This is a genomic window from Knoellia sinensis KCTC 19936 (assembly GCF_000768705.1).
Taxonomy (GTDB): Bacteria; Actinomycetota; Actinomycetes; order Actinomycetales; family Dermatophilaceae; genus Knoellia; species Knoellia sinensis.
Window position 1 is genome coordinate 56,916 of the sequence record NZ_AVPJ01000006.1, and the last position, 57,671, is coordinate 114,586.

Below are 57,671 nucleotides of genomic sequence, written 5' to 3' on the forward strand. Positions count from 1 at the left end.
CGAAGTAGGCCTCGGCCTCCTCACGTCGCACGGACGCCTCGCGGGCCGCGTCGTCGAGCAAGGCGTCAGCCTCGAGCTTGGCCTGTCCCACAACCTCGGACGCCTCCACGGCAGCCCGCGAGCGGAGGTCGGCTGCATAGCGGTCCGCCTCGGCGCGCACCGTGGCAGCGGACTCCTCCGCGAGCCGACGGTGGTCCTCCACATCGGCGGTTGCTGTGGCCCGAATCTCGGCGGCCTCCTCGTCGGCAAGGCTGAGGATGCTTCCGATGCGTGCACCCAGGTGGGCGAAGGTGGGGGTCGCGTCCTCACCCTTGGCCTCGAGCGACGCGACGAGTGCCCGCTGTTGCTTGAGTTCGGCCGCAAGGTCCGAGTTGTGCTGCTGGACCCGGGTCAGCTGTGTCGTGGCGTCGGCCACCTCCTCCCGCGCAGTCTCGACTTCGCTGGCAATGGACGAGAGGTGCTTGTCGACCAAGTCCGGGTCGTAGCCGCGGAAGATCGTGGGGAACTGCGGGGTACTCATCTGTGCTCCTGGGCAGGGTCGAGTGAGGTCAGGGGGTCTGCGGGATGACGGGACATTGTGCACCGCGAGGTTCCGGCAGACCGTCCAGAGCCAGGTCTCGATTCGGTCATGTCCCATGTGACGGGCGACACCCCCATCCTTGGTGCGAGACCGGATAGATTTGGTGGCTGCGCGTCTCCACATTCGCGCGTCCTGATTCCGTCTGAAGGAGAGCCCCGGGTGGCTGCACGCCTGTTCACGTCCGAGTCCGTCACCGAGGGGCACCCTGACAAGATCTGTGACCAGATCTCCGACTCGATCCTCGACGCAATGCTCGAGCAGGACCCCCGCGCCCGCGTCGCCGTCGAGACGATGGTGACCACTGGTCTCGTCCACGTCGCTGGCGAGGTGACGACCGAGGCCTACGTCGAGATCCCCAAGATCGTGCGCGACACGGTGCTCGGCATCGGCTACGACTCGTCCACCAAGGGTTTCGACGGAGCGTCCTGCGGGGTTTCGGTCTCGATCGGCCAGCAGAGCCCGGACATCGCGCAGGGTGTCGACACGGCATACGAGAACCGCACCGGTGGCGTCGACCCGCTCGACAAGCAGGGCGCCGGCGACCAGGGCCTCATGTTCGGCTACGCCTGCGACGACACCGCGGAGCTCATGCCGCTGCCGATCTACCTCGCGCACCGGCTCTCGGAGCGCCTGACGGCCGTGCGCAAGTCCGAGGAGCTCGCCTACCTCCGCCCCGACGGCAAGACCCAGGTGACGATCAGCTACGAGGGCGACAAGGCGGTCAAGCTGGACACTGTCGTCCTGTCGACCCAGCACGCCGACGGGATCTCGCTCGACGGCCTGCTCAGCCCCGACATCGAGAAGCACGTCATCGCACCGGTCCTCGCGGAGCTCGCCGACGCCGGGACCGACCTCGACACCTCGGACTACCGGTCCCTGATCAACCCCACCGGCACGTTCGTCATCGGCGGTCCGATGGGCGACGCCGGCCTCACCGGACGCAAGATCATCGTCGACACCTACGGCGGCATGGCCCGCCACGGTGGTGGCGCCTTCTCCGGCAAGGACCCGTCGAAGGTCGACCGTTCCGCCGCCTACGCCACCCGCTGGGTCGCCAAGAACGTCGTCGCTGCCGGCCTCGCGCGTCGCTGCGAAGTTCAGGTGGCGTACGCCATCGGCAAGGCGCAGCCGGTCGGCATCTACGTCGAGACCTTCGGCACCGAGACCGTCCCCGCGGACAAGATCCAGAACGCGATCCTCTCCGTCTTCGACCTGCGTCCCGCGGCGATCCTCGACGCCCTTGACCTGCTCCGCCCGATCTACAAGCCGACGGCTGCCTACGGCCACTTCGGCCGCACGAAGGCCGACGGGGTCGAGAACCCCTTCACGTGGGAGCGCACCGACCGCGTCGAGGACCTCCAGCGCGCGGTCAAGGGCTGATCAGCCTGACCGCCCACGCCGCAGGCCCGCTGATCCTCGCCCACGACGACGAGGGCAGCGGGCCCGCTGTTGTCCTCCTCCACGCCGGCGTCGCCGATCGGGGGATGTGGTCGCCGGTCGTCCCTGCGTTGGCCGCAGCCCACCGGGTCGTGACACCGGATCTCCGTGGCTTCGGTGAGTCCGCCCTGCCAGGGGAGGCCTACGCCGACGCCGATGACATCGCGAACCTGCTCGGCGCCCTGGGTATCGACCGAGCCGCTGTCGTGGGTGCGTCGTTCGGCGGCCGCGTGGCGATGGAGTTCGCCGTTCGTCACCCGCACCGGGTGGAGTCCCTCGTGCTGGTCTGCCCGGCCTACCGCGGTCTGGAGGTGACTGACCCGGTCGTCCTCGCGTTCGGTGACCGGGAGGACGAACTCCTCGAAGCGGGTGACGTCGAGGGTGCCACGGCCCTGAACGTCGACCTCTGGGTGGGGCCCGAGGCCACGGACGCCGCCCGGGCCGAGGTCGCCCGCATGCAGCGCCGTGCCTTCGAAGTGCAGTTGGCGGCCGATGCCCTCGAACCGGGACCACAGCCGGAGCGGGTGGAGGTTGACCCACGGACGATCGAGACACGCACCCTCGTGGTGTCCGGAGCCCACGACGTCGCACACCATCGGGACATCGCCGCGTTGCTCGGTCGTGAGATCCCGGGGGCCGAGTTCATCGAACTGGACTGGGCCGGACATCTTCCGGCGGTTGAGCGACCCGACGAGACCGCAGACATCCTGTTGCAGGCGTGGGCATCGGGGGCGACCCCGTAGCGCAGGAACTGGCGAGGTCTCTTCCTGATGGGCGCCGCCACGGCGGTGTAGGTTGACCCGGCCTCCAACCCGTGGAGGGCGCCCAGGGGAGGAACTCACATGGTCGAACTGCACACTGACGTCGTGTCCGGAGTCCGGACCTTCTGGGTCGACTCGGGGCGTCCGACGCTGGCTGCGTCGCTGCTGTTTCGGCGGGGAATCGTGGACGAGACCTTGGCGACCACAGGCCTGACGCACCTTCTGGAGCACCTCGCCTTGCATGATCGGGCCAAGGGCGCACTTCAGGTCAACGGCTCTGTGTCCCTCCTGCAGACGCAATTCGACGCCCACGGCCCGCATGAGGCTGTCGTTGCACATCTGCGCGAACTCACGTCGTGGCTCTCCGCACCCCAGGTGGCGGACGTGGCACGTGAGGCGTCGGTTCTTCGCGCAGAGGCTGCGCGGCAGGGCGCGAGCGACGTACGTGCTGCGATGCTCAACCGGTACGGCGCGCGAGGTCCTGGGCTGGCGGGCTACGGCGAACCGGGTCTGGCTCGCGTCACTGCGGAGGCTGTGACAGATCTGGCTGCGGAGTGGTTCACGGCCGGCAACGCGGTGCTCTTCCTCGACGGGCCGCCGCCCGCGGACCTTGCCTTCCATCTCAATGACGGCCCCTTGCACGAGGTGCCGACAGCTCAGGCATTCGAGGAGCCGGACGAGCTGCCCAAGGTCTATGTGACGCGCCAAGGTGTCACGAGCTCGGGGGTGGTCCGGCGATCCACCCCTGCGACCTTCCTCGGGGCCTCGCTGCAGAAGCTCTTCCACGACGACTTCCGCGTCCGGGATGGTGCGGCGTACGCGCCGTGGTCCGTCTACGAGGCCGTGGACGCGGACTCGGCCGTGGTCCTCGCAGGGTCCGACGTCAGCCCCCAGTTACTTCCCCATGTTGTCGACCGCACCCTGCAGATCCTCACGAGGGCCACGACATCCGAAGTGCTCGACGAGATCGTTCCGGACCTGGTCGCTCAAGCCCGTCAGTCACAGGCCGACCCCTACAACGCTCCGATGCTCGCGTATCGAGCTGCCGTCGACCACCTCCGAGGGAGAGCGGCCCAGTCGCGAGGGGACGTGGCCGCCGAATTGGACGAGGTCACGGCCGAGACGGTTCGCGCTGTGGCCGAGGAGATGCGCTCGACCCTGTTGCTCGGGGTGGACAGTGAAGCCGCTTGGGCCGACCAGATGCCGCGCCTGGAGATGGCGACGCGGTCGCAGGGTCTGCGCGGCTCGACGTACCGTTCGCAGAACTATCCAGCCGACCGTGACCGGCTCGTGGTCGCGCCAGAGGGCATCGTCGTGGGGCGCGGCGATGAGTGGTGTGGTGTCGATCGCGATGAGATCGAGGCGGTTTTCCAGTACCCAGACGGTGCGCGGGAAGTCATCGGCGCGGATGGATGGAGTGTGCGGGTGGAGCCGACCTTGTGGCGGGGCGGCGAGGCGGCCGCCCGCGAGGCAGAGGCCTTGGTGGAACCGGATCGCCGTCTGGTGGTTCCATCGCGTGAACCAGAACGAGTCCCGCGCCCGTTGGGAGCCTGGGAGACGACCAAGACTGTGTGGCGGCAGCTCCGCGAGAACGTCCGCTTCATGGTGGCACTCAACGTCGTCTTCGCCGTTCTTGCCATCTGGTTGCTTGTCGCAGGTGTCGTCGTGGGTGCTGCGATCATGGCCTTCTTCGCGGCCCGGAACCTCAAGGAGATCTGGCAGGTCACTCAGGCGTCCAAAGCGGCGTCCGTGACCGCCTGACTGGGCAGCCAACAGGGAGTGTCTCCACCGTGGTCTAGGTTCGGTGAGTGATCGGTCCCGAGGATGTCGTGCAGCTGGAGTTGATCCAGCCGAGCGCGCGTTCGCGACCCAAACCGAAGTCCAACGGCGTGCCCGTTGCCGAGGTCGATCCCGTGGCGTCGGTGCTCGTGGACACGGGCCTCGCCCACCTCGACCGCCCCTTCGAGTACCTCGTGCCCGCCGAGCTCTCGGACGACGTCGTCCCGGGGGTCCGCGTCAAGGTGCGGTTCGCCGGCCAGGATCTTGACGGGTTCGTGGTGTCCCGCGCTGCCGAGGCGGAACACGAGGGCCGCCTCGCCACCCTGCGCCGACTCGTCTCGCCCGAGCCCGTCCTCACGCCGGCCGTTCTGTCTGCGGCGAGTGAGGTGGCACGCAACTACGGCGGTGTGGTCGGCGACGTGCTGCGTCTTGCCGTGCCCCCGCGTCATGCGGCCGCCGAGAAGGCGCTGTCCGCTGACGGTCCGGAACTCGACCCACCTCCTGTTCTCGAGTCGGAGGCCTGGAGCAGGTATGCCGGCGGGCTGGCCTTCCTGTCTCGCCTCACCGCTGGTGACGCACCGGCCGCGTCACTTCTCGCCGTGCCGACGGTGGACCCGAACGAGGACTGGCCCCGGCTGCTTGCGGACGCCGCCGCGGCGGCACTCGCCGGCGACCGGGGGTGCATCATCGTCGTCCCCGACGCACGCGATGTCACGCGCGTCGAGGCGATGTTGACGGAGCGGCTCGGCAAGGGTCACCACGTCCGGCTCACGGCGGACCAAGGGCCGCAGGCGCGCTACACGGCATACCTCAAAGTGCTTCGTGGGCACGTGCGTGTGGTCGTCGGGACCCGCGCCGCGGCCTTCGCCCCCGTTCAGAACTTGGGACTCATTGCCTGGTGGGACGACGGCGACGACCTTCTCGACGAACCCCGGGCGCCGTATCCCCAGGTGCGCGAGGTGGCCCGCATCCGAGCACGCGCGGAGGGGACCGCCCTGCTCAGCGCGGGGTTCACCCGCACCGTGGCCCTCGCGCACTGGTGCGGCGACGGTTCGTTCGTGCCGCTCGAGGCCCCTCGGGCGCTCCTCCGGCGCATGGTCGCGCGCGTTCGGGTCGCCGGTGAGGGCACCGACCTTGCGCGTGACCCCGCCGCGGCCCGGGCGCACCTTCCCTCCGTGGCCTGGGAGGTCGCCAAGGACGGCCTGACGCGCGGACCCGTGCTCGTGCAAGTGCCCAGACGGGGATACCTGCCGTCGCTGTCCTGTCAGGACTGCCGTCGGCCGGCCCGCTGCCGCGTCTGCGCGGGACCACTCGGACTCCGCGGACCGGGGCAGCCGCCCACCTGCCGTTGGTGTGGCGCGGTCGAGACCCGCTTCGAATGCCCCCACTGCGGGTCGCCGCGACTGCGTTCGTCAGTCGTCGGCGCACGGCGGACCGCTGAGGAGCTGGGACGAGCGTTCCCCGGGATCCCGGTCGCGACCTCCGGGGCAGGCGCAGTGGTGGACCATGTGGATGCCAAACCTCGCCTCGTCATTTCGACTCCCGGGGCCGAGCCGGTCGCCGACGACGGCTATGCCGCATGCCTTCTCCTGGACGCATGGGCTCTTCTCGACCGCTCCTCGATGGACGCCTCGGAAGAAGCCCTCCGGCGCTGGACTGCAGCCGTCGCCCTCACTCGGGGCGCCGCGGCTGGCGGGGTGGCGGTGCTTGCCGGGGCCCCCACCCACACCACCGTTCCCGCGGTGGAGGCACTCGTGCGTTGGGACCCCGCCTGGTTCGCCGAGCGCGAACTCGCCGAGCGGCTCGAGCTGGGGCTGCCGCCCAGTGCGCGAGTCGCCACGCTGACGGGGGCTCGGCCAGCACTCCACTCCGCCGTGCAGGAGATGCGACTCGGCGAGTCGGTTCGCGTGCTCGGCCCGCTCCCCGTCACCGGTGACACTGAGCGGCTGGTCCTGACCTCCCCACTCGACGGCGGGCCGACCCTCGCGGCCGAGGTTGCGGCGATGCGAGCCAGACGATCGGCGCGCAAGGACTCGGCACCTGTCACCGCCCGTCTCGACCCGCGTGACCCCACGACCTGACCGAATCCACGCCGAGTGTGGCGTCTGGGGTCGTCACCGGCCTGCACAGGAAGTGCCGGGGGAGATGGTGCGGCGACACATGGTTCTCCGGCTGGCGGACGGCCTACGGTCGCAGCATGGGTGACTACATCGACGCCGGTGGGATTCGTCAGCACGTTCGCACGTGGGGGCCGGAGGGCGGGAAGCCCGTCCTGCTCGTCCACGGCAACTGCTCGTCGGGTGGGTACTGGGAGCCGTTCGTCCGCGACCACCTGGCCGGGGACGCCACCCCACTCCGCATCGTCGCCCCGGACCTGCGCGGATACGGCGACAGCGAGTCCGCCCCGGTCGACGCGACCCGTGGCCTGCGGGACTTCGCCGACGACCTCCACGCGCTCCTCGGAGCCGGACTCTTCGGGTCCGATGACCCCGTGGTCGTCGTCGGACACTCGATGGGGTGCGGTGTCGCGATGCAGTTCACCATCGATCACCCCGAGCGGGTCGCGGGTCTGCTGTTGACCGCGCCGGTGTCGCCCTATGGGTTCGGAGGGACGAGGGATCTCGAGGGAACGCCGACCACGCCGGACTTCGCCGGCACCGGAGGCGGCACGGCGAACCCGGACTTCATCGCTCGACTCCAGACCGGGGACCGCACGGGCGAGGAGCCGACCAGCCCACGGGCCGTGATGCTGTCGGCCTACGTGGCGGACTCGAGCGCCTTCGGGGCTGACGAGGAGGCGATGCTCGACACGGTCCTGTCGACCGCGACGGGTGAGGACAACTACCCGGGCGACTCGGTCCCGAGCGAGAGCTGGCCAATGGTCGCACCCGGCGAGCGAGGGGTTCTCAACACGATGTCGCCGCGTTGGTTCTCGGTGGCCGAGGATCTCGTGGCGCTCGACCCCAAGCCGCCGGTCGAGTGGCTGTGGGGCACGGCGGACGCCATCGTCAGCGACACCTCCCTGTTCGACCTGGCCTACCTCGGTCAACTCGGCGCGGTGCCCGGCTGGCCGGGCGCTGAGGCCTGCCCACCACAACCCATGGTGGGCCAGACGCGAGCGGTGCTCGAGCGCTACGCCGCGGCTGGTGGGGCGTTCAGAGAGACGAGCCTAGAGGGCTGTGGCCACTCGCCCCATGTCGAACGGCCCGGGGAAGTCCTCGCGGCTCTCGAGCGACTCACGGCCGCCAACGAGTGAGGGCCACCTGCTTCGTAGACTGGCCCGCGTGACGAGCCAGAACTGCTGCATCCGATGAGGCTGGTCTTTGCCGGCACTCCCGAGACTGCTGTGCCCTCGTTGGAAGCACTGCTGGCCTCCCCGCACGACGTCGTGGCAGTCATCACGCGGCCGGACGCCCGAGCTGGCCGCGGCCGCACACTCCACCCATCGCCGGTCAAGGCTGCGGCTGTCGAGCGCGGACTCGAGGTGCTTACGCCGTCGACCCCCCGTGATCCGGACTTCCAGGCGCGATTGCGTGAGATCGCGCCGGATGCGTGTCCCGTCGTCGCCTACGGCGCCCTCCTGCCGTCGGACGTCCTCGACATCCCGACCCACGGCTGGATCAACCTCCACTTCTCCGTGCTCCCGGCCTGGCGAGGCGCCGCGCCGGTGCAGCGCGCCATCATGGCCGGCGACGAAGCAACGGGTGCCACGACCTTCGTCATCGAGGAGGGCCTCGACACCGGGCCGGTGCTCGGGGTGATGACCGAGACGATCCGCCCCGACGACACATCTGGAGTGCTCCTCGACCGCTTGGCACACGCCGGTGCTGGGCTGCTCGTCGCGACCATGGACGGTCTCGAGAGCGGCGACCTCCACCCGGTCGCGCAACCCGCCGAAGGTGTCTCGCACGCAGCGAAGCTCACGACTGCGGACGCCGTGATCTCGTGGAACACCCCTGCGTATGCCGTGCACCGTCACGTCCGCGGGTGCACTCCGGCACCCGGCGCCTGGACGGCCTTCCGTGGCGAGCGCGTCGGAGTGGGGCCAGTCGTGGCCGCCGCCGAGGATGCGCTGGTGGCGCGCGAGACGGCCGAGCCGTTGGCGCCGGGCGAGATCCACGCCACCAAGAAGGCGGTCCACGTCGGCACGGCATCGGGAGTCGTCACGTTGGGCGAGGTGCGGCCGCAGGGCAAGAAACCCATGGCGGCGGCCGACTGGGCCCGCGGGGTCCGGATCGACGTGGGCGAGACGTTCGGTCGCGCCACTACGCTGACCTGATGCCCGCCCCTGACTCCTCACGCCAGCCCGGTCGCCCACGCGGTCGTTCGGGTCCACGCGGCAGCCAGCGCTCCGCACAGAAGCCGAGTGAACGGGCGAAGCACGCGGAACCCGCGCGCTTCGCGGCATACACACTTCTGCGCGCGGTCGACGACGGTGCCTACGCCAACCTTGAGTTCCCCGCGATCATCCGGCGGCATCGACTGGACTCGCGCGACGCTGCCTTCGCCACCGAACTGGCCTTCGGGACCCTGCGGATGCAGGGCTTCTATGACGCCGTCATCGAACGTGCGGCCGGTCGCCCGACGAGCAAGATCGACGCGGGAGTCCTCGACGTCCTGCGGCTTGGTGCCCACCAGTTGCTCGGGATGCGCGTGCCGGCCCACGCCGCTGCGGACCAGACGGTCGGCCTCGCGCGCACCGTGAGTGGTGCGGGTGCGAGTGGGTTCGTCAACGCCGTCATGCGGCGCGTGAGTGAACGCACACGGGACGAGTGGGTGTCCGAGGTTGTCCCCGAAGGAGGAGCGACGGCTGCGCTCGCCGTCGAGTATTCCCACCCGGAATGGGTCGTCAGTGCTCTGCGCGGTGCGCTTCTGGGGCACGGCCGCGCCACCGCCGAAACCGTCGACAGCGAGCTGCGCGCGCTCCTCGAGAGCGACAACACGCCAGCCAAGGTCAGTCTCGTCGCGCGTCCGGGCCTCGCGACAGTGGACGAGCTCGTCGACGCGGGTGCCACGGCCAGCGAGACGTCGCCCTTCGGCGCCGTGCTGGACGGCGGCGACCCGGGCGCGATTCCCGCGATCCGAGATCGTCGGGCGGCGGTCCAGGACGAGGGGTCGCAGCTTCTGGCCGTGGCCTTGGCGACGGCCCCGGTCGCCGATGGCGTCCCCCGTCGCTGGCTCGACCTGTGCGCCGGGCCTGGCGGCAAGAGTGGTGTCCTCGGTGCGCTTGCACTGGAGGCCGGAGCCGATCTGGTCGCCGTCGAGGTGAGCGAGCACCGAGCAGATCTCGTGCGCAGCACCCTCGAGCCAGTCGCAGCCCGATCTGCGGAGGCGGACCTCGACCTCGAAGTGCGCACCGCGGACGGACGGGAAATCGGAGAGGCGGAGCCTGCGGCATACGGACGGGTTCTCGTTGACGCACCGTGCACCGGCCTCGGGGCACTGCGTCGCCGTCCCGAGGCGCGCTGGCGTCGCCAGCCGGGCGACCTCGCGCAGCTGGGGCCACTGCAGCGTGATCTGCTCCGCAGCGCGCTTGACGCTGTGGCGCCGGGTGGCCTCGTCGGATACGCGACCTGCAGCCCGCACCCTGCCGAGACGACGTTCGTCGTGCGCGATGCGCTGAAGAAACGCGACGACATCGAGGTTGTCGACGCTCGCGAATACTTCCGGGACGCGGCAGGAGAGGTGCTCCACGATCTCGGCGACGGGCCTGAGGTGCAGCTGTGGCCACACGTCCACGGCACAGACGCCATGTTCTTCACGCTCCTGCGCAAGAAGGCCTGACCTCGCCGCGGGGGCGCACCCGTAGGCTGCTCGCGTGCAGATCTCACCGTCGATCCTCTCCGCCGACTTCGCCAACCTCCAGTCCGAGCTCGACGCGATCTCGAATGCCGATTGGGCCCACGTCGACGTGATGGACAACCACTTCGTCCCCAACCTGACGCTCGGCCTGCCGATCGTGGAGTCGCTTCTCAAGGTCTCGCCGATCCCGCTCGACTGCCACCTCATGATCGAGGACCCGGACCGGTGGGCGCCGGCCTATGCCGAGGCGGGTGCGCAGTCGGTGACCTTCCACGTCGAGGCCGCGCGCGACCCGCGGACGCTGGCGCGCGAGCTGCGTGCCGCCGGTGCCCGGGCGGGGATGGCGATCAAGCCGGGGACTCCTTGGGCGCCCTACGAGGAGTTGCTCCCCGAACTCGACATGGTCCTCGTCATGACGGTCGAGCCGGGGTTCGGTGGGCAGTCGTTCATGGCGGACCAGATGCCCAAGGTCCAGCAGGTTCGAGAGGCCGTGCGACGGCACGGGGGCGAGGTGTGGATCCAGGTCGACGGGGGAGTGTCAGCCAAGACGATCGAGCAGTGCGCCGAGGCCGGAGCGGACGTGTTCGTCGCTGGGTCCGCGGTCTACGGGGCAGACTCCGCCGCTGTTGCCGTCGACGAACTCCGTTCTCTCGCAGCGTCGCACAAGCACTGATCGTGTCCGCACAGGCATGGCAGTCACTCGCCGCGGGAGAGGTGCTTCGCGGACGGGAACTCGTGGGCCAAGAGCTCACCGGGCTGACGTGGGAGAGCGCAGGGCTCGTGGACTGCCTCTGCGAGGAGTGCACCTTCACGAGCTGCAACTTCTCGATGACCGCCCTGACGGACACACGCTTCATCGACTGCACCTTCGTCGGCTGCAAGATGCTGGCGGTGAACTGGACAGCCACAGGCGCCGGCTCCCTCCTGGCGCAGCCACTCCGATTCGAAAGGTGCCGACTCGACGGGGCGACGTTCACCGGGCTCGACCTCGCCGGCTTCACCTTCCGTGACTGTCAGCTCGTCGACGTCGACTTCACCGAGGCGTCCGTGCGCCGCGTCGATTTCGGCGGGTCGAACCTGTCCGGCGCGCGGTTCTCCAACACGGACCTGCGCGACGCCGACCTGCGGGGCACGCGTGGCCTGGCCATGGATCCGCGCGACAACCGTCTCAAGGGTGCCCGCATCGACATGGACGCTGCCCCCGGCCTCCTCGAGGTCTTCGGCCTGACCATCACCTGACGACCGCGACTTTGTGCCCCATTGGGACACCGAGCGCCAGGGGGTGTCCCAATGGGGCACAAAGTCGCAGGTTCGTGGGGGAGGTCACGGCTGCTGGGGCTTCAGTCCGAGTGGCGGACTGCGGCATACTGGCCTCGACGTGCTCCGGGGTCGGTGTAATTCCGAACCGGCGGTGACAGTCCGCGACCCGACCGCAGCCAGCGGCCGGTTGACTGGGTGGAACTCCCAGACCGACGGTGAAAGTCCGGATGGTAGGCAGCACGTGAGAGCGGGACCCCGTTTGGGGGTCGTGCCCACCGACGTCACCCTCCGTGGCGACCGGAGGCACCCGATCCGCCTGCACGCATCCCCCGGAGCTCGACCGACAGGTCTCGAGCACGAGGGCAGGAAGCATGCAGGATCAACGCACGACGGACGAGCAGTGGATGCTGCGCGCCCTCGTCGTCGCCAAGCACGGACCCGAACTCGACGCGAACCCGCGCGTCGGTTGTGTTCTCGTCGGCCCCGACGGCGTGCTCGTCGCCGAGGGTTGGCACCTGGGCGCTGGGACCCTTCACGCCGAAGCCGCCGCGCTGGAAGCCGCGGGCGAACGCGCGGCTGGCTGCACGGCATACGTGACTCTCGAGCCCTGCCACCACACTGGACGCACCGACCCGTGCTCGCGTGCCCTCGCCGCCGCGGGAGTCACGCGCGTCGTCCATGCCGTGAGCGACCCCAACGCCGCGGCCGGCGGGGGAGCAGCGTGGTTGGAGACGCAGGGCGTGGTTGTGGAGGCCGGTCTCCTCGAAGCCGAGGGCGAGGGGCTCAACCGCAGCTGGCTGCACCGCCAACGCACCGGGCGGCCGTGGGTCACGTGGAAGCTCGCGACCACCCTCGACGGACGCAGTGCCGCCGCCGATGGCACGAGCCAATGGATCACCGGCCCGGAATCGCGAGCCGATGTCCATGAGCAGCGGGCCCGTTGTGGGGCCATCGTGGTCGGGACAGGCACTGCCCTGACCGACGACCCGCAGCTCACCGCCCGCTACCCCGACGGGTCCCTCTTCGCGCGGCAACCCCTGCGGGTCGTCATGGGACAGCGAGAACTCCCGGCCGAGGCCCGAGTCTTCGACGCCGCGGCCGAGACAGTGCACCTGCGCACGCGCTCGCCGCGGGAGGTCCTCGCGGTCTTGGCGGAGCGCGAGATCCACCATGTCTGGCTCGAGGGTGGACCCACCGTGGCAGCCGCATTCATGGGGGAGGGCTTGGTCGACGAGATCGTCGCGTATGTCGCCCCGGTGCTCCTCGGCCGTGGTCGCCAGTCGGTGAGCGACCTGGGCATCACGACCATTGCCGACGCGCTGCGGTTGGAGCCGACCGACACCCGGATCATCGGCCACGACGTTCGCATCACCACCATCCTCGAGGAGTCCCGCTGATGTTCACCGGAATTGTCGAAGAGCTCGGTCAGGTCGACCGCATCGATCTGGGCGAGGCGTCCGCGAGACTCACCCTCCGGGGTCCGCTCGTGACGAGTGACGCCGTCCACGGCGCCTCGATCGCGGTCAACGGCGTGTGTCTGACCGTCGTCGAACACGACGCCGACGCGGGATGGTTCACGGTCGACGTCATGGCAGAGACGTTGTCGCGCACCGCACTCGGTGGGCTCGAGGCTGGGGCGCCCGTCAATCTCGAGCGAGCCATGGCCGCCTCGGCCCGATTCGGTGGGCACATCGTCCAGGGCCACGTCGACGGCACCGCGACCGTCCTCGACCGCGTTCCCGGTGACCGCTGGGAGGTCGTCACCTTCACCCTGCCAGCGGACCTGGCGCACTACGTCGTCGAGAAGGGCTCCATCACCGTGGACGGCGTGAGCCTCACCGTCTCCGCGGTCACTGATGACACGTTCTCCGTCTCCCTGATCCCGACCACTCTCGAACTCACGACGCTCGGGGTCCGCAGCGTCGGCGACACCGTCAACCTCGAGGTCGACGTCCTCGCGAAGTACGTCGAACGACTCCTCGGCGCCCGCACCACCACCGTCCCCACCATGACCACGGAGGTCACCGCATGAACTGGCTCGAGCGCCTCTTCGAGGCCCAGCTGACGATCGGCAGCTCGCACATCCTCTGGCGCGAGATCGTCGGCAACGTCTTCGGGTTCGCCTCCGCCATCGGCGGCATGCGTCGCCGAGTCTGGGCCTGGCCCATCGGGATCATCGGCAACGTCCTGCTGTTCACCGTGTTCTTCGGGGTCGCGTTCGCGAACCCGCAGCACCAGACGCTCTACGGCCAGGCGGGCCGCCAGGTCTTCTTCGTCATCACCAGCCTGTACGGCTGGTGGCGCTGGCAGGAGCATCGCAAGGCCCGCGGCGCGGATGCCCATGCGATCACGCCGCGCTGGGCCACTGCTCGCGAGCGGATGGCCTACGTCGGTGTCTGGCTCGGCGGTGTCGTCATTGCGCAGTGGGTCTTCGCGACGATCGGGGCCGAGTGGCCCGCCCCGCGCTGGTACTTCTGGTGCGACGCCTGGATCTTCGTCGGATCGATGCTCGCGACCTATGCGATGGCGCGCGGTTGGAACGACTTCTGGCTCATGTGGATCGCCGTCGACCTCGTCGGGGTGCCGCTGTTGGTTCACGCGAAGTTCTACCCGAGTGCAGTTCTGTATGCCGTCTACGGCGCCCTGGTGCTCTACGGCTTCACCGTCTGGCTCAAGGCGTCCCGCCTCGAGCGCGACCCCCAGCCCGAACTGACGGAGGCCATGTCATGACCGCTCTGTCCACGATCGAAGAGGCCCTCGCGGCCCTGCGCGCAGGGCGACCTGTCCTCGTCACGGACGACGAGGACCGCGAGAACGAGGGCGACGTCATCATGTCGGCCCAGACGCTCACGGACGAGTGGATGGCCTGGACCATCCGCCACTCCAGCGGCTATGTCTGCGCGCCCATGCCCGACGAGATCGCGGATCGGCTCGACCTGCCGCTCATGGTGAGGGAGAACGCGGATCGGTTGCGGACGGCATACACGATCACCGTCGACGCGGCCGAAGGCGTGACCACCGGGATCAGCGCGGCCGATCGTGCCCACACCGTGCGGCTGCTCGCTGACACGAGTGCGGCCGCCACCGACTTCGTGAGACCCGGACACGTGGTTCCCCTCCGGGCCCGCGACGGCGGAGTTCTGGTGCGTGGCGGCCATACGGAGGCGGCGGTCGACCTCTGCCACCTCGCCGGACTCGCCCCAGTCGGTGCCATCGCCGAACTGACCCACGACGACGGCACCATGATGCGGTTGCCGGCGGTCCTCGAGCTCGGGGCGGAGCATGGCCTCCCCGTCATCACCATCGAGCAGCTGGTCGCCCACCGACAGCGGCACGACCGCGTCGTCCGGCACGCGACGACCACCCTGCCCACTCCCGATGGCACGTTCACCGTGCACGCCTACCGCGACACCCTGACGGGGGACGAGCACCTGGCCCTCGTGAGCCCACTCGGTCTCGGGGAGGGTTCTGCCCTCACCCGACTGCACAGCGAGTGCCTCACCGGAGACGTCTTCGGTTCGGCCCGCTGCGACTGCGGTCCTCAGCTTCGCCGCGCGCAGGCCCGCGTCGCCCGTGAGGGCGGAGTCGTCGTCTACGTGCGTGGGCACGAGGGGCGCGGCATCGGGCTCGCGGACAAGATGGCCGCGTATGCCGTGCAGGACAGGGGCGCTGACACCGTCGCCGCGCAGGAAGAGCTCGGCCTGCCGGTGGACGCGCGCGACTACGCGCCTGCGACCGCGATCCTTCACGATCTGGGGATCGGCGCCGTCCGGCTGCTCACGAACAATCCCGACAAGGTCACGGCCGTGCGGTCAGCCGGGATCGAGGTCGCGACCGTCGAGCGGCTCCAGGTGGCCCCAGTGGCGACGAACGCCGCCTACCTGCGGACCAAGCGGGACCGCCTCGGTCACGACCTGGTTCTCGACTCGCACGACAGCACGGAGGCAAGCGCATGAAGGACGGAGCACCCGAGGTCACCGTCGACGGGACCGGCCTGAAGGTCGCTGTCATCGCGGCCTCCTGGCACGACGTGGTCATGAACGGGCTCATCGAGGGCGCTGTCAAGGCGCTCGCCGAGGCGGGGATTCCCGACGCTCCCGTGATCCGCGTTCCCGGCACGGTCGAGCTGTCGGTTGCGGCGGCTCGACTCGCGCCCACGCACGATGCCCTGGTCGCGCTCGGTGTCGTCATCCGCGGTGGGACTCCGCACTTCGAGTACGTCTGCAGCGGAGTGACGCACGGGCTCACCGACGTGAGCACGCGCACGGGGGTGCCGGTCGGCTTCGGCGTCCTCACGTGCGACACCGAGGCGCAGGCGTTGGATCGCGCGGGCCTCGAGGGTTCGAGAGAGGACAAGGGCGCCGAGGCCGCGCTGGCGGCCGTCGCCACCGCGGTCACCCTGAGCGGTCTCGCCCCTCGCCCGGTGGTCGGGGCGTGAGCGCTGCCCTCGTACGATTGATGCCGTGAAGACCTTCGACGCCCTGTTCGCCGAGCTCACCGAAAAGGCCGCGACCCGCCCGGGGGGTTCCGGCACGGTGGCCCAGCTCGACGCCGGCGTGCATGCCATCGGCAAGAAGATCGTCGAGGAGGCCGCCGAGGTCTGGATGGCCGCCGAGCACGAGAGCGACGAGCGGGCGGCCGAGGAGATCTCCCAGCTGCTCTACCACCTCCAGGTCCTCATGGTTGCCAAGGGCCTGACCCTTGACGACGTCTACACCCACCTCTGAGACACGGGCTCCCATGCTGCGCATTGCTGTTCCCAACAAGGGTTCCCTCGCCGACCCCGCCGCCGAGATGTTGCGGGAGGCGGGCTACCGCACCCGTCGCGACACCAAGGAACTTGTCGTCAACGACGAGGCCAACGGCGTCGAGCTGTTCTATCTCCGGCCTCGCGACATCGCTGTCTACGTCGGATCCGGCACCGTCGACTGCGGGATCACCGGTCGCGACCTGCTCCTCGACTCGGGAAGCGCCGCCACCGAGGTCATGACGCTCGGCTTCGGTGGTTCGACCTTCCGGTATGCCGGCCGACCCGGCACCGTTTCGAGCGTTGCGGACATTGCCGGTCGCAAGGTGGCCACGAGCTATCAGGGTCTGGTCGAGAAGCACCTCGCCGAGCAGGGCGTCCAGGCCGAGGTCGTGCGTCTGGACGGCGCCGTCGAGACGGCCATCACGCTTGGTGTCGCCGATGTCATCGCTGACGTCGTGGAGACCGGCGCGACGCTGCGCAGCCAGGGCCTCGAGGTCTTCGGTGACCCCATTCTGCGGAGCGAGGCCGTGCTCATCCGGCGCGATGGCAGCCACGAGGATTCTGCGATCGAGGTGCTCCGCCGGCGGATGCTCGGCGTCGTCACGGCCCGCCACTACGTGATGCTCGACTACGACGTCCCGGCCGCACTCGTCGACGAGGCGTGCGCGATCACGCCCGGGCTCGAGTCGCCGACGGTCTCGAACCTCCAGAACCCCGAGTGGAAGGCCGTCCGGGCGATGGTCCCTCGATCAGGCACCAACCAGGTCATGGACCGCCTCTACGAGATGGGCGCGCGCGCCATCCTCGTGACGGACATCGCCGCGTGCCGCCTGTGACGGAGCAGGTCTCGCCGGAGCCCTTCAGGTCACGTCGCGGTCGCCTGATGGCGATCGTCATGGCGGTCGTGTCCGTCGGCCTGTTCGCCGCCCTGTCGGTGCTCGTCGCCGGCGTCGACGAGGGCGGCTGGGTCGTCGCCGACCGCGTCATGATGGCGGTCATCGGCGTCGGTCTGGCGCTCACCCTGTGGCGCTGGGCGGCCATCAAGGCCGTGCCCGATGACACCGGGATCACGGTCCAGAACCTCATCGGTCGCCGGCACATCTCCTGGGGCGAGATCGCGGACGTGACCTTCGATGAGGGTGACCCGTGGGCCAGCCTGCACCTGCATGACACCGAGACCGTCGCCGTGATGGCGATCCAGCGCGCCGACGGGGCGTCGTCCCGCGCGGAGGCCCAGCGCCTCGCCGACCTCGTCGCAGACTCGCGCCGCTCCTGAAGCGCTCCTCGCAACGTCAGCGTGAGGGGGTGCTAGAACAGCCGTTGACGCTGACGTTGTGGGCGAGTCACTGAACTGGTGCGCGGCCCGGTCGCAGCAGCAGGGTCAGCGTCAGCTGGACCAGCATGAGCAGCGCGAGCACGAGGAAGATCGCCGAGTAGCCACCGGTGAGGTCGCGCACTGCTCCCATCGTCGTCGGCCCCATCGAGGCGACGGTGTAGCACACGAGGAAGGCCATCGCGGTGAAGCGGGCAGCAGCAGCCGGCGACACGGCATACCGAACGAGGAGCACGAGTCCGATGGCGAAGCTCGCGCCCTGCGCGATGCCAAGCAGGACCACCCACAACCACGGAGCCGCGTCCGGGGCCGCCCAGACGCCCAACTGACCGGCGAGCCCGCAGAGTCCGACGGCCACGAGGACGATGCGCCAATCGCCCACCCGGTCGGTCAAGGCTGGCCCGACCATCCCCGAGACGAACTGCACTCCCGTGAAGACCGCGAGCAGAATCCCGGCTTCCTGCGGCGCCCACCCCTGTCCGACATAGGTGGGTGAGAGCCACGCCAACGTCGAGTAGAACTGCCACGACTGGACCGCGAGGTAGGCCGCGACGCACCACGCCGTGGCGCTGCGCCACGGCAGTCGGTGACTCAGGTCCGGCGGGTGCTGGTCATGGTCGCCGCCCCGGTGCACGGCGCGGTCGACGGGCAGCCACAGGAGCAGGCCGATGGCGGCCACGACGCCCCAGAAGCCGAGCGAGAGGTCCCAGTCACCCAACGCGTCAGCAAGCGGGACTGAGACGGCAGCAGCCACGGCCGCACCACCCATCATCGCGAACATCTGCAAGCCTGTGGCGAGCCCGGCACGGTTCGCAGGGAACGCAGCCTTGACCATGCCCGGAAGGAGGGTCCCGGCGAGGGCGATACCGGCCCCGGCGCACAGGGTCCCGATATAGAGCGAGCCCACGGCGTGGGCGCCCAGAACCCGAGCCAGATTGCCGATCGCGACCGCCACCATCGCGATCGAGATGCAGCGCACCACCCCGAGCCGGAGGCCCAGTCGCGCTGCTGCCGGAGCGAGCAGGCCCATGCAGAGGACGGGCAGCGTCGTCAGCACCCCGAGCCACACGGAGCTCAGACCGAGGTCGTCGCGAATGCGTGGCAGGAGGGGAGGCAGCGAGGTCATCAGGGTCCGCATGCTCAGCGACACGGCGATGACGCCGAGAACCACCAGCCACATCGACGGGCCCGCGTCGAAGCCGTCGTCCGGAGGGGCCGCGCCAGTGTCGAGGACGATGTCGGCATCCGGAAGCCCGGGGGCCGCTGTGTACAGACGCCGTTCCTGGTCGGCCCACACGTCCCAGTGCGACGCGAAGACCTCTCCGTCTCGGGCGATCGCCCGAGACTGCCGATCCTCATCGGGCGCCTGGACCCACACCTTGGCCGATGCCTCGTGCCCGGCGATCGCGAACGCACCGACACCTTCGAGGACGATGAGGTCTGCTCGCGGGACTGCCACGTCGGCCCCTCTGACCGAGTCGTCCCAGTCCCAGGTCGGGTGGCTCGCGGGCTCGTCTCGCAACCAGGCATCGACGAGCGAGGAGCGTGCGATGGACACCGTCTCCAGGAGTCCGGTCCAGCCTTGGTGCATGTCGTCGACGTGAAGGACGAGCGCGTCCAGCTCCTCGCCGAGTTGTCCCGCGAGGGTGGTCTTGCCGGAGCCGCTCGGACCGTCGACGGCGACGAGCGTGACTGTGCCGCACCGCGATCCACGCTCCGCGAGGAGGCTGCGGACCCGACGCGTCAGCGCATCCACGTCCGTCACGGTCTCAATCGTCACGTCGTCAACCCTAGGACCGCCGCTCGCCGACCCTGCCGTCACGGTCCGCACACCGGGCAGCTCGGCTCGGTGGACGGCGTACTCAGCATGGGCCCGCGACGGATAACCTGCCCGGGTGAGCGTCGCCATCCGTGTCATCCCCTGTCTCGACGTCGACGCCGGACGCGTCGTCAAAGGGGTGAACTTCGAGAACCTCCGGGACGCGGGTGACCCGGTCGAGCTCGCGCGGAGCTACGGCGAGCAGGGTGCCGACGAGCTGACCTTCCTCGATGTCACGGCGAGCAGCGGTGACCGCGCCACGACCTACGACGTCGTGCGGCGCACGGCCGAGCAGGTGTTCATCCCGCTCACCGTCGGAGGGGGAGTGCGCACCGTCGACGACGTGGACCGACTCCTCCGCAGCGGCGCCGACAAGGTGGGCGTCAACACGGCTGCCATCGCCCGGCCCGAACTCATCGCCGAGACCGCCGACCGCTTCGGGGCCCAGGTGCTCGTGCTCTCGGCGGACGTGCGGCGTCGGCGCAACGACGAAGGGGTGCCGACAGGCGACTTCGAGGTGACCACGCACGGCGGACGGCAGGGGACCGGCCTGGACGGCATCGCGTGGTGTGTCCGGGCGGCCGAACTCGGCGCCGGTGAGATTCTCCTCAACTCCATGGACGCCGACGGAACCAAGGCAGGATTCGACCTCGACCTCATCGAGCGGGTGCGCCGCGAGGTCAGCATTCCGGTGGTCGCGAGCGGGGGAGCGGGCGCAGTCGAGCATTTCGCCCCGGCCGTCCGTGCCGGGGCCGATGCCGTCCTCGCCGCGAGCGTCTTCCACTTCGGCGACCTCACGATCGGCGAGGTCAAGGCAGCGCTGCGCGCCGACGGTCATCCCGTCCGCTGAACGTCAGAGACCGAAACTCGCCGTCTCGAACTGCGTGGCCGCCTCGGGAGACCCACTCACCTCGATCTCGGCGACATTCCTTCTCCCGTATGCCGTGAGCAACAGTTCCAGCGGTGCTCCCGTGACGTGAACGGTCTCGTCCCCACCGCGCACCGTGAGTGAGTTGCGACCGGGCGCGTGAAGCTCGACCCCGACGGGGACGCGACGGAAGAGGAGTCGGCCCATGCGCGAGAGCAGAGCCCACACGGCCGCCTCGAGGTGGGCGTCGGCCTCCCGACGGGGGCCGGGTTCACCGTCCCCTCGCAGGACGTCCTCGTGGTGGACGACCATCTCGGCGAAGTTCACGGCGTTGTCGACGGCAGGGAGTTGCGCGGGGTGCCATCCCGGAGGTCCAGACCGCACCGCCTCGATGAGATCCGGCCACGGCTGCGCGGCGAGCCTCGCCTGCTCGCGCTCCGTGCGCTCCTTGAGGAAGGGCACCCAGATGCCGGATGCGAGGTCGGGGCGACCCTCACGAACGACGAGGTGAGCCGCGAGGTCCCGGGTCGTCCACGGCATACAGAGGGTGGGTGCGTCGGGACCCACGCGTACGAGCGTCTCGCACAGGTCGAAGCGTTCCCTGCGCGCGATGTGTCCCGGGGCTGCCGACATGGACCCATCCTCCCCTGTTCTGGGGCGGACGGCACAATGGCGTGCGTGCCAGATCTCGACCCCTCAGTCTCCGACCGTCTCCGCTTCGACGCCGCAGGCCTCGTCGCCGCGATTGTCCAGCAGCATGACAGCGGCGAGGTCCTCATGCTGGGCTGGATGGATTCGGAGGCCCTCCGCCGCACGCTGAGCGAGGGGCGCGTGACGTTCTGGTCCCGCAGCCGCCAGGAGTACTGGCGCAAGGGGGACACCTCTGGTCACGTTCAGTTCGTGAAGTCCGTGGCGCTGGACTGCGACGGTGACGCACTCCTCGTGCGGGTCGATCAGGTCGGCGCTGCCTGCCACACGGGCGATCGCACCTGCTTCGACGCCGGGGCGCTCGACGCCGTCGTGGGGGAGGCCCAGCAGTGAACGCAGAGGGACAGCCGGCACCCGACCTGTCGTTCGGTGCCACATGGCCCTCGCTCGACGTCTTCTCGGTCCTCGCCGAGAGCCGCCGCGTCATCCCGGTCGTGCGGCGCCTCATGGCCGATGCGGAGACACCGGTCGGGCTCTATCGCAAACTGGCCCAGAGCCGACCGGGGACCTTCCTGCTCGAGTCGGCCGAGCACGGTGGGGTGTGGTCGCGCTATTCGATCGTCGGCGTTGCCAGCCGCGCGACGCTCACGGAGAAGGACGGTGAGGCGCACTGGATCGGCGAGCCACCGGTGGGGGTTCCCACGACAGGTCTGGCCACCGACGCCCTGCGTGACACCGTCGCAGCCCTCGCGACCGATCCCATCCCGGGCCTTCCTCCGCTGACCGGCGGGATGGTCGGGATGATTTCCTACGACGCCGTGCGCCGGTGGGAGAAGGTTCCATCGACGACTCCTGACGTGCTGCGCATCCCCGAGATCGCGATGATGCTCGCGACCGACCTCGCCGTGCTCGACCACGCCGACGGCTCGGTCCTGCTCATCGCCAACGCCATCAACTACGACGCCACCGACGAGCGCGTCGAACTGGCCTGGGCCGACGCCGTGGCACGGCTCGACGCCATGACACTCGACCTCGCGGCGAGTGCCGACAGCACGGTGTCCGTCGTCGACCCCGAGGTGGTCGAGGCCGCCCTGGAGACCGTCACCGGCAACCTCTCACGCGACGACTACGAGGACATGGTCGAGAGCGCGAAGGAGGACATCCGGGCGGGCGAGGTGTTCCAGGTCGTGCTCTCGCAGCGCTTCTCCATGCCCTGTCCGGCAGAGGCACTCGACGTCTATCGCGCCCTGCGGGCGGGTAATCCCAGCCCCTACATGTACCTCTTCCGGTTCACGCGACCGGACGGAACGCCATACGACGTCGTCGGCAGCTCGCCGGAGGCCCTCGTCAAGGTGACGGGGACGCAGGCGATCACCCACCCGATCGCCGGCTCGCGTCCACGTGGCAAGTCACCCGAGGACGACGTCAGGCTGGCCGAGGACCTCCTGGGCGATCCCAAGGAGCGCTCCGAGCACGTGATGCTCGTCGACCTCGGGCGGAATGACCTGGGCCGCGTCTGTCAGCCCGGCACCGTCGACGTCGTGGAGTTCATGGATGTCCGCCGCTACAGCCACGTCATGCACCTCGAGTCGACCGTGGTGGGGGAACTGCGCAAGGGGGTGCGTGCCTACGACGTGCTCGTCTCGACGTTCCCGGCAGGGACCCTGTCGGGCGCGCCCAAGCCGCGGGCTCTCGCGCTGATCGAGGGCTACGAGCCCTCGCGTCGGGGTGTCTACGGTGGCGTCGTGGGCTACCTCGACTTCCACGGCGACCTCGACATGGCGATCGCCATCCGTACCGCGCTCATCGACGGCGGCACCGCGCATGTCCAGGCAGGCGCCGGAATCGTCGCGGATTCGGTGCCGCGGAACGAGAACGACGAGTGCATTGCCAAGGCCACGGCGGTACTCCGTGCCGTCGCCACGGCGTCAGCCCTCAGGTCCGTCTCATGAGTCTGCTGCGGCGACGTGGGGTGCTCGTGTTGCTGGTGATCCTGGGAGCGCTGGTGGTGGTCGTCACTGCCTCGCGCACCTGGCTCACCGGCTCGGTGGACGATGTCGTGCTGGGGGCGCGCTCGGTCGACGCGACCGGAGCCGAGTCCGCCAGCGGCATGGTTGCCCTGGCTCTCGTCGTCGTGGCGGGAGCCGTGGCCTCGGCAACCGCCGGTCCGCGGGTCCGTCTGGTGGCGCTCGTCCTCACGGGCTGCGCGATCCTCGCCGGACTCGTCACCGTCGCCAGGGTCGTGCTTGACCCCGAAGCCGTTCTGGGGCCGATCGCCGCCGCCGCGGCGGGTCGGACCGGGTCTCTCGAGACCCATGCATCCGTGGCGATCTGGCCGTGGATCGCGATGCTCGGGTTCGCCCTCGCGGGGAGTGCCGTGGCCGGTCTCGCGGGAGCCAAGAAGGCAGCGACCGGACTGTCGCCGCGCTACGAGGCTCCGGGGCGCACGCCCGAGAGTGACTGGGATCAGCTCAGTGCGGGCGAAGACCCCACCGATGTGGGCCCGCCGCCGCGCACCTGACACAATGACGCGCGAACACACATCTCTTCGGGAGGCATCTCATGGCTGAGCACGACGACGACAACCACGGCAACAGCCTCGCGGCCTGGGTCATGGTCGGCATCGTTCTCGTCGCCACGGCAGTCATGTCCCTCGCGGTTGCGTTCCCCAACGTGCCGCTGTTCATCGGCGGCGTGGTGCTGGCCATCGTCGGCCTCGTCGCGGGCAAGGTGCTCGCGCTCGCCGGTTATGGGGTCAACGGCGCGGTGGCGCGCCGTGACGCCAACCTCTCCTGAGTCGACGCCCTGATGACCACCGTGCTCGACGCCATCGTCGCCGGTGTCCGGGAGGACCTGGCCGTCCGCGCCGAGCAGGTGAGTCTGGCCGACCTCGAGCGTCGGGTCGCTGACGCTGCCGCGCCCATCGATGCCGAGGCCCTCCTGCGTGCCGACGGGCTCTCCCTCATCGCCGAGGTCAAGAGGGCCAGTCCGAGCAAGGGTGCCCTCGCCGAGATCCCCGATCCTGCGTCGCTCGCCGTGGCCTACGCCGACGCCGGGGCCACGGCCATCAGCGTTCTCACCGAGGGTCGTCGCTTCAACGGCAGCCTCGATGACCTGGACGCGGTGCGTGAGGCGGTGACCATCCCGGTCCTGCGCAAGGACTTCATGGTCACCGACTACCAACTCTGGGAGGCGCGCGCGCACGGCGCCGACATCATCCTCCTCATCGTGGCGTCGCTCACCGACGACGAATTGGTGCGCATGCACACACTGGCCCATGACCTCGGTATGACAGCGCTGGTCGAGGTGCACGACGAAGGCGAGACCCAGCGAGCGGTGGACGCGGGCGCCCGCGTCATCGGCGTGAACGCCCGCAACCTCAAGACGCTCGAGGTGCACGCGGACACGTTCTCCCGCCTCGTGCCGCTGATCCCACCGGGGATCGTCACCGTGGCAGAGTCGGGCATCTCCGGCGCCGATGACGCACGGATGTATGCCGCGCAGGGTGCCGACGCCGTGCTCGTCGGTGAGGCTCTCGTGCGGGGCGCGGACACGAGCGCCATGGTGCGTAGCATCGTGGCTGCAGGCGCGCGCACAGAGCCGGAGCACGCGTGACAACCGGTCGTTTCGGGGAGTTCGGAGGCCGCTACGTCCCCGAGGCGCTCATTCCCGCGCTCGAAGAGCTCGATGCGGCGCGTCTGGCGGCCATGCAGGACCCGGTGTTCCTCGCCGAGCTCGAGCAGCTGCACCGGACCTATACGGGTCGGCCGAGCATCATCACGGAGGTGCCCCGCTTCGCTGCCCATGCCGGTGGGGCACGCATCATCCTCAAGCGCGAGGACCTCAACCACACCGGTTCGCACAAGATCAACAACGTCATCGCTCAGGCGCTGCTGACCAAGCGCATGGGCAAGACGCGCGTCATCGCCGAGACAGGGGCGGGCCAGCACGGCGTCGCCACGGCGACAGCGGCAGCACTCATGGGCCTCGAATGCCGGGTCTACATGGGCAAGGTCGACACCGAGCGCCAGGCCCTCAACGTCGCGCGCATGCGGATGCTCGGCGCCGAAGTCGTTGCCGTCGAGCAGGGGAGCGCCACGCTCAAGGACGCCATCAACGAGGCGCTACGCGACTGGGTCACCAATGTCGAGCACACCCACTACCTCATCGGCACGGTGACCGGGCCGCACCCGTTCCCCGAGATGGTGCGTGACTTCCACCGGATCATCGGAGTCGAGGCCCGCGCGCAGGTCCTGGAGCTGACCGGTCGACTGCCCGACGCGGTCGTCGCGTGCGTCGGTGGCGGCTCGAACGCCATGGGCATCTTCCATCGCTTCATCGAGGATGACGGTGTGCGCCTGGTGGGCGTGGAGGCCGGGGGAGAAGGCCTCGACGGTCGGCACGCGGCGCGATTCGCCACTGCCGTGCCCGGGGTGCTCCACGGCGCAATGAGCTACCTCATGCAGGACGAGGACGGCCAGACCGTCGAGTCCCACTCCGTCTCGGCCGGACTCGACTACCCGAGCGTCGGCCCTGAGCATTCCTTCCTGCGCGACACCGGACGTGCGGACTACATCTTCGCGACCGACGAGCAGGCCATGGAGGCGTTCTCGATCCTGTGCCGAACCGAGGGCATCATCCCGGCGCTCGAGTCAGCGCACGCGCTCGCCGGAGCACTCGTCCTCGGGCGCGAGCTGGGGCCGGACGCGATCATTCTCGTGAACCTCTCCGGCCGCGGCGACAAGGACATGCACACCGCAGCTGAGTGGTTTGGCCTCGTCGACGAAGGCCCGGAGGCAACGGGCGAGGAACGAGGGAGGCCCGAAGGGTCGAGGAGCAAGGCCCAACAGAGTGGCCTCGTCGACGAAGGCCCGGAGGCAACGGGCGAGGAACGAGGGAGGCCCGAAGGGTCGAGGAGCAAGGCCCAACAGAGTGGCCTCGTCGACGAAAGCCCTGAGGACTCGAGCGAGTCCGGTGGTTCGCATGGCTGAGCGCAACCTCGGGGTCGCCGACGTCCTCGCGCGGTGCAAGGCCGAGGGCCGTGCGGCTCTGATCGGCTACCTGCCGGTGGGCTTCCCCGACGTCGAGGGTTCCATTCGCGCCATGGTCGCCATGGTCGAGTCAGGGGTCGACATCGTCGAGGTGGGGCTCCCGTACTCCGACCCGCTCATGGACGGGCCCGTGATCCAGCATGCGGTCGAGGCCGCTCTGAGCGGGGGCACGCACGTCGTCGATGGATTCCGGGCAACCCAGGCGGTCCGCGACGCCGGGGCGCCGGCTCTGGTCATGAGCTACTGGAACCTCATCCTCCGCAGGGGCGTCGATCGCTACGCCGCGGAGCTGGCGGCCGCGGGGGGCGCCGGACTGATCACGCCAGACCTCATCCCCGACGAGGCCGACGACTGGATCGCCGCGAGCGAACGCGAGGGCCTCGACCGGGTCTTCCTCGTCGCACCGAGTTCCACGCAGGAGCGTCTGGAGCGGGTGACCAGCGCGACCCGCGGATTCGTCTACGCCGCGTCCACGATGGGCGTGACCGGGGAGCGATCGACCGTGGGCTCGGCGGCACGTGATCTCGTCGCCAGGACCAAGGCGGTGACCGACCTCCCGGTGTGCGTCGGGTTGGGCGTGTCCAACGGGGACCAGGCTGCTGAGCTCGCTCAGTACGCCGATGGAGTGATCGTGGGGACCGCCCTTGTTCGTGCCCTCGGCGGTGACGGGGAACTCGGACACCGCATCGACACGTTGCGCGAGTTGACGACTGATCTGGCCAGGGGAGTGAGGGAAGCAGCGCGGTGAGCACGACTGAGGCTGCTTCGGCGGCGGCGCAGTGAACTCTCACGAGGCATCGCCCCAGCCTCGAACCCCGGAGGCACCTGTGCCGGCGCAGACCCGAGGTGGTGGGAGCGTCACGCCCATCGTCGTCGGCGCGGCCGTGGCGATCCTTGCCATCGTTGCCGTGGTGGCAGGCGTCGTCATCAACGGCAGGACCGCGCAGGAGGGTGCCGGCTCGAGCACGGCGGTCCCCGCGGCTGCCGGCGGGATGGGTGAAGGCTTCGTCGCCAACGCGGATGTGAAGCTGCTCGCCGGGGCGCCCACCCTCGACATCTACGAGGACTTCCAATGTCCCGCGTGCGCCGAGTTCGAGCAGGTCATGGGGGCCACGATTCGGGACCTCGCCGCCCAGGGCAGGATCAAACTCGTCTATCACCTGAAGACCATCATCGACGCGAACGTCGGGGTCGAACACTCGCTCATGATGGGCAATGCCGCCATCTGCGCGGCCGACGCCGGGAAGTTCCAGGCCTTCCATGACGAGGTCTTCGCCCATGTTCCCGCCCAGACGGGCCAGGGCTGGTCAGCCGCCCAGACGAAGGCCTTCGCCGTGAACGCAGGCGTGTCCGGCGAGGCGCTGGAGGCCTGGACCGCGTGCGTCGACGAGCGGACCTACGCCACCTACGTCGAGTCCACGGAGGAGGCCTCCGCGAAGGCGGGCATCAACGGCACCCCTACGGTGCTCCTTGCGGGCGAGAAGGTCGACTTCACCCAAGTGAGCACCGCCGCGGCGCTCGTCCAGGCCATCGAAGGAGCCACGAAGTGATCCCTGCAGTCATCCCCAGCCCGACGGCCGGCGTCCTCCACCTGGGGCCACTCCCCATCAGGGGCTATGCGCTGTGCATCCTGCTGGGCATCGTCGTCGCCGTCTGGCTCACGGACCGCAGGCTGCGCCAACGCGGAGGTGAGCCGGGTCAGGCACTGGACGTCGCGGCATACGCCGTCGTGGCAGGCATCATCGGTGGCCGGATCTATCACGTCATCACGACCCCGGATCCCTACTGGGGTCCCGAAGGAAACCCGGTCGACGCCCTCAAGATCTGGGAGGGAGGTCTTGGCATCTGGGGAGCGATCGCCCTGGGAGCGCTGGGCGCATGGATCGGCTGCCGTCGCACCGGAGTGAACTTCCTCGACTTCGCCGATGCAGCCGCCCCCGGGGTCGCCATCGCGCAGGGGATCGGGCGGTGGGGGAACTGGTTCAACAACGAGTTGTACGGCGAGCCCACCGACGTTCCCTGGGCGCTCGAGATTCACCAGTGGGACAACGCCGCCGGCCGCGCGGTGGTCGAGAACGGGGAGCCGGTCGTGCTCGGCACGTTCCACCCCACCTTCCTCTACGAATCCCTGTTCGTCCTGTTGCTCGCAGCCCTCCTGCTCCTGGTCGACCGGCGATGGAACCTCGCCCGCGGTCAGCTCTTCGGGCTCTACGTCGCCGGCTACCCGATCGGGCGGATCATCATCGAGAAGATGCGGACTGACGAGGCCGAACTGATCCTTGGCCAGCGACTCAACGTGTGGACCAGCATCATCGTCTTCCTCATCGGTGTGGGCATCGTCCTCCACACCCGGCGGAGGGCTCAGCGGACGGCTTCGCAACCATCCACGATGTGAGATATGTCCGCTCGCATTGCAAGACGCGCGTGGGATAGCATCCCTCGCAACGTGGCCAGTGCTGTCCGCGTCCGAAGACCTTCCCGTGCCCGGAATCCCTGAGTTCCCGGCCCCCGACTCCTGAGGACGGTGACCCGACGTGTCCCTGACGCGCTTCTCCGCCCATCCGGCCGACACCGGCTTGTACCGGCGCGACCACGAGCACGACGCCTGCGGCGTTGCGATGGTCGCCACGATGCGCGGGACCGCCGGTCACGACATCGTCGAGCACGCGCTCACGGCCCTGCGGAACCTGGACCACCGCGGCGCCACCGGTGCCGACCCCTTGGTCGGTGACGGAGCCGGAATCCTCACTCAGGTGCCCGACGCGTTCTTCCGGGCGGTGCTCGACATCGACCTGCCGGTGGCGGGGGCGTATGCCGCGGGCATGGCCTACCTGCCGCAGGACGACGCGGAGCGCGCCGCCGCCGAGGAACGGATCGCGCGCATCGCCACCGAGGAAGGCCTCGAGGTCCTCGGCTGGCGCGATGTCCCGGCAACGCCCGAACTCGTCGGCGACATGGCCAGGGCCTGTATGCCGTTCTTCCGCCAGATCTTCGTCGCAGCCCCCGGCGCCGCCGTGCGCGGCCTGGAGCTGGACCGGCTCGCCTTCTGCCTGCGCAAGCGTGCCGAGCGTGAGGTCGAGGTCTACTTCCCGTCGCTCTCGGCACGCACGATCGTCTACAAGGGCATGCTCACCACGGGACAGCTCGAGCCGTTCTTCCCTGACCTGTCGGACGAGCGATTCGCGACCGAGCTCGCCCTGGTGCACTCGCGCTTCTCGACCAACACCTTCCCGAGCTGGCCGCTGGCCCACCCCTACCGGCTCATGGCCCACAACGGTGAGATCAACACCGTCAAGGGCAACCGCAACTGGATGCGAGCGCGCGAGAGCCAGCTCGTGTCCGATGTGTTCCCCGGCGACCTCGACCGGCTCTTCCCCGTGTGCACCCCGGACGCGTCGGACTCGGCCAGCTTCGACGAGGTCCTGGAGCTCATCCACCTCGGTGGCCGCTCTCTGCCCCATGCCGTCCTCATGATGATCCCCGAGGCGTGGGAGAACCACGCCGACATGGACCCGGCGCGTCGAGCGTTCTACGAGTTCCACTCCACCTTCATGGAGCCGTGGGATGGCCCCGCGTGTGTGGCCTTCACCGACGGCACGCTCATCGGGGCCGTGCTCGACCGCAACGGCCTGCGCCCCGGACGCTACTGGGTCACCGAGGACGGCCTCGTGGTCCTGGCGTCGGAGGCGGGCGTGCTCGACCTTCCGACCGAAACCGTCGTCAAGCGAGGCCGCCTGCAACCCGGCCGGATGTTCCTCATCGACACGGCCGCAGGTCGCATCGTCAGCGATGACGAGGTCAAGTCCGAGTTGGCTGCCGAGCACCCCTATGAGGAGTGGCTGCACGCCGGTCTGCTGAGCCTCGAGGACCTTCCCGAGCGCGAGCACATCGTGCACACGGCAGCCTCCGTCGCCCGTCGCCAGCGGACCTTTGGCTACACCGAGGAAGAACTCAAGATCATCCTCGCGCCGATGGCACGGACCGGTGGTGAGGCACTGGGCTCGATGGGGACCGACTCGCCCGTGGCCGTGCTTTCCGACAAGCCGCGCCTGCTCTTCGACTACTTCACCCAGCTGTTCGCCCAGGTGACCAATCCGCCGCTCGATGCCATTCGCGAGGAGCTCGTCACCTCGCTCGGGACCGTCATCGGCCCCGAGGGCAACATGCTGGAGGCCACGCCGGCCCACGCCCGCCAGGTCGTCCTGCCCTTCCCGGTCATCGACAACGACCAACTGGCCAAGATCGTCCACATCAACGCGGATGGAGACCTCCCCGGCTACGCGACCCACGTCGTGCGGGGCACCTACCTGGTCGACGAGGGGGAGCCGGCCCTCCGGTCCCGCCTCGATGAGATCTGCGCCGAGGTGAGCCAGGCGATTGCCTCTGGTGCCCGGTTCGTCGTGCTCTCCGACCGTGACTCGGATCGCGACCACGCACCGATCCCGTCCCTGCTGCTGACCTCGGCCGTCCACCATCACCTGATTCGCGAGAAGACCCGCAACATGGTGGGTCTGCTCGTCGAGGCCGGTGACGTCCGCGAGGTGCACCACGTCGCGCTCCTCGTCGGCTTCGGCGCGGCAGCGATCAACCCCTACCTCGCCATGGAGACTGTCGAGGACATGGTCGCGACGGGTGCGATCACCGGTGTGACCGCCGAGCAGGCCGTCAAGAACCTCATCAAGGCGCTCGGCAAGGGCATCCTCAAGGTGATGTCCAAGATGGGCATCTCGACGGTGGCGTCCTACCGAGGCGCCCAGGTCTTCGAGGCCCTGGGCCTCGCGCAGGAACTCGTGGACGAGTACTTCACCGGAACGGTGTCCCAGCTCGGCGGCATCGGTCTCGACGTCATCGCCCAGGAGACGGCTGCTCGTCACGACTCGGCGTACCCGACGGACGGCGTCATCCTGGCCCACCGCAAGCTCAAGGTGGGTGGCGAGTACCAGTGGCGTCGTGAGGGCGAACCGCACCTGTTCGATCCGGACACGGTCTTCCGCCTGCAGCACGCGACGCGTGAGCGCCGCTACGACATCTTCAAGCAGTACACCGAGCGGATCGACAACCAGGCTGAGCGACTCATGACGCTCCGTGGCCTCTTCGAACTCGGCGGCCGCGCGCAACGCGAGCCGATCTCGATCGACGAGGTCGAGCCCGTGAGCGAGATCGTCAAGCGGTTCAACACCGGTGCCATGAGCTACGGCTCGATCAGCAAGGAGGCGCACGAGACGCTCGCTGTCGCCATGAACCGCCTTGGCGGTCGCTCCAACACGGGCGAGGGCGGCGAGGACGTCGAGCGATTGCTCGACCCCGAACGCCGCTCGGCGATCAAGCAGGTGGCGTCCGGACGCTTCGGCGTCACGTCCGTCTACCTGACCCACGCCGATGACATCCAGATCAAGATGGCGCAGGGCGCCAAGCCGGGGGAGGGCGGACAACTGCCCGGTCCCAAGGTCTACCCGTGGGTGGCGCGGACGCGCCACAGCACCCCGGGCGTGGGTCTCATCAGCCCGCCGCCCCACCACGACATCTACTCGATCGAGGATCTCGCCCAGCTCATCCACGACCTCAAGAACGCCAACCCGCAGGCTCGGATCCACGTCAAGCTCGTGTCCGAGATCGGTGTGGGCACGGTCGCGGCCGGCGTGTCGAAGGCCCACGCGGACGTCGTGCTGATCTCGGGCCACGACGGTGGCACCGGAGCGTCGCCCCTGACCTCCCTCAAGCACGCGGGCGGACCCTGGGAGTTGGGTCTCGCCGAGACCCAGCAGACGCTGGTCCTCAACGGACTGCGCGACCGGATCGTCGTCCAGGTCGACGGTCAGATCAAGACCGGTCGGGATGTCGTCATCGCCGCCCTGCTGGGTGCTGAGGAGTTCGGCTTCGCCACAGCGCCACTCGTCGTCAGCGGCTGCATCCTCATGCGCGTCTGCCACCTCGACACGTGCCCTGTGGGCATCGCCACCCAGAACCCCGAGCTGCGTTCGCGCTACACCGGGAAGCCGGAGTTCGTCGAGACCTTCTTCGAGTACATCGCCGAGGAGGTCCGCGAGCACCTGGCGTCACTCGGTTTCCGCAGCATCGAGGAGGCCATTGGCCAGATCACCGCGCTCGACACCACCAAGGCGGTCGCGCACTGGAAGGCCTCGGGCCTCGACCTCGCGCCGATCCTCACCGAGGTGGAGAGCCCCGACGGCTCGGGCAAGCGACACACGATCGGTCAGGACCACGGCCTTGAGAAGGCCCTGGACCACGAGCTCATCGCCGTGGCCCGGGACGCCATCGACAACGGCACCCGGGTGACGGGCGAGTTCTCCGTGCGCAACGTCAATCGCACAGTCGGCACGATGCTCGGACACGAGGTCACTCGCGTCCACGCGGCCGGACTGCCGGATGGCACGATCGACCTCACCCTGCGCGGGTCGGCGGGCCAGAGCTTCGGTGCCTTCGTGCCTGCTGGGATCACCCTGCGGCTCGTGGGCGACGCCAACGACTACGTCGGCAAGGGCCTTTCGGGTGGTCGAGTCGTGGTGGCGCCGGACCCGGTAGCGCCGCTCACGGCCGAGGACAATGTCATCGCCGGCAACGTCATCGGCTACGGCGCGACGTCCGGTGAGATCTTCCTGCGAGGCCGCGTGGGCGAGCGTTTCTGCGTCCGCAACTCCGGAATCTCCGCGGTGGTCGAAGGGGTCGGTGACCACGGCCTCGAGTACATGACCGGTGGCACCGCCGTCATCCTTGGCTCGACCGGGCGCAACGTGGCGGCCGGCATGTCCGGAGGCGTCGCCTACGTGCTCGACCTCGACCAGACGAAGGTCAACCGCGAACTTGTCGACGTCACTCCGCTGCGTGAGTCCGACACCGAGGTCCTCCGTGACCTTGTCCAGCGTCATCACGAGCACACGGGGTCGGCCGTCGCCTCCGGACTGCTCGCGGACTGGGAAGCCGCCCGCGAGCGGTTCTCCCTGATCCTTCCCCGCGACTACCAGCGTGTCCTCGACGTGCGTGCCGCAGCCGAGGCCGAGGGCCTCGACCTTGAGGGCACCGAGGTCTGGGACCGAATCATGGAGGCTTCCCGTGGCTGATCCCCAAGGCTTTCTCAAGAACCGCGAGCGCGAGCTCCCGGCCCGTCGTCCCGTCCCGGTCCGCATCAAGGACTGGCGCGAGGTCTACGAGGAGCAGGAGCTCGGCCAGCTCCAGCAGCAGGCTGGTCGCTGCATGGACTGCGGCATTCCCTTCTGTCACAGCGGTTGCCCGCTCGGGAACCTCATCCCCGAGTGGAACGACCTCGCGTGGCGCGGTGACTGGCGCACGGCCATCGAGCGACTGCACGCCACGAACAACTTCCCGGAGTTCACTGGTCGGCTGTGTCCGGCTCCGTGTGAGACGGCCTGCGTCCTGGGCATCAACCAGCCAGCCGTGACGATCAAGCAGGTCGAGGTCACGACGATCGAAAAGGCCTTCGCCGACGGCGGTGTCGCACCTCGCCCACCGGAGCGACTGTCGGGCAAGACCGTGGCGGTCGTGGGCTCGGGTCCGGCCGGTCTGGCTGCTGCCCAGCAGCTCACGCGTGCCGGCCACACCGTGGCCGTCTACGAGAAGGCAGACCGGCCCGGCGGCCTCCTGCGCTATGGCATCCCCGAGTTCAAGATGGAGAAGGCGGTGCTCGACCGCCGTCTGCAGCAGATGCAGGCCGAGGGCACCCGGTTCCGCAGCTCCGTCGACGTCGGCACGGACGTCACGTGGGAGCAGTTGCGTGCCCGCTACGACGCGGTCGTCATCGCGATGGGTGCCACCGTGCCGCGCGACCTCGACGTCCCCGGTCGCGAGGCTGACGGTGTCGTGCAGGCGATGGACTTCCTCCCTCCGGCCAACCGGGTGGCCATCGGTGAGACCGTTGACGGTCAGGTCACGGCCACCGGCAAGGACGTCATCGTCATTGGAGGCGGCGACACTGGCGCCGACTGCATCGGCACGTCACACCGTCAGGGTGCCCGGTCCGTGACGAGCCTCGAGATCATGCCGCAGCCCGGCGAGATCCGGGCCCACGGCCAACCCTGGCCGACGTACCCGATGCTCTTCCGGGTCGCCTCGGCGCACGAGGAGGGCGGCGACCGGATGTATGCCGTGAGCACCCAGGAGGTCCTCAGCGACGACGAGGGCCGGGTGAGCGGACTCCGCGTCCATGAGGTCACGCGTGGTGAGACCGGCTTCGACGCCGTCGAAGGTTCCGAGCGGGTGCTGCCGGCGCAGCTCGTCCTGCTCGCCATGGGCTTCCTCGGCCCGCAGACCGAGGCGCTCGTCTCCCAGCTCGGTGTCGAGCTGGACGAGCGGTCCAACGTGCAGCGCGGCTCGGACTACATGTCGTCGGTCCCCGGTGTTTTCGTGGCGGGCGACGCGGGTCGTGGCCAGTCGCTCATCGTCTGGGCCATCGCAGAGGGTCGCGCAGCGGCCCACCACGTCGACGCCTGGCTCTCCGGCAAGCCGTCGCGTCTCCCGCGTCCCGTCAACCCCTCGGACCGCCCTCTCACCGTGTGAGCACCGTCACGGTGCAAGCGTTCTCGCAGCTACGCTGAGCGCATGCGTCGCGCGAAGATCGTCTGCACCCTTGGACCGGCCACGTCCAGCCCCGACCAGCTCCGCGAGCTGGTCCGTTCGGGGATGGACGTGGCCCGGTTCAACCTCTCGCACGGTGAGTTGGCGGACCACGCCCGGGTCTACATGGACGTCCGTCGGGCCAGTGACGAGACGGGTCACGCCGTGGGGATTCTCGCCGACCTCCAGGGTCCCAAGATCCGGACGGGCCGCTTCAAGGACGGCTCGGTGACGCTTGAGGAAGGCGCCCGGTTCACCATCACGAACCGCGATGTCGAGGGCACCAAGGACGAAGTGGGCACGACCTACGCAGGGTTGCCCGCGGATGTGTCGGCGGGTGACACGATCCTGATCGACGACGGCAAGCTCAACCTCACCGTGGTGTCGGCGAACGACACCGACATCGTGTGCGAGGTGGTCGAGGGTGGGGTCCTGAGCAACAACAAGGGCATCAACGTCCCGGGTGCCGCGATGAGCGTGCCGGCCCTGTCCGAGAAGGACGAGGCGGACCTGCGGTGGGCCCTCGACACCAAGGTCGACATGATCGCGCTCTCGTTCGTCCGCAGTGCGGCCGACCTCGAGCCGGTGCACCGGATCATGGACGAGAAGGGCGTCCGCATCCCGGTGATCGCCAAGATCGAGAAGCCTCAGGCGGTCGAGAACCTCGACGAGATCGTCCGAGCGTTCGACGGCCTCATGGTGGCGCGTGGTGACCTCGGCGTCGAGATGCCCCTCGAGGCGGTCCCGCTCGTCCAGAAGCGTGCCTGTGAGCTCGGTCGTCGGAACGCCAAGCCGGTCATCGTCGCGACACAGGTCCTCGAGTCGATGATCAGCAACAGCCGCCCGACACGAGCCGAGGCCTCCGATGCCGCCAACGCCGTCCTCGACGGAGCTGACGCCCTCATGCTCTCGGGAGAGACGAGCATCGGGGAACATCCGATGGAGGCCGTCACGACGATGGCTCGCATCATCGAGAACATCGAGGAGCACGGCCTGGGCCGGATCCTGCCGCTCGACACCAAACCCCGCACCAAGGGCGGCGCCGTGACCGCGGCGGCTGCCGAGATCGGTGAACTCGTGGGGTGCAAGTACCTCATCACCTTCACCGTGAGTGGTGACTCGGCGCGACGCCTCGCCCGCGTGCGCCCACGGATCCCGATGTTGGCCTTCACCCCGAACCAGTGGACGCGGTCGCAGCTCGCCCTGACGTGGGGCGTCGAGACGTTCATCACTCCGGCTGCTCGCCACACGGACCAGTTCGCAATGCAGGTAGACGAAGAGCTGCTGCGTGGCGGACGAGCCGAGGAGGGCGACCTGGTCGTCATCGTCGCCGGATCGCCGCCGGGGATACCGGGTTCCACCAACGCATTGCGTGTGCACCGGATCGGGGACGCCAAGAACCGCGTCGCCCCGGCCTACGAGGACGTCGCGGCCACCCCCTGAGTCCTGGGCGGGAGCCGGCTCGGACCACTGCCGGGCCACCGTTAGACTGTCCACACCCTCGCCGGGGTGGTGGAATGGCAGACACGGAGCACTCAAAATGCTTTGCCCGCAAGGGCGTGCGGGTTCAAGTCCCGCCCTCGGCACGCTGCGATGTCGTGAGACTCAGCACCGCCCTCGGCGCCCTGGTGGCCTTGGCGATGACGTCTCAGGACGTCCCCTAGGCTGAACCCGTGAGCACAGAGACCCCCGCGCCTGCGGCCCCAGAGAGCACGCCCGTCGCCAAGCGCATCCTCGTGGCCGAGGACGAGGCCATTATCCGTCTCGACCTGGCCGAGATGCTGGGCGAGGCGGGCTACGACGTCGTTGGACAGGCCAGCAACGGTGAACAGGCCGTCGAGTTGGCCACGGCCCTCAAGCCGGACCTCGTGATCATGGACGTCAAGATGCCCGTGCTCGACGGGATCTCCGCGGCCGAGCAGATCGGCAAGGATCGGATCTGCCCGGTCGTCATGTTGACCGCGTTCAGCCAGACCGAGCTCGTCGAGCGGGCCCGTGATGCCGGCGTCATGGCCTACATCGTCAAGCCGTTCACGGCGACCGACGTCGTGCCGGCCATCGACATCGCCATGTCGCGCTGGGGCGAGCTCAAGACGCTCGAGTCGGAGGTGGCTGACCTCGGCGAGCGCCTCGAGACCCGCAAGTCCGTGGACCGCGCCAAGGGCGTGCTCATGACGAAGCTCAAGATCACCGAGTCCGAGGCGTTCCGCTGGATCCAGAAGACCGCCATGGACCGCCGGATGGGGATGAAGGAAGTCGCCGACGCAGTCGTCGCGGGCATGGAGAAGGCCTGACGGTCACCACGCGCTCTCTGGACTGATCCCGTATGCCGGCCGGCCGGCATACGGGATTACCTCACCTCAGTGAGATGACGAGTTGCGTGAGCAGAGGGGCGACGACGAGAGCGGGCAACATGTCGGCGACCGGAACGTCCTTGATCCGTAGGAGCCGCAAGCCGATGCCGGCGAGCATGAGGCCGCCGGTCGCCGTCAGGGCGAGGATGTGTGGTTCGGGAAGGATCGAGCCGAGCAATACGCCGACCACGGTGAGGGCGCCCTGGACGACGGCCACGGAGCCGGCGGACAACAGGACCCCCACGCCGAAGGTCGAGGCGAACGCCAGCGCAGCAAAGCCATCGAGCACGGACTTGAGCAGCAGCTGGTCGATGCCCCGTCCCAGGCCGTCGGACAGCGAACCGAGGATGGTCAGCGGGCCGACGCAGAAGAGCAGCGAGGCGCTGAGCCAGCCCTCGATGAACTTCTCGCGGGCTGACGTCGGATGTGCCGCGTCCGCTGTGTCGTCGACGTCGGCCAGGGCGGGGGAGCGGCGCGAGAACCAGAGTTCGATGCGGCCCGCCAGGGACTCGAGCCGATCGCCGATGCGCAGGAGCGACCCGGCGATCGAGCCGATGAGCAGGGACCCGAGGACGATGAGGACGGGGGCGCCGGCGCCCGTGGCGTCGGACAGGACGACATCGGTCACACTCACCGCCGACAGGCCAGCCATGAGCAAGGTGGTGAGTCCGAGGCAGTCGGTCACCACAGATCGGGTGCGGTCGGGGAATCGGTGACCGATGGCCATGCCCAGCAGGGCGCCGATGACGACAGTGGCGACGTTGATGGCCGTGCCCAGCCCGGGGAACGAGGGATCCACGCGGCGACTTTACGGCGACGGAAACCGAACTCGCCGAAGGGCTACCCACGAAGGCCCCCGGACCCGTAGTGTCAGCACGTCAACCACGCAGGGGCTGTGAGATCGAGGAGGGCGCCGGTGGCGCGCAGCATGGTCGAGGTAGCCGCCGTACCCAAGGACGACCTCCATGAGCTCATCGGTTTGTGGCTGACATCGAAGATCGATGCCGGGGTGCCCCTCGAGGTCGCGACGCGCTTCGCCAACGAGGGACGGCTCGAAGCCGCGCTGTGCCGACCCGATGTCCAGGCTCATCTGGCGCGGATCGACGGTCGACCCGTGGGCTACGTCGTCACCACCGAGAACCCGTTCGGGCTCCAGCCCGAGCCCGAGATCGCGATCGAGCTGCTCTTCGTCGATCCGGTGGCGCGCCGACATGGTGTCGCCCGAGCACTCCTCGCAACCGTCGCCACTCTGGCTGAGCGTGCGGGCTCTCATGTCGTCGTGAGCAACGTGCCGACGCAGAGCCGCGAGGCCCATCGGTTCTTCGCGCGTCTCGGGTTCTCGTCGGTGATCGTGCGGCGAGTCGTGGGGACCACGCAGCTGCGCCGTCGGCTCGCTCCTCAGGGCAGCATCACTGCGGCGGCAGTCGACCAGTTGATCCGTCGTCGCCGGTCGCTGCGCTCGGTGGGCGGCTCGCGCGCGAGCTAGTTGCCGTCGGATCCGTCAGGCGCGGGGAGGGGCCTCGCGCACGAGGCAGGTGATGCGCGACGTGCAGATGCGCTTGCCGTCCTCGTCGGAGACAACGATCTCCCACGAGCACAGGGTGTTGCCGAGCGAGATCGGCGTGGCGACGCCCGTGACGAGACCCTTGCGGGCCGCACGATGGTGGGTGGCGTTGATGTCCGTGCCCACGACGATCCGTCCCGGCCCGACGTGGAGCGCCGAGCCGATCGAGCCCAGTGTCTCGGCGAGCACCACTGACGCACCGCCGTGGAGCAATCCGTAGGGCTGGGTGTTGCCCTCGACCGGCATGGTCGCGACGATCCGTGCGGCTGAGGCCTCAGTGAACTCGATGCCCATCCGGTGGGCGAGGGTGTCCTCGTTGAGCTTCATGATCTCGTCGACGCGCGGCATGAGGTTCTCGGACGTGCTGCTCACAGTGGTCGCCTTCTCTGCTGTCGGGGGCTGGCCATAGGGTGCCATGTGTGAGTCGCCTCCTTCTCCTCGACGGTCATTCCCTTGCCTACCGCGCGTTCTTCGCGTTGCCGGCAGAGAACTTCTCGACGAGCACCGGTCAGCACACCAATGGCGTCTACGGCTTCACGTCGATGCTCATCAACGTGCTGCGGGACGAGGCACCCACCCACGTGGCGGTCGCCTTCGACGTGTCGAGGCAAACCTTCCGATCGGAGGAGTACTCCGACTACAAGGCAACGCGATCCGCGACTCCGAGCGAGTTCAAGGGACAGGTGGATCTGGTGCGCGAGGTGCTCGACGCGCTCCGGATCAAGCATGTCCAGCTGGACGGGTTCGAGGCCGACGACGTCATCGCCACCCTCACCACGATGGCCGAAGCCGAGGGCATGGAGGTCGTCATCTGCACCGGCGACCGCGACGCCTTCCAGCTCGTCACGCAGAACGTCTCCCTCATCTACCCGGTGCGCGGCGTCTCGGACGTGTGGCGGATGGATCCCAAGGCCGTCGAGGAGAAGTACCTCGTGCCGCCCGAGCGCTACAGCGACCTGGCCGCCCTCGTCGGGGAGACCAGCGACAACCTTCCCGGCGTTCCCGGTGTCGGTCCCAAGACAGCCGCGAAGTGGCTCGGGCTCTACGGCGATCTTCAGGGCGTCGTGGCCCACGCCGACGAGATCAAGGGCAAGGCCGGCGAGTCGCTGCGCGAACACCTCAGCGGTGTCCTGCGCAATCGCCGCCTCAACCAGCTCGTGCGCGACCTGTCCCTCCCTGTGACGATCGCCGACCTCGAGCGTGCGACCTGGGACCGCGAGGAGGTCCACAAGGTCTTCGACGGCCTCGAGTTCCGGGTGCTGCGCGAGCGCCTCTTCGAAACCTTCGACGCCGCCCCCGATGAGGCGGAGGGTGGCTTCGACCTCGACGCCTCGGTCCTGACGTCGGCTGAGGTCAAGCCGTGGCTCGACGAGCACGCCACGACCGATCCGACTGGGATGCACATCGTGGGTGCTTGGGGTCGCGGCACCGGGGACGTCACGGCGGTGGCGCTGGCCACGGAAGGTGACGCGGCGGCATACATCGACGTCACTGTGCTCGACGAGGAGGGCGAGAAGGCACTCGCCGACTGGCTGGGCGATGGGTCGCGGCCCAAGGTGCTCCACGACGCCAAGGGTCCGATGCACGCTCTCGCGGCGCGGGGGACGCCCTTGCGCGGGGTCACGATGGACACGGCGCTGGCGGCCTATCTCGTGAAGCCGGACCAGCGCAGCTTCGACCTTGCCGATCTCGTCGTCCGGCATCTCGGGCGCGAACTCAAAGCGGAGGAGCACGCGGGCGGGCAGGGTCTGCTCGACTTCGGCACCGAGGACGACGTGGTCGGTCAGGACGCCATGGTGCGCGCTCGCGCTGTTCTCGACCTGTCGGTTCCCCTGAGTGAGCAGCTCGAGACGACGGGCGGCACCGAACTGCTGCGCGACATCGAGTTGCCGCTCGTCGACATCCTCGGTGCCATGGAGCGTACCGGGATCGCCGTGGACACAGACGCGCTCAGCGCGCTGGAGGCGGACTTCGCAGCCAAGGTGCGTGAGGCCCAACTCGATGCCTACGACGCGATCGGGGGCGACGAGATCAACCTCGGCTCGCCCAAGCAGCTGCAGACCGTCCTGTTCGAGACTCTCGGCCTACCCAAGACGCGTCGGACCAAGACCGGCTACACCACCGATGCCGACGCGCTGACCGACTTGTACGCAAAGACCGAGCACCCCTTCCTCGAGGCGCTGCTGCGGCACCGGGACGCGACCAGGCTCCGGGTCACGGTCGAGGGACTCATCAAGTCCGTGGCAGAGGACCAGCGGATCCACACGACCTACATCCAGACGATCGCCGCGACTGGGCGCCTCAGCTCGACCGACCCCAACCTCCAGAACGTGCCGATCCGCACCGAGGAGGGGCGACGCATTCGTGAAGTCTTCGTCGTCGGTGATGGCTACGAGTCCCTCATGTCCGCCGACTACAGCCAGATCGAGATGCGGATCATGGCGCACCTCTCGGGCGACGAGGGGCTCATCGAGGCGTTCCGCACGGGGGAGGACCTCCACCGCTTCGTCGGTGCTCGTGTCTTCTCGGTAGCGCCCGAGGATGTCACGGCCGAGATGCGGAGCAAGGTCAAGGCGATGAGCTACGGCCTCGCCTATGGGCTGTCGGCGTTCGGACTCTCCAAGCAGTTGTCGATCTCGACCGGTGAGGCGCAGGGCCTGATGGACGAGTACTTCGCCCGGTTCGGCGGGGTCCGCGACTACCTTCGTGAGGTCGTGGCCGAGGCACGCGCCACGGGCTACACCGCGACCATGCTCGGGCGCCGCCGCTACCTGCCTGACCTGACGAGTGACAACCGGCAGCGCCGGGAGGGCGCGGAGCGGATGGCCCTCAACGCTCCGATTCAGGGCTCGGCCGCCGACATCATCAAGCTCGCCATGAAGGGCGTCGACGGAGCGTTGCGCGAGTCGGGCGCGAAGTCACGCATGCTGCTCCAGGTGCACGACGAGCTCGTGCTCGAGGTCGCTCCGGGGGAGCGAGACGACATCGAGGCGCTCGTGCGCTCCGAGATGGGACGGGCCATCGAGATGGACGTTCCTCTTGACGTCAGCGTCGGCCTGGGCCGGAGCTGGCACGACGCCGCACACTGACCCGTCGCCCGGGCGGTAGGCCGTCTGATCCTTCGCAGAAGGTCACGTTCGTCTGTGCGAAAGGCCCTCACAGTCGTACGCTGCGATCATCGGCATCGGTCGTCGATCAGGCGCCTGTGCCGCTCGACGGACGGAGCGCGCCGTGACTATTGCCCGAGTCATCAACATCTCGATCGGTGTCCTGACGCTGGTCACGAGTTTCGCGGCGTCATGGTGGCGCTACGCCGTCGATGGCGCCTTTGGCCCGTCGATCGTCCTGACCTCGGCCATCTTCGGTTTCGTGGCGATCACGCTGATCATGTCGCTGCGGCGGACGACCTCGTCCGAGCCCACGACGGGCAACGCGGGGATGGTCTGGCTGCTGCTCCTGATCCTGACGACCGCGGCCACGTGGGAGGTCATTCCGGTCCTGAGCCGTCCCACGGTCGGCATCCTGCTGGCACTCATCGCAGGGCTGGCCATCGGTGTCGCGGTGGTGCCCGGAATGAACATCGGCACGGACGCCGACGATTCCAGGGGGATCAGCCGTGGACGGCCGGGGCCCTGGGGCGGCCGCGGGGGACGCTGGTGACGATCCCGACGAGGGTGACGACCACCGAGGCGATGAGGAAGGTCGTCGCTACCTGTCCCACACTGTCGTGCCGCCACAGCTCCACGACGATTGTCGCAACACCCACGGCCGCCCACACGAGGTAGCCCACGATGTGACGCCCACGGGCCGCGCCCCAGAAGACCAGCACCTGCGAAAGAGCCCATGCGCCTCCGAGTGCCGTGAATACGGGGACCAACTCGGCAAGATGCGTGTATGCCGGTCCGCCGACGATGCGGATCAGCGGACTCGAGAGAACGGCGGAGGCAGCCACTCCCACCGCGACGATCGCGGCCGTGCCACCCAGGGCGACGAGCAGGGGGCGCACGCCCTTGGCGCGCGACATGTGGGGGAAGAGCACCGTGGCAAGGAAGGCCGGACCCCAGAAGGCGGCCTTCGCAAAAAGGCTGAGAACGGCATACGAGCCCGAATCCTCACCCGACAGGACGTGGCGGGCAACGGGGGTGTCGATGGTTGAGGCAACGAGCAGCGCCGAAGTGCCGGCCATCCCTGAGAGCACTCGTCGAACCTGTGTTGGAACGTCGGCGTGCATCGTGCGGCCCAGGTGGCTTCGGACCAGAGTCAGGACCGCGAGGGCGAGGAGCCAGCTGGCGACGGCGGTGAGTGCCATGACACCGGTGACGCCCCACCCGAGCCACGCCGCCAGCGCACCGCCCGCCGTTCGCGCAGCGGACGCCACGGCGTACACCGTGCCGAGGGCGACGAAGCGTTCTGCACCCTGGAGGCTGCCCTGCACGGCGGCGATGAGGCACGTGGGCAGCATCGAGGCAGCGACGAGCAACACCGGCAGAGGTCCGTCGAGGTGGAGCAGCGGCACGATCACGGGGGTCAGGAGGGCGACGGCGCCGGTGACGATGAGCCCGACGATGAATCCGGTCCGCACCGCCGTTGCCTGGGCGTCGGGTCGGTGGAGGGCTACCCGCCACGCACTGACCAGCTGCGTCGACAGCGCCGCGACACCCGCGATGATCACGAGGTTCAGGAGTGAGGCGACGGCCCCGAGTTCTTCGGCGCCGAGTTCCCGATTGAGGACGAGGAAGAGCGCGTACCCAAAGATGTTCGCGAGGAGCGTCCCGGCTCCGACGACGCTGGCCCCCAGCCCGTGGCGCCCCCTGCGACTGGAGGGCGGCGCCGGCGCGGGGGCCGGAACCGATGCGTCCGTCGGGTGGGGAGCGCTCTCGGTCACGAGGTCGTTGTGCTGGCGGCCGGCTTGCGAATGACGTACATGAATGAGGTGTATCGCGGCCCGGCCATGTACTCGCGCTCGACGTGGACGACCTCCGCGCCTGCCTCCCGCAGGGTCGCCTCGACCTTGGCCCGCTTGAGCGGGTGGAACTCCATGACGTTGTCGTAGCCGTAGCGGCGCCGCCGGTAGACGTTCTGCCAGGAGTTGGGAAGCCGCCGGACGATGCCCTCGATCGACCAGTCCCCATGGCTGGGAACGGTGAACGCGGCCACGCCACCGGGCTCCAGGACGCGCACGAACTCCCTGAGATAGCCGGTCTTGTAGGCGTTGGGGATGTGTTGCAGCACGATGATGCTCAGCAGGAAATCGAACGTGTCGTCCTCGAACAGGGAGAGGTCCGACTTCTCGTTGAGGTGGTACGTGACCCGATCGCCGGCCCGGTTGTGCTTGCGCGCGAGGTCGACCATGGAGGACGCGATGTCCACACCGTCGGCCTTCTCGAAGTGCCCTGCGAGCCCCTGCGTCAGGCGGCCCGCGCCGCAACCGAAGTCCATCGCGCGGCCCTTGGTGGCGGGCGAGGCCTGCACGCGATCGAGCATCTTCATCACTTCGTCGACGGCTTGCCTCCCTGTGGCGAAGAAGTCGTCCTCATGACCCTCCCACCCCCTTTTGTGGCGCTCGGGGTAGGCGAGGATCGCCCAGAGGGGATCGACCTTGCCCAGGCCATCCCAATTGCGTCGCAGATCGTCGAGACTCATCGGCGGTTACATTAGTACCCGCTGGTAGCCAACACGACGGAGTGAAGTGAAGAGCACATCTCGAAATCTGCGAGGTCGACTCGCTGAGGTGTCCACGGAGACCCGTGTCCTCGTCACGCTGTCCCTGCTTCTGGCCGTGGTCGTCCTCGCCAACGCCTTCGGCGTGCTCACTCCCGACACCAAGCCCGAGATCTTTCTCCAACCTGCGCAGACAGCGGCTCGGTTCAGTTCGTCGTGGCTCGATACGCCCAACCTCGGGACGTCGAACTACAACGCAGGCGTCGTCCCCGTCGCAGCGATGTTCTCGCTCCTCGACGTCGTGGGCATCCCTGCCTGGCTGATCATGCGTCTGTGGCGCTTCGGGCTGATCCTCGCGGCCGCCTGGGGAGCACGGCTGGTGATGAGAGAGCTGCTCGGGGATCGCGTCGGGTCGACCAGTGCCAGCGTGGCCACGGTCGCGGCGGCGGTTGCGTACGCCGCGAACCCCTATGTCCTGGTCGGTGGCGGCACAACGCCGACCATGCTGCCCTACGCGCTGCTGCCGTGGCTGGTCGTCTGCTGGTTGCGAGGTTTCCGCGCTCCGTCATGGCGCTGGGCGGCCGCGAGTGCTCTCGTTCTTGCTGGGATGAGTGGGCTCAATGCCGGTGTCGTGCCGCTGATCCAGCTCATCGTGATCGTGCCGGTCGTCCTTCACGCTCTGTACGTCGAAGGCCGCCGCTTCTGGTCCGTGACGTGGCTCATCGTTCGCACCGGCCTGATCTATGCCGTCCTTTCCGCCTATTGGTTGGTGCCGGCGATTGCCGCACTCGGCGTGGGAACCTCGATCGCGGAAGCAACCGAGTCGACGGATGCGATCAACGCCGTGAACTCCTTCCCCGAGGTGCTGCGCGGGCTGGGCATGTGGACGCTCTACGGAGGCGACGCGGCGGGTCCGTTCGACCCGGAACGTCTGTCCTATGTCATGGGGCCGATCGTCATCCTGCTCACCTTCGGGGGGCCGATCCTGGCCGGCTTGGCCGTGCGACTGTCTCGCTCGTCGGCGCGCTTGTTCGGTGCGACGAGCATCCTCGTCGGGGCCTTGGTCATGGTGGGAACGTTCCCCACGGACGACAAGAGTTCTTGGGGCCGCCTCGTGGCGGCAGCACTTGACAACATTCCGGGGCTGATCGCGTTCCGCACCACGAACAAGGCGGGGGCTGTGCTCGAACTGGGCATGGCCGTGCTCGTGGGCCTTGCCGCGCAGGCGATCCTTCCTCACCTCAAGACGTCGACCCTCCGATGGACCGCCTTCTGGAGCACGGTGGCCATCGTCGCGGGTTCGGTCGCGCCCGCACTCAGCGGCGGAATGTACTGGGTGCGGATGGACGTCCCGGACTACTGGAACGAGGCCGCCGGCGCGGTCAATGCTCGCCCGGGAGACAGCCGAGTCCTCATGGTGCCCGGCACGGGCGTTCCCGGATACTCGTGGGGCTATACCGGGCCGGACGAGATCGGCCCCTCGCTCTTCCGGCGGCCGTTCGTGTTCCGCAGCGCCTCCCCGTCCGGAGGGGTCTACTCGGCCAACCTTCTGGCCGAGGTGGATCGGCGACTGCAGCAGGGAACGCTGCCGCCCGGGACGGTCTCCGCACTGGCCGCATACATCGGGGCTGGCGACGTCGTCGGCCGCTACGACGTTCAGGGCACCCGCGAGATCGGCGCCCGGGTGGAGCAGCAGTTGGAGGCCGACCCCGGGCTGGCACCTGCCGTGGGCTACGGTCCCGCCGAACCCGCCCATGGGGCCCCCTCACCGGCCATGGTGCGCTCCGTGGCCGGCGAGCTGCCGGTGACGTCGGCGGCGGCACGAGCGGCGGCGGGGTCGCTCGTCGTGGACGGCGCAGGCACCGCGCTACCGAGCCTTCAGTCCGCCGGCCTCCTGGAAGATCGTCCTGGCCTTCTTCTCGGCGGGTCTCTGGACGACACACAGTTGTCAGATGCGTTGCGTGACGAGTCCCGAGTGGTCCTCACCGACAGCAACGGGCGCCGGGAGTGGAGCAACCACAATCCAGCAGTTGCTGGACCCCTCCTCGAAGCGACGGTCGAGCCCGACTCGACGCGAGCACTGTTCGACACCAGCGACCAGACCGTGGCCGTGGTCCGGGGCAACGCCCGCTTGGAAACACGGGGGGAGGGGCTCCTGTTCGGACCCCATGCGTTCGGCAACGTGACGCAGGCCTTCGACAACGACCGCACGACCGGCTGGCAATTCGGCAACTTCCGCACAGGGGTGGGCAATGCCGTGGTCGTCACTCCGCGAACGGCGCTTCCGATGCCGACGATCGTGCTGTCTCCCATGCAGGGCGGGACGAACCGCATCACTGATGCCAAGGTGACCGCGGTCGTGAGTGGACGATCCATCGTCAAGGACGTGAAGTTCACGGCGTGGAACTCCTTCCCGGTGAGTGTCGAACTCAGCGGAGAGCCGGTGTCGAGCCTCACGATCGAGGTGACTGGCGTCGAAGGCGAAGGGTCCAGTCCAGTCGGCTTCGCTGAGATCTCCATTCCAGGGATCACCATCGACAGGGTGGCGGCTCTGCCCACCCGCCTCACACGAAGGCTGCCACCAGCGGCCGAGACAGCAGGCGTCGATCTGGACGAGGTCCCCCTGGATGTGATTCTGCACCGCAGCCTTGGTGACGCGAACGGACTCTCGACCGAGGAGCCCCGCCTTGAGCGCGAGTTCACTCTGCCCGATGAGCGCCGATTCGAGGGCTCCGGCACCGTTCGCCTCGCTGGTGGCGTGACGGACGCAGAGATCGACACCTTCGCGGGCATCAGTGGCGAAGTCGTCGCGCAGTCGAGCTCGCGCGCCTTCGGCAATCCCAACGCGCGTGCCTCGATGGCACTGGACGACAGGGGCGGCGACCCCGACGAAAGCACGGCCTGGGTCCCCAACGAGCCAGTCGTGGGGGAGTGGATCTCGGTCGACTTCCCCCAGCGGAGACTGTCGTCCTTCACCTTTAGCCAGGGCGAGGGTGGGAGCCGGGGAACCAAGGCTCTGGTCTCGGTGAACGACGGCGAAACCTTCGAGGTCGCGCTCGACGCCGGAACCACCCGGATCACTCTCCCCGAGCCGGTCGACGCGACGAAGGTGCGCCTGCTCTTCACAGAACGCACGGGCGCTGGCTTCGTGCGCGTCACGAACATCGGGTTGCCGCGTATTGGAGAAGCCGGTGAGCCTCCGTCGGGCTGCACGCAGGTCGGGACCATCGATGGTCAACCACTCGAGGCCGATGTGCGCGATGGATTTCCCTATCTGCTGGAGGGGCAAGCGATCCCGTTCAAGGCGTGTGGTGCAGGCCTCGCGTTGGGGGAGGGTCGTCACCGGCTCGCCAGCGTCCCCACCTTCGCCATCGACGACTTGCGCCTCACCTCAACGGGCACCCCACCACAACAGGTTCAGCGGCCCACCTACACGGTGGTGCGGCGCGGCTCGTCCTCGATGGATCTCCGCCTGACGTCCGGGTGCTCCCCGTGCCTGGTGTCGTCGGGGCAGGCGTTCGACCCGCGCTGGACGGCGTCGGTTCGGGACAAGGATCAGGGTGCGCCCCTGGTCGTCGACGGCTTCGCGGCCGGCTGGCGCGTCAACGCTGCACCGGGTGACGTCATTCACATCACGTTCGGGCCTTCTGGGACAGCATTGACCGCTTGGCTGGTCAGCGGCGCCGCGTTGCTCGCCTGTCTCACCCTTCTCGTGGTGCGACCACGGGCCGGAGGCAGACCGACCACGAAGCATCGACGCGGAGGGAGCAGACCATGACGACGTCGACGCGCCCTGCTCCGACATCGACTCGCCCGGCTCCCTGGGAGCCCGTTCTGTGGCTCGTCGTCGCCATCTGCGTGTGGGGAACCGTCGGCTGGCTTCCGGCGATCGTGGTTCTCGTGCTTCTGGTCGCAGAGCGCGTCATTCGCCCCGGCAGTCACGTCCTGAGCACCGCAGCCGTGGTTCTCTTGGCCGCGATTCCGGTCGCGTGGTTCCTCGGATCGTCCCTTCCGCTGTACCCGCCCGCCCCTCGCCTCAACGACAACACCCTGGCCCACCAGCTGGGCGGCCTCGCCATCTGGACGCTGTTCCTCGCGGCGTGCGTCGAAGTCAACCCCGAAGAAAGTGACAAGGTATGAAGTCCGTGGACACGGCCCACGTGTGGATCGCTCGCCTCCTGCGCATCGCTGCTGCGCTGCTCCTCGGAGCCGCCATTACCGTGTGGGTGACGCCGGTCAACGCACTGGGTAGCAACCTCGTGCCAGTCGGGTGCGGATCGCCCGCCACCCCGGACGCGGACCCGCTTGCAGACTTCGTATGCCGTGATCTCGTCTCCTCGGCCAAGGCAACGTCCGTGGCGCTCGCGGCCGCCGGTGCGGTCCTGCTCCTGCTCAGCGAACTTGTCGTTCCGCGCCTCCGCGGTCGGCGTTGGGTGCAGGGGGCAGCGGTGGCGTCGGTCCTCGCGGTCCCCGTGTTTGCCCTGGCCGCAGCGTCATTGCCGGTCAAGGTCGCCTCGTCCGGCGCCGACGGGACGTTGATCCGATGCGGCACGCCGCTCGCCCCGGCCACCGATGTCATCTCCGGAGCCATGTGTGGCCAACTGGCGGACCGTGAGCGGTCCCTGGCCTTCGGGGCCATGGCGCTCTCCCTCCTCACGATCCTCGGCGGCGGGTACGTCGCGAAGGGTTTCGGGTCCGAGGAGGACTCCGAACCGGTCACCCTCCTCGAGCAGGACCCGGAGCGCACGCCCGAGCGCACGGACTTTGACGGGGAGTGGGGCACCGTTGACAACCGTCAGGGTGTCACCTCGGCCTCCTACGAGACCCGCTCATGGGATGACCGTTCATGAGCTTCGAGGAGTACTACCAGGGCAACGTCACTTACATCTCGCGGGTCGATCCGCGCTTGGCGCGCATCATCGATCTCGTCACGGAGCTGCGTCCTGCATCCTTGCTGGACATCGGGTGTGGTCGGGGCTTCTTGCTCGAACAGCTCGCCGACAAGGGCCTCACGGGCCTCACGGGCGTGGACGTCTACGACGACGTCGCGAGCGAGCGTTTTGCCTACGCCCGTGGCGACGTCACCCAGAAGTTGCCCTTCGATGATGCGTCGTTCGAGTGCGTCGTCGCTGGCGAGATCATCGAGCACGTCCCGGATCCCGACAGCTTCCTCCGAGAGATCCGACGGGTACTGGTGCCGGGCGGAACGTTGGTGGTGTCCACCCCGAACATGGTCTCCTGGGCCAACCGGGTGCTCGTGCCCTTCGGGGTCCAGCCCCTCGGCACGGAAACGAGCAGTGAGATCGCGTTGGGCCGACGTCACCGGGTCCTTGGCCAGGGAAACCAGGTCCAGGGCCACCTCAAGGTCTTCACGTTCCGTGCGTTGACCGAGATCCTCGAGCGCTACGGCTTCGACGTGCGGCGCCGCGAAGGTGTCCCCGCATTCTTCCCCAAGCCCATCGACAGGTTCGACCGTTTCGTGTCCCGGCGGGCGCTCTCCGTGGCCTCTGGATTGCTCTATGTGGCGACGTCACCCACGGGAACCTGGCCCACCCCGGCAGCAGGTCGGAGGCACGAGGGCTGCTGAGGAGCGGCGGCGCCGCCGCCGCTCGCGATCAGCGAGAGTGGACCGGGACGCCCTTGGACCACGCGATCGCAGGCTTCTCGACGAACCTGTAGGTCGCGGCGGCCAAGGGGATCGACACCGCGAGCAGAATCGCAATCCAGATGAGCAGGCCGGCGAAGCCGGGTTGGATCCTGACCTCGCGGGCCAGCAGGAGCATGAGCGGCATGTGCCAGAGATAGAGGCCGTAGGACCAGCGACCGGTCGCGACGAGCCAGGGCATCGCGAAGAGGCGATTCAGCCAAGAGCGCTCGTCGCCTGCCGCCACACCGATGAGCAGGACAGTGGCGATGATCGTGCAGGCCACCGTCCGGATGAGAATTTCCTGGAAGGTCCCGGCCGTGAAGGTCCACGCGCCCCCGAGCGTCGAGTTGCCGATCAGGGCACTCGCGATGGCAATCCCCGCGACGAGAGAGGGCTTTGAGGCGAGCCACTCCAAGGAACGCATCGTGCCCTGCCCATGACGTGCCACCAGCATCAGGTGGGCGACTGCTGCACCGCCGAGGAAGCAGAAGAGGAAGGCGGGCAGCCACAGGGGAAACGTGATGAGTTGACCCAGGTCAGTGATGTGGAACATGACGAAGTACCGCCAACCGAGCGACACCATGATCGCGATGCCCAGCGCGGCAAGGATCGGGCGTGCGGGCTTGTCCGGCCAGAAGCGCCGGCCCAGAGTCGCGACGAGGACACCCACGACGGGCACGATGGCATACCAGGAGAGTTCGGTCCCCAGACTCCACGTGTGCTCCATTCCGGGGCGGAGCCCATCGGCTGCGGCCGTATTGGTCAGCGTCAGTGCTCGGAACCAGCCATCCGCACCGACTGGGCGCGAAAGCGGCAGGAGCAGGGCGGCCACGACGAGCACCACGAGGTAGGCGGGGAAGATGCGCCAGAGCCGGCGACGGATGAAGCTGTCGAGGGATGGTTTCGGGGCGGCACCGATGATCCACTTGGACCACGGCTGGATGAGCAGGAAGCCGGAGAGCACAAAGAGGGCAATCGGCCCGTAGGCATGGAGCCCGAACCACGGGTACGCGGTGAGCCCGGATCCGTGGACGAATACGACGGTGATCGCTGCTAATCCGCGCAGGCCGGTGAGCCCGTCGACGTGTCCGCCACTGGCAGCGCGCCTACGGCCGCTCCGGGTCTGTGTCTGCTCGGAGAGGATCTCGGGACTTGATGCGGCCACATGGCATTGGATCATGAAGTTACTGCTGCGTACTTGAAGTTGGGTAACGTCTCCATTGCGGTGGGGCGTGTGCGGCTTGGCCGACTGTGCTGTCGTAGGGCCGGCAATCATCGAAGCCCGCACAGCCGTGGCGCCTGATGCACATAGGCTCGGGCCCATGACCGGGAACCGTCCGGGCTCATGGCCTCGCCAGGTCATCGTTCCCGTCTTCGTCGCGGTCGCGCAGGCTCTGGTGATCCTCGGCCCCGCGATGGGCAGGGGAGTGGTCATCACGCATGACATGCCGTGGTCCCCCCGTCCGCTGTGGACCCCCTTTGTTCTCGGTCTCGACACGCCCGCTCCCCGCGCGGTACCGAGCGATGCGGCGATGGTCCTCCTCGGCAAGGTCCTGGGTCCGTCCATGGCGCAGCATCTGGTGCTGCTCTCCCTGCTCGTGGGGCTCGCGCTCGGGGTGGTGGCGCTGGTCTCGGAGATGGCCCCGCACGTGGGTGTCGTCGGTCGCTGTGTTGCTGGGGTCGTCGCGGTGTGGAATCCGTTCGTGTCTGAGAGGCTCGCCGTCGGGCAGTGGGTGGTGGTCCTCGGATTGGCGGTGCTCCCGTGGGGCCTTCGTGCGTGTCTGCGTGTGCTGCGTGGAAAACCTGCCTCGTATGCCGTCTGCGTCGCCATCGCGGTCGCGGCCATCGGGGGCGTGAATTCCATGCTGCTCGTGTCGGGGAGCATGCTGGTCCTGCTGGGGCTGGGGATGGCGGTGAAACCGTCGGCACGGATCGCTCGCGGTATCGGATGGGCTCTTCTGGTCTCGGCTGGGGGAGCCTCGGCCTGGGCGCTGCCGGCCCTGACCGCCGCCGACGGAGCAGGCATCATCGGAGGCATCGACGAGTTCGCACCCGCCGCTGATTCGCCGATGGGAGTGGTGGGCTCACTCCTCGGGGGTGGTGGCTTCTGGAACGCGGCGACGCACCCGGAACCCCGCCAGCACATTCTCATTGCTGCGTGCTCTGCCCTGCTGATGGTGGTGGGGGTTGTGACGACCGTCCTCGCCGTGCCAGGTCGTCGCGCGGCGATGACCGGACTCGTCGTGGTGTTCGCAGCGGTCCTGGCGCTGAGCGTGGTCGGCGCCGCACGACCGGTGTGGACGGAGGTGGTGAACGCGGTTCCGGGTGGCGGCGCGCTGAGGGACAGCCAGAAGCTCATCGCCGTCTGGGTCGTCCTCGGTGCTGCCGGGTTCGGAATCTTTGCGGATCGTGTGGCAAGTCGATTGTCCAGCGCGTGGAGGGGGCCGGTGGCCGCACTCCTCATCGCTCTGCCGATGCTGCTATCGCCGCAGCTGGTGTGGGGGATCGGCGGGCGACTGGAGGCGGTCACGGTGCCTTCGGACATCGAGGCAGGCCTGTCCCGGCTTGAGCAGGCTCCGCCGGGGGACGTGGGACTCCTTCCATGGAGCCAATACCGGCGCTACGAATGGAACGAGGACAGGGTTTCGCTCACGCTGGCGCCTCGCGTGATCGACCGCGTCGTCCTCTTCGATGATTCCCTACCGCTGCGCTCTGGCGTCGTTCCCGGCGAGAACCTGCGCGCCGCCGCGGTGTCGGAAAGAATCGCGGGAGGGGCATCCGCCGAGGCAGCCCTTTTGGATGCTGGCGTTCGCTACGTCGCGGCGGAGCTCGGGACTGGGCAGGACGTGGACACGACATTCCTGAGAGCCCAGGGGCACGTCGTCGTGGACGAACCCCACCTGCTTGTTGTTGACCTCGGCCGCGGGTCCGAGACGGCCGAGGCGAGCGGGGCCGTCCGAGCAGGGTGGGCCGTGACGATCATCACGCTGATAGGCGTTCTTTGTGCTTGCGCGGTGCGTGGAGTGCGCTCGAAGTTACCGGTGGGTCTGATACGCTCCCGTCCATGATGTCTGCTCTTGCCGCCACTGTGACTGGCGTCGTCCTCGCCCTGTTCGCCGTCGTTGGCGGTGTCTCGGCCATCTCGCCGACTCCCAACGCACCCGCTGCGAGTGAGAACGTCGTGGTGTACGACGCACCGTGAGGTGACGGCCACCCGAGTGGCCACGAGAAGCCCCGCCGCGCACTGCGCGACGGGGCCGTTTCTTGTGTCTGTGCCGGGATGAGTCCGCGCGGACATCCCCGTGGTGCGTGCCGGAACCGCCCGCGCACCACGAGGGCCGCGCCCGCGGTCGTGCCGTCAGCTGCGGGACGATGCGTTCAGCGACTCGGCCACGACGTCGTGTGATTCGGCCACGACATCGAGGAGCAGGCGCTCCCACTTCTCGACGGTCTCGTCCCAGTGGAACTGACGAACCCACGTCGACACCTCAGCGCTCATGCGCTCGCGCAGCTCGTCATCGTCAAGAAGACTGCGAATCGCGGCGGTGAACTCGGACTGTCCGCCGTCGACCAGGAGTCCGGTCCGGTCGTGAACGATGGAGTCCGTCGGCCCGCCTGCCTCCGTGAATGCCACCGTGGGAGTGCCGTGGACGCCGGCTTCCACCACCACGAGTCCCCAGCCCTCCTTGAGGCTCGGCATCGCGTGGACCCAGGCGCGCGCCAGCAACTCATGCTTCTCCTCCTCGGACACGTGGCCGTGGAAGGTGACGTGCTTCTCGACTCCGAGGTCACGCGCGATGTCCTCGAGGTGTGGCAGAGACCAACCAGAGCCCACGACGTCCAGGGTGATGTCGGGGTAGTCGTGCGAGAGTTCTGCCACGGCACGCATCGCGATCTCGACGCGCTTCTGGGGTACGAGGCGGCCCAGGACGATGAGGGAGGGGTTGAGCGAGCGGGGAGTGTCGTCCAGGGGCACGGCGTCCGTGCCGTTGTGAATGACCTCGATGCGATCCGGCGCGATCCCCAGACCGCCGAGTTCACGCCGGGTGGACTCGCTGACCGCGACGTACGGAGTGCGTCGGTAGACAAGTGGGGCCAACTTGGATTCGAGCCACCAGCCGGCGTGGCTGAGCCGCGGCCCGAACAGCACCGGCCACTGCTCCTTGTGGACGTGGTGGACCAGGTTGACGACGGGGCCGCGCCACGTCAGGGGGCTGAGGTAGGGCACGCCGTTCTGGACGTCCACGACCACGTCGACGTCGTACTTCTTGATGAGGTGGGACACGACTGATCGTGCGTAGATGTCGAAGCGCCCACCTTTGCGGACGTAGTGGACGCCATCGACGACCTCGTGCGGGAGTCCGCCGGGATAGGCGGCGGTGCGGAAGATGACGCGGTGCCCCTTGGCTGCCAAGCCGCGGGCGACCGTGACGAGATACTTCTCGGCGCCGCCAGCCTCGGGGTGCTCCATGTCACGCCAGTTCAGCATGAGGATGCGGAGGGGCACTCGATCTCACCTCGGTCACGTGATGGACATCGTTGTCGTGGGTCACAGCGCCGGGCCTGTCGGGATGGTTAGATTCCGGTCATGCGAAGCGCGTCGACCAAAAGATACCGGACAGTAGCAAGGTCGACGAAGTTGTTTCGTTCCTTCCTTGTCGAGCAGTCCGACCCTGAACGGTTCTACACCGATGTGGCCAATGACACCATCACCCTGATCACCCGGCACGAGCCGCTCGAAGGGCGCACGGTCCTGGACGTGGGTGCCGGGCAGGAGCAGTTCGGTCGACGGTTCGTGGACCGTGGGGCGCGCTACGTCGCAGTCGACATCGAGCGGGAGTCGCTCAGTCCGGGACCGGGCAACGGCGCCGTTGTGGGTCGAGGGGAGGACCTGCCCTTTCCTGACGCCTTCGCCGACATCGTCATGTCCAACAACGTCATGGAGCACGTCACCACGCCCGAAGTGCTGGCGGACGAAATGCTCCGGGTGGCCAAGCCGGGGGGTTTGGTCTTCATCTCGTACACCATCTGGGCCTCGCCCTGGGGCGGGCACGAGACGTCCCCGTGGCACCTGCTGGGGGGTGACTACGCTCGGCGCCGCTATGAGCGCAAGAACGGCCGACCGCCGAAGAACCGATTCGGCGAGACGATGCACGCTGCGACCGCGTCCCGGATGCTGAGTTGGGCCAAGGCTCAGGAGGGCGCCGAGCTCCTTGAGGCTGCGCCCCGCTACCACCCCGACTGGGCCGACCCGATCCTCAAGGTGCCCGGGCTGCGTGAGGTTCTCAGCTGGAACCTCATGCTCGTGCTGCGTCGGACGTGAGGTGGCGGCGACTCCCTGACCCCGCCGCTGTCGGCGGGATGCTCGTCGTGTGGGCCATCGCTTGGTCCGTGACACCGGGACGCATCGCCGAGGACACCAAGAACGACCTCTACGTCGACCCCTGGGGCTTCCTCGCGCGCGCGCTTCACCTGTGGGATCCCCAGGTCACGTGGGGAGGCCTGTCGAACCAGGGCTACGGCTACCTCTTCCCGATGGGCCCCTTCTTCGGCCTCGGCTCCGAGATCGCGCCGGTGTGGGTGGTCCAACGTCTGTGGTGGTCAGTCCTGCTCACCGCGGCCTTCGTCGGGATGCTCGGCCTCCTGCGGGCCCTGGGGGTCGGCACCCACCGCACGCGCATCGTTGGTGCGCTTGCCTACGTCCTTGCCCCGCGAGTCCTGTCCTCGATCGGAGGACTCAGCGCGGAGATTCAGCCTCAACTCCTTGCGCCGCTGGTCCTGTGGCCGCTCGTCCTCGCCACCAAGGGGCACCTCTCGACGCCGCGCGCGGCGACGCTGAGTGGGCTTGCCGCCCTGTGTTGCGGGGGCGTCAACGCCACGGCCACCTTGTGCGCGCTCGTGCCGGCGGGTCTGTGGCTGATCACTCGACAGAGGTGGTGGCGCTCGCCCCTCACGTGGTCGTGGGCCGCCGCCATGGTGGCGGCAACCGCGTGGTGGCTCGTCCCGCTCCTGATCATGTCGAGGTACGCGCCACCGTTTCTCGACTGGATCGAGAACGCCCGTGCCGTGATGCGACCGATCGGCATGCTCGACGTGGCGAGGGGCACGACCCATTGGCTCGGTCACATCGTGACGCCCGGAGGCGCGTGGTGGCCGGCCGGTCACCAGCTGGCCACGAGCCCGCAACTCATCGTGCTCACGACCGTCGTGGCCGGGCTGGGACTCGCCGGACTGGCGATGGCCCGGATCCCGGAACGGCGCTGGTTGTGGACCTCCCTGCTGCTCGGCGGTGTCCTTCTCACCGTGGCCCACTCGGGTCCGTTCTCGTCACCGGTGGTCACGACCGCGCAGGCCGCACTCGATGGTCCCTTGGCTCCACTGCGCAACATTCACAAGTTCGACCTTCTCGTGCGCCTGCCACTGGCCGTCGGCCTCGTGCATCTCCTCGGCCGCGTGTCGCAGTGGCGCCCCCAGGTGGCATGGCACAGGTCGGTGGTGATGGTGACGGCAGTGGTCGCCGTGATCGGTGCGGGGGCCCCCGCGTTCACGGGTGCGATCGCGGTGCGCGGCAGCTTCGAGCGGATGCCTCAACACTGGGTCGATGCCGGGCGCTGGCTCGATGCGAACCGCGAAGGCGGTCAGGCGCTGCTCCTTCCGGCAGCCAACTTCGGTGAGTACTTCTGGGGCCGCACCATCGACGAGCCGCTGCGCCCCTTGACGACTGCTCCCTACGCCGTTCGTGACGCCGTTCCACTGGCGCCGGCCGGCACCATTCGAATGCTCGACGAGATCGAGCGACGCCTCCAGAGCGGTCGGTCCATGGCTGGGGGAGCCGAGGTCCTCCGACGCGCCGGCGTGGGGCATCTCGTCGTCCGCAACGACCTCGCAACCCACGAGTCCGGCCAACCCCCGGTCGCGTTGGCCAGATCCTCCGTCCGCAGCACACCCGGCGTCCAGTTCGCGCGCGGTTTCGGGCAGACCTTCCTCGATGCCGCAGGTGAACGCGTCTTTCCCGTCGAGATCTACGCCCTTCCGGGGACCCCGAGCGGCGCCCTCGAGATCTGGGCGTCCGGGGACGTCGACGGTGCCTCGGGGGCCACCGAGGACCTCCTGTCTCTGGCCGACGCCCAGCTGCTGGGTGGTCCTGTCGTCTTCGACGGAGACCGCTCCCAGAACCTCGACCCCGAGCAGAGGGTGGAAACGGACGGCTACCGCACCCGCGCAAGATGGTTCGGAGCCCCCCGCGGACAGGACCTCACGAGCAGCCTCACGGCCCGCGCGGGATCGGACGTACCCGACTACCTGCCATGGGACGAGGACCCGCTGCGATCAGCGGTCACCTACGACGGGATAGCGGACGTCAGTGCCACGTCGTCGGTCGCCGAAGAGCTGACCTTTGCCGGTCTGCGTCCCGCACACCGACCGTTCGCGGCTCTGGACGGCGACCCTGCCACCTCCTGGGCGACGATGTGGGACGACCGCCCGTCCCTGAACGTCGTCTTCGCTCAGCCGGCGTCGTTCGACCACGTGAACGTCACCGGTCTCGGCCGCGACACCTCGTTGGGTGAGACGGTGAGTCGTCCGACGCGGGTCCGGGTGACAACGGACCAGGGGAGCACCACGGCCACGGTGCTCGGCCGCCCAACTCGGATCGAGCTGCCGGGTGATCGGCATTCACGGATCAGGATCCAGATCCTCGAGACGGAGAGCGATGCCCCGGGCACGGTCATCACGGGCCTGTCCGAGGTGCAGATTCCCGGCGTGTCCC

Annotated in this window: 51 protein-coding genes, 1 tRNA gene and 1 riboswitch (2 of these 53 cut by a window edge); of the genes, 43 read left to right on the plus strand and 9 right to left on the minus strand. The window is 68.7% G+C overall.

The features are described 5' to 3' along the window. Positions 1-520: the beginning of a coiled-coil domain-containing protein gene (locus N802_RS09510; protein WP_052109737.1), read on the minus strand. 566 nt of this gene lie to the left of the window's left edge; only the first 520 of its 1,086 coding nucleotides appear in the window; its start codon is at positions 518-520; its stop codon lies beyond the left edge, outside the window. A gap of 219 nt (positions 521-739) precedes the next feature. Here N802_RS09510 and metK point away from each other — a divergent pair, with 219 nt between their 5' ends. The 17 genes from metK (at position 740) to N802_RS09595 (ending at position 17,645) form a co-directional block, all read left to right on the plus strand. Beyond that, positions 740-1,960, plus strand: a complete 1,221-nt coding sequence (gene metK / locus N802_RS09515; RefSeq protein ID WP_035915324.1) for a methionine adenosyltransferase — start codon at positions 740-742, stop codon at positions 1,958-1,960. Then, positions 1,909-2,760: an alpha/beta fold hydrolase gene (locus N802_RS09520; RefSeq protein ID WP_245613897.1), complete on the plus strand. Its 852-nt coding sequence runs from the start codon at positions 1,909-1,911 to the stop codon at positions 2,758-2,760. Before metK ends, N802_RS09520 begins: the two co-directional genes overlap by 52 nt. Before the next feature lie 99 nt (positions 2,761-2,859). After that, on the plus strand, positions 2,860-4,539 hold the full coding sequence (locus N802_RS09525) for a peptidase M16 family protein (protein ID WP_035915328.1): 1,680 nt from the start codon (positions 2,860-2,862) through the stop codon (positions 4,537-4,539). Between the two features lie 47 nt (positions 4,540-4,586). After that, positions 4,587-6,638, plus strand: a complete 2,052-nt coding sequence (locus N802_RS09530) for a primosomal protein N' family DNA-binding protein (protein WP_084072093.1) — start codon at positions 4,587-4,589, stop codon at positions 6,636-6,638. Between the two features lie 116 nt (positions 6,639-6,754). Further along, positions 6,755-7,813, plus strand: a complete 1,059-nt coding sequence (locus N802_RS09535) for an alpha/beta hydrolase (protein ID WP_035915333.1) — start codon at positions 6,755-6,757, stop codon at positions 7,811-7,813. 54 nt (positions 7,814-7,867) lie between these two features. Continuing rightward, the gene (gene fmt / locus N802_RS09540; RefSeq protein WP_035915336.1) at positions 7,868-8,836 is read left to right on the plus strand and encodes a methionyl-tRNA formyltransferase; all 969 of its coding nucleotides are present in this window, start codon (positions 7,868-7,870) and stop codon (positions 8,834-8,836) included. Next, entirely contained in the window at positions 8,836-10,341 is a 1,506-nt protein-coding gene (locus N802_RS09545; protein ID WP_035915339.1) for an RsmB/NOP family class I SAM-dependent RNA methyltransferase, read from the plus strand. The genes fmt and N802_RS09545 overlap by 1 nt, the downstream gene beginning before the upstream one ends. Positions 10,342-10,375: 34 nt before the next feature. Next, the gene (gene rpe / locus N802_RS09550; RefSeq protein WP_035915341.1) at positions 10,376-11,032 is read left to right on the plus strand and encodes a ribulose-phosphate 3-epimerase; all 657 of its coding nucleotides are present in this window, start codon (positions 10,376-10,378) and stop codon (positions 11,030-11,032) included. Between the two features lie 2 nt (positions 11,033-11,034). Next, positions 11,035-11,598 carry a pentapeptide repeat-containing protein gene (locus N802_RS09555; RefSeq protein ID WP_052109739.1) on the plus strand — a complete coding sequence of 188 codons (564 nt, stop codon included), beginning with the start codon at positions 11,035-11,037 and terminating at the stop codon, positions 11,596-11,598. Between the two features lie 135 nt (positions 11,599-11,733). Then, positions 11,734-11,864: riboswitch (FMN riboswitch) on the plus strand. Positions 11,865-11,990: 126 nt separating this feature from the next. Continuing rightward, on the plus strand, positions 11,991-13,016 hold the full coding sequence (ribD, locus tag N802_RS09560; RefSeq protein ID WP_035915343.1) for a bifunctional diaminohydroxyphosphoribosylaminopyrimidine deaminase/5-amino-6-(5-phosphoribosylamino)uracil reductase RibD: 1,026 nt from the start codon (positions 11,991-11,993) through the stop codon (positions 13,014-13,016). Next, complete coding sequence (locus tag N802_RS09565; RefSeq protein WP_052109741.1) at positions 13,016-13,651, plus strand: riboflavin synthase; 636 nt, start codon at positions 13,016-13,018, stop codon at positions 13,649-13,651. Before ribD ends, N802_RS09565 begins: the two co-directional genes overlap by 1 nt. Then, a complete protein-coding gene (pnuC, locus tag N802_RS09570; protein ID WP_035915346.1) occupies positions 13,648-14,349 on the plus strand; it encodes a nicotinamide riboside transporter PnuC in 702 nt (233 codons plus the stop codon). The genes N802_RS09565 and pnuC overlap by 4 nt, the downstream gene beginning before the upstream one ends. Continuing rightward, on the plus strand, positions 14,346-15,575 hold the full coding sequence (locus N802_RS09575) for a bifunctional 3,4-dihydroxy-2-butanone-4-phosphate synthase/GTP cyclohydrolase II (protein ID WP_035915348.1): 1,230 nt from the start codon (positions 14,346-14,348) through the stop codon (positions 15,573-15,575). The genes pnuC and N802_RS09575 overlap by 4 nt, the downstream gene beginning before the upstream one ends. Further along, positions 15,572-16,057 carry a 6,7-dimethyl-8-ribityllumazine synthase gene (gene ribH, locus N802_RS09580; protein WP_035915351.1) on the plus strand — a complete coding sequence of 162 codons (486 nt, stop codon included), beginning with the start codon at positions 15,572-15,574 and terminating at the stop codon, positions 16,055-16,057. The genes N802_RS09575 and ribH overlap by 4 nt, the downstream gene beginning before the upstream one ends. A 25-nt stretch (positions 16,058-16,082) precedes the next feature. Continuing rightward, positions 16,083-16,346, plus strand: coding sequence for a phosphoribosyl-ATP diphosphatase (locus tag N802_RS09585; protein ID WP_035915353.1), 264 nt, complete (start codon positions 16,083-16,085; stop codon positions 16,344-16,346). A 13-nt stretch (positions 16,347-16,359) separates the two neighbouring features. After that, positions 16,360-17,205 (plus strand): ATP phosphoribosyltransferase, encoded by an 846-nt coding sequence (gene hisG / locus N802_RS09590; RefSeq protein ID WP_035915355.1) that lies wholly within the window; start codon positions 16,360-16,362, stop codon positions 17,203-17,205. After that, entirely contained in the window at positions 17,193-17,645 is a 453-nt protein-coding gene (locus tag N802_RS09595) for a PH domain-containing protein (RefSeq protein ID WP_245613898.1), read from the plus strand. The genes hisG and N802_RS09595 overlap by 13 nt, the downstream gene beginning before the upstream one ends. Positions 17,646-17,712: 67 nt before the next feature. Here N802_RS09595 and N802_RS09600 read toward each other — a convergent pair whose 3' ends face one another. Next, positions 17,713-19,482, minus strand: coding sequence for an MFS transporter (locus N802_RS09600; RefSeq protein ID WP_245613899.1), 1,770 nt, complete (start codon positions 19,480-19,482; stop codon positions 17,713-17,715). A 115-nt stretch (positions 19,483-19,597) separates the two neighbouring features. Here N802_RS09600 and hisF point away from each other — a divergent pair, with 115 nt between their 5' ends. Beyond that, complete coding sequence (gene hisF / locus N802_RS09605) at positions 19,598-20,371, plus strand: imidazole glycerol phosphate synthase subunit HisF (RefSeq protein ID WP_035915360.1); 774 nt, start codon at positions 19,598-19,600, stop codon at positions 20,369-20,371. A 3-nt stretch (positions 20,372-20,374) separates the two neighbouring features. Here hisF and N802_RS09610 read toward each other — a convergent pair whose 3' ends face one another. Beyond that, positions 20,375-21,022, minus strand: a complete 648-nt coding sequence (locus N802_RS09610) for a TIGR03085 family metal-binding protein (protein ID WP_035915363.1) — start codon at positions 21,020-21,022, stop codon at positions 20,375-20,377. Positions 21,023-21,058: 36 nt separating this feature from the next. Here N802_RS09610 and hisI point away from each other — a divergent pair, with 36 nt between their 5' ends. The 14 genes from hisI (at position 21,059) to N802_RS09680 (ending at position 36,971) form a co-directional block, all read left to right on the plus strand. After that, positions 21,059-21,430 carry a phosphoribosyl-AMP cyclohydrolase gene (gene hisI, locus N802_RS09615; RefSeq protein ID WP_035915365.1) on the plus strand — a complete coding sequence of 124 codons (372 nt, stop codon included), beginning with the start codon at positions 21,059-21,061 and terminating at the stop codon, positions 21,428-21,430. Next, complete coding sequence (locus tag N802_RS09620) at positions 21,427-22,989, plus strand: anthranilate synthase component I (protein WP_035915368.1); 1,563 nt, start codon at positions 21,427-21,429, stop codon at positions 22,987-22,989. The genes hisI and N802_RS09620 overlap by 4 nt, the downstream gene beginning before the upstream one ends. After that, positions 22,986-23,558, plus strand: a complete 573-nt coding sequence (locus N802_RS09625; protein WP_035915370.1) for a Trp biosynthesis-associated membrane protein — start codon at positions 22,986-22,988, stop codon at positions 23,556-23,558. Before N802_RS09620 ends, N802_RS09625 begins: the two co-directional genes overlap by 4 nt. 41 nt (positions 23,559-23,599) lie before the next feature. Beyond that, positions 23,600-23,833 (plus strand): HGxxPAAW family protein, encoded by a 234-nt coding sequence (locus tag N802_RS09630; RefSeq protein WP_035915372.1) that lies wholly within the window; start codon positions 23,600-23,602, stop codon positions 23,831-23,833. A gap of 12 nt (positions 23,834-23,845) precedes the next feature. Next, the gene (gene trpC / locus N802_RS09635; RefSeq protein WP_035915374.1) at positions 23,846-24,652 is read left to right on the plus strand and encodes an indole-3-glycerol phosphate synthase TrpC; all 807 of its coding nucleotides are present in this window, start codon (positions 23,846-23,848) and stop codon (positions 24,650-24,652) included. Next, positions 24,649-26,028: a tryptophan synthase subunit beta gene (gene trpB / locus N802_RS09640; RefSeq protein ID WP_245613900.1), complete on the plus strand. Its 1,380-nt coding sequence runs from the start codon at positions 24,649-24,651 to the stop codon at positions 26,026-26,028. The genes trpC and trpB overlap by 4 nt, the downstream gene beginning before the upstream one ends. Continuing rightward, positions 26,021-26,836 carry a tryptophan synthase subunit alpha gene (trpA, locus tag N802_RS09645; RefSeq protein ID WP_035915376.1) on the plus strand — a complete coding sequence of 272 codons (816 nt, stop codon included), beginning with the start codon at positions 26,021-26,023 and terminating at the stop codon, positions 26,834-26,836. The genes trpB and trpA overlap by 8 nt, the downstream gene beginning before the upstream one ends. Positions 26,837-26,915: 79 nt before the next feature. After that, complete coding sequence (locus N802_RS09650) at positions 26,916-27,638, plus strand: DsbA family protein (protein ID WP_052109743.1); 723 nt, start codon at positions 26,916-26,918, stop codon at positions 27,636-27,638. After that, on the plus strand, positions 27,635-28,483 hold the full coding sequence (gene lgt, locus N802_RS09655; protein ID WP_035915379.1) for a prolipoprotein diacylglyceryl transferase: 849 nt from the start codon (positions 27,635-27,637) through the stop codon (positions 28,481-28,483). Before N802_RS09650 ends, lgt begins: the two co-directional genes overlap by 4 nt. Before the next feature lie 139 nt (positions 28,484-28,622). After that, positions 28,623-33,167 (plus strand): glutamate synthase large subunit, encoded by a 4,545-nt coding sequence (gene gltB / locus N802_RS09660; protein WP_035915382.1) that lies wholly within the window; start codon positions 28,623-28,625, stop codon positions 33,165-33,167. Then, a complete protein-coding gene (locus N802_RS09665) occupies positions 33,160-34,620 on the plus strand; it encodes a glutamate synthase subunit beta (RefSeq protein ID WP_035915387.1) in 1,461 nt (486 codons plus the stop codon). Before gltB ends, N802_RS09665 begins: the two co-directional genes overlap by 8 nt. A 42-nt stretch (positions 34,621-34,662) precedes the next feature. After that, on the plus strand, positions 34,663-36,120 hold the full coding sequence (pyk, locus tag N802_RS09670) for a pyruvate kinase (protein ID WP_035915390.1): 1,458 nt from the start codon (positions 34,663-34,665) through the stop codon (positions 36,118-36,120). A gap of 60 nt (positions 36,121-36,180) precedes the next feature. After that, positions 36,181-36,263 (plus strand) — tRNA-Leu (locus tag N802_RS09675). Between the two features lie 87 nt (positions 36,264-36,350). After that, positions 36,351-36,971, plus strand: a complete 621-nt coding sequence (locus N802_RS09680) for an ANTAR domain-containing response regulator (RefSeq protein ID WP_035915393.1) — start codon at positions 36,351-36,353, stop codon at positions 36,969-36,971. Between the two features lie 61 nt (positions 36,972-37,032). Here N802_RS09680 and N802_RS09685 read toward each other — a convergent pair whose 3' ends face one another. Further along, positions 37,033-37,830: a DUF554 domain-containing protein gene (locus tag N802_RS09685; RefSeq protein WP_035915396.1), complete on the minus strand. Its 798-nt coding sequence runs from the start codon at positions 37,828-37,830 to the stop codon at positions 37,033-37,035. Positions 37,831-37,947: 117 nt separating this feature from the next. Between N802_RS09685 and N802_RS09690 the strand changes: the two genes are divergently transcribed. Continuing rightward, positions 37,948-38,517 (plus strand): GNAT family N-acetyltransferase, encoded by a 570-nt coding sequence (locus N802_RS09690; RefSeq protein WP_035915398.1) that lies wholly within the window; start codon positions 37,948-37,950, stop codon positions 38,515-38,517. A 15-nt stretch (positions 38,518-38,532) separates the two neighbouring features. Here the strand turns inward: N802_RS09690 and N802_RS09695 are convergent, their stop codons facing one another. Further along, entirely contained in the window at positions 38,533-38,943 is a 411-nt protein-coding gene (locus tag N802_RS09695; RefSeq protein WP_052109785.1) for a hotdog fold thioesterase, read from the minus strand. 71 nt (positions 38,944-39,014) lie between these two features. On the opposite strand from N802_RS09695, the gene polA reads away from it, so the two are divergent. Together polA and N802_RS09705 are read left to right on the plus strand one after the other, a co-directional pair. Next, positions 39,015-41,684: a DNA polymerase I gene (polA, locus tag N802_RS09700; protein ID WP_035915401.1), complete on the plus strand. Its 2,670-nt coding sequence runs from the start codon at positions 39,015-39,017 to the stop codon at positions 41,682-41,684. Positions 41,685-41,826: 142 nt separating this feature from the next. After that, positions 41,827-42,255: a hypothetical protein gene (locus N802_RS09705; RefSeq protein ID WP_035915405.1), complete on the plus strand. Its 429-nt coding sequence runs from the start codon at positions 41,827-41,829 to the stop codon at positions 42,253-42,255. Here the strand turns inward: N802_RS09705 and N802_RS09710 are convergent. Further along, positions 42,206-43,480 (minus strand): MATE family efflux transporter, encoded by a 1,275-nt coding sequence (locus N802_RS09710; protein WP_035915407.1) that lies wholly within the window; start codon positions 43,478-43,480, stop codon positions 42,206-42,208. The two genes, N802_RS09705 and N802_RS09710, sit on opposite strands and share 50 nt — an antisense overlap. Beyond that, the gene (locus N802_RS09715; protein ID WP_052109745.1) at positions 43,477-44,238 is read right to left on the minus strand and encodes a class I SAM-dependent methyltransferase; all 762 of its coding nucleotides are present in this window, start codon (positions 44,236-44,238) and stop codon (positions 43,477-43,479) included. The genes N802_RS09710 and N802_RS09715 overlap by 4 nt, the downstream gene beginning before the upstream one ends. 88 nt (positions 44,239-44,326) lie before the next feature. Between N802_RS09715 and N802_RS09720 the strand changes: the two genes are divergently transcribed. The 4 genes from N802_RS09720 to N802_RS09735 are packed head-to-tail and all read left to right on the plus strand — an operon-like array spanning position 44,327 to position 49,843. Beyond that, positions 44,327-48,034, plus strand: coding sequence for an alpha-(1->3)-arabinofuranosyltransferase domain-containing protein (locus N802_RS09720; RefSeq protein ID WP_035915409.1), 3,708 nt, complete (start codon positions 44,327-44,329; stop codon positions 48,032-48,034). Further along, positions 48,031-48,396, plus strand: coding sequence for a hypothetical protein (locus N802_RS09725; RefSeq protein WP_035915411.1), 366 nt, complete (start codon positions 48,031-48,033; stop codon positions 48,394-48,396). Before N802_RS09720 ends, N802_RS09725 begins: the two co-directional genes overlap by 4 nt. Beyond that, positions 48,393-49,106 (plus strand): hypothetical protein, encoded by a 714-nt coding sequence (locus N802_RS09730; protein WP_035915414.1) that lies wholly within the window; start codon positions 48,393-48,395, stop codon positions 49,104-49,106. Before N802_RS09725 ends, N802_RS09730 begins: the two co-directional genes overlap by 4 nt. After that, on the plus strand, positions 49,103-49,843 hold the full coding sequence (locus N802_RS09735) for a class I SAM-dependent methyltransferase (protein ID WP_052109747.1): 741 nt from the start codon (positions 49,103-49,105) through the stop codon (positions 49,841-49,843). The genes N802_RS09730 and N802_RS09735 overlap by 4 nt, the downstream gene beginning before the upstream one ends. 28 nt (positions 49,844-49,871) lie before the next feature. Here N802_RS09735 and N802_RS20460 read toward each other — a convergent pair whose 3' ends face one another. After that, the gene (locus N802_RS20460; protein WP_169743413.1) at positions 49,872-51,083 is read right to left on the minus strand and encodes an acyltransferase family protein; all 1,212 of its coding nucleotides are present in this window, start codon (positions 51,081-51,083) and stop codon (positions 49,872-49,874) included. 142 nt (positions 51,084-51,225) lie between these two features. Between N802_RS20460 and N802_RS20465 the strand changes: the two genes are divergently transcribed. Together N802_RS20465 and N802_RS20215 are read left to right on the plus strand one after the other, a co-directional pair. Continuing rightward, a complete protein-coding gene (locus N802_RS20465; protein ID WP_035915420.1) occupies positions 51,226-52,971 on the plus strand; it encodes an MmpA family trehalose lipid delivery protein in 1,746 nt (581 codons plus the stop codon). Further along, the gene (locus N802_RS20215) at positions 52,968-53,105 is read left to right on the plus strand and encodes a hypothetical protein (RefSeq protein WP_156971353.1); all 138 of its coding nucleotides are present in this window, start codon (positions 52,968-52,970) and stop codon (positions 53,103-53,105) included. The genes N802_RS20465 and N802_RS20215 overlap by 4 nt, the downstream gene beginning before the upstream one ends. 156 nt (positions 53,106-53,261) lie before the next feature. Here N802_RS20215 and N802_RS09750 read toward each other — a convergent pair whose 3' ends face one another. After that, complete coding sequence (locus N802_RS09750) at positions 53,262-54,410, minus strand: glycosyltransferase family 4 protein (protein ID WP_052109749.1); 1,149 nt, start codon at positions 54,408-54,410, stop codon at positions 53,262-53,264. Between the two features lie 132 nt (positions 54,411-54,542). On the opposite strand from N802_RS09750, the gene N802_RS09755 reads away from it, so the two are divergent. Beyond that, positions 54,543-55,226, plus strand: a complete 684-nt coding sequence (locus N802_RS09755) for a class I SAM-dependent methyltransferase (protein WP_245613901.1) — start codon at positions 54,543-54,545, stop codon at positions 55,224-55,226. Further along, positions 55,223-57,671, plus strand: partial view of an alpha-(1->3)-arabinofuranosyltransferase domain-containing protein gene (locus tag N802_RS09760; RefSeq protein ID WP_156971354.1) — the 5' portion only. Its footprint extends 1,571 nt past the window's final position; only the first 2,449 of its 4,020 coding nucleotides appear in the window; its start codon is at positions 55,223-55,225; its stop codon lies beyond the right edge, outside the window. Before N802_RS09755 ends, N802_RS09760 begins: the two co-directional genes overlap by 4 nt.

Bases quoted from the DNA above. Each gene is read 5' to 3' on its own strand.
- trpC (WP_035915374.1), top strand. From the start codon at position 23,846: ATGACCACCGTGCTCGACGCCATCGTCGCCGGTGTCCGGGAGGACCTG.
- N802_RS09545 (WP_035915339.1), top strand. From the start codon at position 8,836: ATGCCCGCCCCTGACTCCTCACGCCAGCCCGGTCGCCCACGCGGTCGT.
- N802_RS09715 (WP_052109745.1), bottom strand. From the start codon at position 44,238: ATGAGTCTCGACGATCTGCGACGCAATTGGGATGGCCTGGGCAAGGTC.
- trpA (WP_035915376.1), top strand. From the start codon at position 26,021: ATGGCTGAGCGCAACCTCGGGGTCGCCGACGTCCTCGCGCGGTGCAAG.
- N802_RS09565 (WP_052109741.1), top strand. From the start codon at position 13,016: ATGTTCACCGGAATTGTCGAAGAGCTCGGTCAGGTCGACCGCATCGAT.
- N802_RS20460 (WP_169743413.1), bottom strand. From the start codon at position 51,083: ATGATCCAATGCCATGTGGCCGCATCAAGTCCCGAGATCCTCTCCGAG.
- N802_RS09535 (WP_035915333.1), top strand. From the start codon at position 6,755: ATGGGTGACTACATCGACGCCGGTGGGATTCGTCAGCACGTTCGCACG.
- hisI (WP_035915365.1), top strand. From the start codon at position 21,059: ATGGCGTGCGTGCCAGATCTCGACCCCTCAGTCTCCGACCGTCTCCGC.
- fmt (WP_035915336.1), top strand. From the start codon at position 7,868: ATGAGGCTGGTCTTTGCCGGCACTCCCGAGACTGCTGTGCCCTCGTTG.
- N802_RS09625 (WP_035915370.1), top strand. From the start codon at position 22,986: ATGAGTCTGCTGCGGCGACGTGGGGTGCTCGTGTTGCTGGTGATCCTG.
- N802_RS09695 (WP_052109785.1), bottom strand. From the start codon at position 38,943: ATGCCGCGCGTCGACGAGATCATGAAGCTCAACGAGGACACCCTCGCC.
- N802_RS09735 (WP_052109747.1), top strand. From the start codon at position 49,103: ATGAGCTTCGAGGAGTACTACCAGGGCAACGTCACTTACATCTCGCGG.
- N802_RS09725 (WP_035915411.1), top strand. From the start codon at position 48,031: ATGACGACGTCGACGCGCCCTGCTCCGACATCGACTCGCCCGGCTCCC.
- N802_RS09630 (WP_035915372.1), top strand. From the start codon at position 23,600: ATGGCTGAGCACGACGACGACAACCACGGCAACAGCCTCGCGGCCTGG.
- N802_RS09610 (WP_035915363.1), bottom strand. From the start codon at position 21,022: ATGTCGGCAGCCCCGGGACACATCGCGCGCAGGGAACGCTTCGACCTG.
- ribD (WP_035915343.1), top strand. From the start codon at position 11,991: ATGCAGGATCAACGCACGACGGACGAGCAGTGGATGCTGCGCGCCCTC.
- N802_RS09730 (WP_035915414.1), top strand. From the start codon at position 48,393: ATGAAGTCCGTGGACACGGCCCACGTGTGGATCGCTCGCCTCCTGCGC.
- pnuC (WP_035915346.1), top strand. From the start codon at position 13,648: ATGAACTGGCTCGAGCGCCTCTTCGAGGCCCAGCTGACGATCGGCAGC.
- N802_RS20215 (WP_156971353.1), top strand. From the start codon at position 52,968: ATGATGTCTGCTCTTGCCGCCACTGTGACTGGCGTCGTCCTCGCCCTG.
- ribH (WP_035915351.1), top strand. From the start codon at position 15,572: ATGAAGGACGGAGCACCCGAGGTCACCGTCGACGGGACCGGCCTGAAG.
- pyk (WP_035915390.1), top strand. From the start codon at position 34,663: ATGCGTCGCGCGAAGATCGTCTGCACCCTTGGACCGGCCACGTCCAGC.
- N802_RS20465 (WP_035915420.1), top strand. From the start codon at position 51,226: ATGACCGGGAACCGTCCGGGCTCATGGCCTCGCCAGGTCATCGTTCCC.
- N802_RS09575 (WP_035915348.1), top strand. From the start codon at position 14,346: ATGACCGCTCTGTCCACGATCGAAGAGGCCCTCGCGGCCCTGCGCGCA.
- N802_RS09525 (WP_035915328.1), top strand. From the start codon at position 2,860: ATGGTCGAACTGCACACTGACGTCGTGTCCGGAGTCCGGACCTTCTGG.
- hisG (WP_035915355.1), top strand. From the start codon at position 16,360: ATGCTGCGCATTGCTGTTCCCAACAAGGGTTCCCTCGCCGACCCCGCC.